The sequence below is a fragment of the Enorma phocaeensis genome (genome assembly GCF_016901575.1).
GTDB classification, from domain to species: domain Bacteria; phylum Actinomycetota; class Coriobacteriia; order Coriobacteriales; family Coriobacteriaceae; genus Limicola; species Limicola phocaeensis_A.
Genome location: NZ_JACJKQ010000013.1, coordinates 1 through 57,671, shown reverse-complemented (window position 1 = coordinate 57,671; position 57,671 = coordinate 1). Strand labels below are relative to the sequence as shown.

Sequence of the window (57,671 nt, the reverse complement as noted above, 5' to 3'; positions counted from 1 at the left end):
CATAGAGCAGGTAGTTGTGGCCCGTGCGCCCCAGGTAGCTGTCGAGGTTCACGACGAACGTCTGAACCGCAAAGTAGCGCAAGACCTCCTCGACATCCACCGCGGCCTCGATTGAGGCGCGGTCGCCTGCGTCGAGCAGCCTGAGCGCCTCGATGAGCCGCGCCTCGTCGGCAGGGGATGCCTCGAAGCGTGCCCGCTCGAAGATGCCCGGGTATGATGCGGGGTCGTCTCCGAGGTAGCGCAGGGCCACGTCCGCGTTCTCATCATCGAGGGAGCGGTAGTCCGGTTTGTACAGCAGGCCGTGGCCCTCGCCCCAGACGCGCTCGGCAAAGGCGTCCTCGGGCTCCTCGATGGCGAGGTAGAGGCCCCATGCCTCGCCGTTGACGCTCACCTGGACGAAGCTGGTCGCAGGGGTGGGAACACCCATGAAGCGCATCATGTCGAAGGCGAGGTAGGTCTTGAGATAGCTGTTGTCCTGAAAGGCGGCGTCGAGCGAGAGCTTGTCGAGGCCGTGGTACGTCTGCCCGTCCCGGTAGTGGTCGAACTCGATCTTCAGGCTGTAGCGGGTGAGCCCGCGCGCGCTCAGGTGGGAGAGGGAGTTGTTGCCCTTGGCACGCAGGCCGACGTCGGACAGCTCCTCGCCGTCGACCGCGACGGCGCAGCGCATATAGGTTTCGGCGGGGGCAGAGGCCAGAAACGCCTGCCAGTCGTCTATCCGAATGTCGATGCTGTGCACGCGGTCGGGCTCAAACAGAAGGTCGAGATAGGCGTCGTTCCGATCTGCCTCGATGAGTCCCAAAGATCCGGCCCAGGCGAAGGCCGAGGTGAGAAGCACGGCGACAAGGATGGCCGCGATGCACGCCGCGTCTATGGAGCGCTTGCCGAGCATGGTCGCCTATCCCAGATAGTCGCCGTTGTATGAGACGAGGTTGGCGTCGGTGACCCCCTCGATGGCGCATACGGCAGCCACGAAGGCGGTCTCGCCGTCCTTGAGCCGCACCTCGTAGGTCAGATCGAGCACGCCTTGGTCGGCGCCGGCGGCGCTGCGGCTCTTCGCCTTGAGGACGTGTGCCTTGGTATTTGATGCGACAAGCGAGGAGATGGCCTGCTCTGCCACGTCGACGGAGTCTCCTGAGCAGCGCACCACGAGCATGAACGGGCGGTCCATCGTCCGGGTGTTGGCAAAGACGAGCAGCACGATTCCGATAACGATGCAGCCGGTTACGGCGAGGAACAGCAGGCCCGCCGCGAGCACGATTCCCACCGCGATGCACCAGAACAAAAAGACGATGTCCATCGGCTCTTTCACGGGCGTCCGGAAGCGCACGATCGAAAGCGCGCCCACCATGCCGAGCGACAGCAGCACGTTGCTCGACACGGCCAAGATCACCAGCGTGGTGATGAGGGTGAGCGCGACGAGCGTGGCCTCGAAGCTTGTCGAATGCATGACGTTGGTGCTGGTCTTCTTATAGATCAGCACGATGAAGAGGCCGAGGGCGCAGGCGAGGGCGAGCGCGATGGCGGCGTCGAGCGGCGGGACGGCGTCGATGCGGTCGAGAAACGAGGACTTGAAGATGTCGTTGAACGTCATGTGGGTGCCTTACGTCGGGTGGTTGGGGCTTGGCGCCTCTGGGGAGGCGAATCGAGGGCGGGGCAGGGTCGTGCCCGCGCGTAGGCGGCTACTCAAAACGGCGGCCGAGCGCATATTTGGAATGAGCCGTCCTGACGGCGCTGGGCACGCGCACGGCATCGCGCACGACGTCGGGGAGGAAGTCGTCGAATTTCACCTCCAGGACAACCGTGTCGGGCGCATAGGGCGTGAGTAGTCGGGCGGGGTCGAAGAAGCTCGCGGGATGGGGGCTCGAGCGCAGACGGGAATCGATGGTGACGCGCACGTTTCCCGGTGCACATAGAAATGCCTCGCGTTCGTAGGCGACCACGACGCACGGTCGTAGGCCGTGGACGACCTTCGCCTGCCGGAATTCGGCGAGCACCGGATTCTCATCGCCGCCGGATACGCCGGGCGGTGCCGAGCGATCGGCGCCGGTGGCGGGGCCTTGCGCGGCAGGGGCATTCCTGCCGCAGAGCCTCAGCGCATCCGATGGGGTGATCCAGGCGGCGTGCTTCGAGCCGGCCCCGTCGCGCTTGACCTTCTTCTCCAGACGCACGGTGCGTCCCGGTTCGTGCTCCTCGATCTTTGCGGTCCCGTACGTGCGCAGGCGCCACTTCGCCCGCGCGGTGAACCCTTCGCTTTTCTCCCTCAGGGCATCATCGAAGGGCGTGTCGAAATAGAGGCTGCGCACAACATAGCGGCCGTCGGGCCCGGCATGCCCGTCCCGAGGGAAGAGCATGCCGAGACGTTGTGAGAGCACGAAGGCGTCGTGTGGCGAGATCTCGTATTTGAGCTCATGTCGCTGCTTGGCGCTCATCGGGGACATCAGTCGTCATAGCCCGAGTTGCCACCATCATATCCCGAGTTGCCGCTGTCGTATCCCGAGTTGCTATAGCCGCTGTTGCCGCCATAGTTCGTGTTGCCGTAATTGGAGTTGCCTCCCGACGGCGCAGGGGCGGGGGCAGCAGAGCCGCCAGTGGACGAGGCTCCCGATGCGCCGCCTGCAGTGCCGCCGGTTCCCGCCGCGGCGCCGCCGGTCGGGGCTGCAGGCTGCGCCGCCGGAGCAGGCTCCTGGTAGTCGGTGACCCCGTCGTTCAGCGGGCCGTAATCGGAGTCGTTATAGTCGGTGACGCCGTCGTTGTCGGGACCATAGTCCGAGTCGCTGTAGTTGGTCCAGCCATAGTTGCTCGAGCCCGTGACCTGCATGGTCGCGGTCTTGTTCTGCCCGATGACATACGCCTGGGAGTCGCTCACGATGTTTTTGAGGAAGTCGTTTGCCGGCAGGGAAGAGCCGTTCTCCACTTCAAGGTCGATGGTGTTGCCCTCGCCCTCGACGTCTTCCACGAAATAGCCTGCCTCATTGATGCGCGCGATCAAGGTGGAGACCGCGGCACGGCATTCCTGGCCCTCGAGCGACGAGAGGTCGATGCCCATGTTCTTGGCGTCTGTGTTTTGCGCCTCGGCGCCCACGACGACGCCGTTCGCGTCATAGTGGATGGCGAATTCCGGGTTCACGCGAAGGATAAGGGTGCCGCCGCCTTCGGGATAGGGAAGGTCTGGTTCGGTCGCTGTGGCGACAGGGTCGTTCGCCGGCGTCTGCGTGCCTCCCCAGACGGTAAAGAGGACTCCGCCGCCAACGACTACAGCGAGCAGCGTGGCGAGCACGATCGTAAGTTGCTTGTTCGTCATGTTGTTCACCCCTCGGTCGACTAGGCGTTTTCGCAGGGATATCCCCAACGAAAGGCTCCCTTGCTCAGGAAGTCGGTCGTCCTACCAAGGGGCAGCCGCCTCTCTTATATCACGGCCGAGGGGTCAATCAACGGAGGGGCTATGTAAGCGATTTGTAAGGCATCTTGAATCCGCAGCTTATTGGCCATTTGAGGCGCCGGCTGCGCCGCTCGTATCGGTGCCTGTCCCCGACCCCTGCCCGGTGGGGGAATCGGTGCCGGAGCCAGACCCCGTGCTTCCCGAGCCCGAGCCGGTGCCCGCGCCCGTGTTCGATCCGGCAGCTCCTTCTGTGTCGCCGGCGTCGGTGGAGCCACCGGTGGTTCCGCCTCCGTTGCTCGAGGTGCCAGACCCTGTTCCGCTTTCGGTGTCGGTGGCGCCCCCTCCGTTCGAGGCGGTTCCGCCCGTGGCGGCGTCGCCGCTCGCGTCGCCGGCATCCTCCGCATCGTCAGCGCCGGCGGCGGGCCCGTCGGGGACGCTGGCGAGCGCGTTCGCCTGCGTCTGAGACGAGGCGCTGTCGTCTGTTTGTTGAGACGAGGTCGAGCGGGGGATGAGGGGCTCCGTCTTGGTGCCGATGCCCTCGCCGGCGGTTCCGATGAGGATGGCTGCCGTGCAGGCGATGACCATCACGGCGGCGATGACCACCGAGAAGATGATCACTTTGCGCTGCGTGGCGTTGCGCTCTGCCGCCGCGCGCGCCTGAAGCTTCGCGGGCGCCACGCGGGCGACCCGCGCCCGCTCCTGCGAATAGGTGGCCTGCGCGGCCGTCGCCGCGTCGGACGAGCCCGGGCGTCCCGGCCGGGGCAGGTCGCCCAGTCCGCTTTTGACCTTTCGTGCTCCCGCCGAAAGGAAGTTGCGGTACAGCTGAGACGCGATGACCGTCACGACGGAGCTCACCGCGGCGCCGATGACCGATCCCGCGATGCCGATCTCTGAGGCAAGCACCATCGAGGTCGCCGCCGCGGCGGCGCCGGCGATGAGCTGTGCGACCGAAATGCCCTCAAGGAGCTTGGGTTTTGGTGCGATGGCCTGCGTGTCGCCGATGGATGCGCTCGTACGGGCGTGGCGCTCGAGCTTCTTGCGGTCCACGACACGGGTCCGCTGCTGGTCGGTATATCGAGATGCCATGCAAGGTCCTCCCTGTTCATGGCGAAGTTGTAAGGAAGAGCCGGCGGACGCGGGCCCGCCGGCAGGCGTTTTGGATGGTATGCCTGTGATACCCGCTCGTGTAGCAGGTTTGGCGCCCTGAAGCAAGACAACACAAAAGCGCCGCCTTGTCGTGTCAGCGCTCCGCCTCTCCCATCGGCGGCATGGGCTTCCAGGTCCGATCGCGATAGATCTTGCGGGCGTCCTTCATGCCGCGGACGAGCGCCGGGATGCCGGTCTTGACCGAGTCGCGGTTGACCATGATGAGACGGATGACCTCCTTGGCAAAGGTCGCGGCGGTGCCCACGCCAAACAGGAAGCGGTTGTAGTCGCCGTGCAGGCGGAAGTACTGCATCATGAATCCGCGGTTGCGCATGATGTGGTAGCGGTTCATGTCCGAGGTGCCGTTGAGCTGGCGGAGCCCCGCGATGTCCCAGTTGGGAATGTCGCGGCTGCGCTGCAGGATGACGTCGGCGACCACCACGGGATCGGTGACCTTCGAGGCAAGGTAGCCATAGACCGTGTCGTCCCAGTAGATGAAGAAGCGGGGGTCGGGCAGGCCGACGCGCTCTACGACGGAGCGGGCGAACAGGCCGCCCTCGAAGCACAGCGTGTTCATCACGCGGCAGCCGCTTTCATCGAAGGCCGCCGGCGCGATGGGGTTGGGGATGCCGAGCGGCACGATGAAGTCGTACTGCCAGTAAAAGGCGCCTCCGTCGTAGTCGAGGCGCGAGCCCTGCACCACTTCGTGCTCGTGCGTCCACGGCTCAAGCTTGTCGATGGCTTCGGGCAGGACGAGCACGTCGTCATCCATGACCCAGAACCACTGCGCGCCGAGTTCCCAGGCGCGCTTAACGCCGGCGGAGAATCCGCCGGCCCCGCCGAGGTTGTCGGTTTGCGGGGCATAGACCACGCGCGCGTCGCCGCCTTCGGCGTCGGGCGTCGAGTCCTTTCCCCACAGCTCGTCGGTCCGACGCCCAAGGTCGGCGACCATGTCGCGCGTCTCATCGGAATGCTCGTTATCGACGATGATGATGCGCCATGGCGCCTGGGTGAGCTTGCAGAAGGAGTCGAAGAGCTTCGCCAGCAGGTTCTGGCGCTTATAGGTGACCACCACGAGGGCGAGCCGGTCGATGCCGTGCCCCTGGGTCGTGGAGGGGGTATGCGTGGTGCCGGGGCGTGCGGTGTCGCTCACGAGCCTGCCACCTTTCATGTTGTATGTATTCGGGCGCGCTGCCCGTATCCGTCGTGCCTCCATTATACGGCGCGCCCGACCGCCAGAACATCCCATGCGATGGAGTGTGGGTGGAGAGACGTCACGGTACAATGTGCCTATGAGAGATTCGCGGGCGTGGTGAGGCCGCCCGCTCGGTGAAGGAGGACGTATGGACGAGCTGTTCACAAGGGCTGCGGGGGGCGTCGGGGCAGGCGCGGGCGACGGCTTCTTCCGCGTCGCGGCGGCAACTCCCAAGATTCGCGTGGCAGACGTTGAGGGCAACGCCCGCTCGATTGTCGGGTGCGTGCGCGAGGCCGCGGGCCGCGGTGTGGGCGCGCTCGTGCTCCCCGAACTCTGTCTTACGGGTTATACCTGCGCGGACCTCTTTTTGGACCGCACGCTCCTGCGTTCCTGCGAGGCGGCGCTTGCCGTCATCCTGCGTGAGACCGCCGACCTTCCGATCCTCTATACCGTCGGCCTGCCGGTCGCATCCGACGAGGCGATCTATAACTGCGCCGCCGTCTGCTGCAGGGGCCGTCTGCTCGGTCTCGCCGCCAAGATGCACCTGCCCAATTATGGAGAGTTCTATGAGCGCCGGTGGTTCACCCCGGCGCAGCTGAACAGCGTGCACCTGTCGTATGCGGGACAAGAGGTGTTGATGGGAGGCAAGGGCACGTTCCGCTGCGTCGACCCTGGCATGGAGGATGTCGTGATCGGCGTCGAGATCTGCGAAGACCTCTGGGTGCCCGAGCCGCCGTCGATCGATATGGCTCTGCGCCAGGGGGCGACGATCATCTTGAACCCCTCGGCTTCCGACGAGATCATCGGCAAGGCCGAGTACCGTCGCCAGCTTGTGAGCCAGCAGTCGGCGCGCCTCTATTGTGCCTATGCCTATGCCGACGCGGGCGAGGGCGAGTCGACGACCGACCTCGTGTTCGCGGGCGAGAACCTCATTGCCGAAAACGGCGCCATCCTTGCCAAGACGCCGCTCTTCAGCTGCGAGATGGCCGTGGCGGACGTGGACCTCGACCGTCTCGTGGCCGAGCGTCGACGCTCCACCACCTGGGCGCCGTCTCCCTTTACTATGGGAGGGGGCGCTGAGGGGCGGTTCTCGTTCAGGGGACGTGCGCGCGGCTGCGCCGGTCCGCTCAACCCGATGGGGGAGGGCGGGGAGCCGGAGATGTCGGGCGAGGACGTCGAGACCCTCGCCACCGGCGCCGGCCGCGATTCCGACACGCCTGCTGGCAGCGAGGCGCCGCAGCTGGTGCGTTCCGCCCTCGATGCCGACCGCGTCTTCCCCCGCATGCCCTTCGTGCCGGCCGACCATGGCGACCTTGCGGCGCGCTGCGAGGAGATCTTCGGCCTGCAGGCAGCCGGCCTCAAGACGCGCCTCGCCCACACGTGCACCAAGCATGCGGTCATCGGCCTGTCGGGCGGACTCGACTCTACGCTCGCGCTGCTCGTGACCGTGCGCGCCTTCGACGCGCTCGGCCTGCCGCGTCAGGGCATCCTCGCCGCCTCCATGCCGGGCTTCGGCACCACGGTGCGAACCAAGAGCAACGCGCAGAGCCTTGCGGAGAGCCTCGGCGTCTCTTTCCGCGAGATCTCCATCCATAAGGCGGTCGAGCAGCATTTTGCCGACATCGACCACGACCCTGCGGTAACGGACGTGACCTACGAGAACAGCCAGGCGCGCGAGCGCACGCAGATCCTCATGGACCTCGCCAACCAGGCGGGCGGCATGGTCATCGGCACGGGCGACCTCTCGGAGCTCGCGTTGGGCTGGGCCACCTATAACGGCGACCACATGAGCATGTATGCGGTAAACGCGAGCGTGCCGAAGACGCTCGTGCGCCATCTGGTGCGCTATGCCGCCGGTCTCTATGGCGGCCAGATCGAGGCCACCCTGCTCGACATCCTCGATACGCCGGTGTCTCCCGAGCTGCTGCCGCCTACAGGCGACGGCGAGATCGCCCAGAAGACCGAAGACCTCGTGGGTCCCTATGAGCTGCACGACTTCTTCGTGTACCACCTGCTTCGCTTTGGCTTCACGCCGGGCAAGATCTTCCGCATGGCCTGCCGCTCGTTTGAAGGCGTGTACGACCGGGCGACCATCCTTGCATGGCTGCGCGTGTTCTACCGGCGCTTCTTCGCCCAGCAGTTCAAGCGCAGCTGCCTGCCCGACGGCCCAAAGGTTGGTTCGGTCACCCTGTCGCCCCGCGGCGACTGGCGCATGCCGAGCGACGCGAGCGCCCGCCTGTGGCTTGCCGAAATCGACGCACTCGAGGCGTAGGTCGGGGCGCGTGCGGCGGAGGCATTCCAGCCCCTTGCGGATGTCATCGCCCGTACCCGGCAAGATGCCCTGCGTTTCGAAAGCGCATGCTCGCATATGGGGGAGAGCGCCCGAGAGGCGAGAGTCTGGGTTTTAGATTCTCGCCATGGGGCCGACGGCCTACAATGGGTGTCCTAGCCAGTAATTCTGCCTAACGCGTTGCGGAAAGGATCTACCCATGCAGTTTTCCAAGCGGCTCGACCGGTTCGGTGCCGAGGTCTTCAGCTCGCTCAATCAGAAGCGCCTGCAGCTCGAGGCGGAGGGCCGCACCATCTACAACCTTTCGGTGGGCACCCCCGACTTCCATCCATACGACCATGTCGTCCAGGCGCTGCGCGACGCCGCGGCGGATCCTGCGCAGTGGAAGTACAGCCTGGGCGACCTTCCCGAGCTCAAGCAAGCGGTCTGCGACTACTATGCCCGCCGCTTTGGGGTCGAGGGCATCACGCCCGACATGGTGGCAAGCTGCAACGGGACGCAGGAGGGCGTGGGACATCTGGGCCTGGCGCTGCTCGACGCGGGCGATACCGTGCTCGTTCCCGACCCGTGCTACCCCGTATTCGAGGCGGGCGTGAAGATTGCCGACGGCGAGCTGGCATACTATCCGCTCGAGGCGGAGCATGACTTCCTGCCCTACGTCGCCGGCATCGATCCCGAGGTCGCCGACCGCGCCAAGTACATGATCGTCTCGCTGCCGGCAAACCCCGTGGGCAGCGTGGGCACGCCCGAGCTCTACGAGGAGGTCATCGCCTTCGCGCGCGAGCACGACCTCATCATCGTCCACGACAATGCGTACTCCGACATCGTCTACGACGGTCCGCGCGGCGGCAGCTTCCTCGGCTATCCCGGCGCGCTCGAGGTGGGCGTCGAGTTCTTCTCGCTCTCCAAATCCTTCAACGTCACCGGCGCGCGCATCGGATTTCTCGTCGGCCGCGCCGACATCGTCGCCGCCTTCGCGAAGCTGCGCAGCCAGATCGACTTCGGCATGTTCTTCCCCATCCAGAAGGCGGCGATCGCCGCGCTCACCGGCCCGCTCGACGAGGTCGAGCATCAGCGCCATCTCTACGAGGAGCGTCGTGACGCGCTTTGCCGCGGGCTCGAGGCGATCGGGTGGGAGCGTCCCAACGCGCACGGCACCATGTTCGTCTGGGCAAAGCTTCCCGGCGGCAGGACGGATTCCATGGCGTTTTGCGAGGAGCTCATGGAGCGCGCGGGCGTCGTGGTGACGCCCGGCGCGAGCTTCGGCCCCTCGGGCGAGGGATATGTCCGCATGGCGCTGGTGCTGCCGCCCGAGGGGCTGCGCGCCGCCGTGGCCGCCATCGAGGCTGCCGGCATCCGCTAGCCGGCTCGACACGACGCGGCGCCCAAGCAGTCCCGGCCGCGCCGCTCCGGGAGCCGCCTGCCGTATAGGGCGACGGTAAATGGGGGATAATCGGTAGCAGATTACAGCGCGTCGTTCCGGCGCGGTCCGAAGGAGTGGTGGAAATGGTCAATGACAGGAAAGTCGCTATCGTAGGCTGCGGTTTCGTGGGGTCGTCTTCTGCGTTCGCCCTCATGCAGAGCGGGCTGTTTTCAGAGATGGTCCTCATCGATGTCGACCGCGCCCGCGCAGAGGGCGAGGCCCTCGACATCGCGCACGGCGTCCCGTTTGCCAACCCGTGCAAGATCTACGCGGGCGACTACGCCGACGCCGCCGACGCGGCGATCATCGTGGTGACCGCGGGCGCCGCCCAAAAGCCCGGCGAGACGCGTCTCGACTTGGTCAACAAGAACGTCGGCATCTTCAAGAGCATCATCCCGCAGATCCGCGAGAGCGGCTTCGACGGCATCCTGCTCGTCGTGTCGAATCCGGTGGACGTCCTCACCTATGCCGCCATCAAGATGTCCGGCCTGCCCGAGGGCAAGGTCATCGGGTCGGGCACCGTGCTCGACACGGCGCGCCTGAAGTACATGCTCGGCGAGCATTTGGAGGTCGACCCGCGCGACGTGCACGCCTATATCATGGGCGAGCACGGCGACTCGGAGTTTGCCGCCTGGTCGAGCGCCATGGTCGCGGGCGTGCCGCTCAACACCTTCTGCGAGATGCACGGGCATCACGACCACAAGGCCACCGAGGCCCGCATCGCAGAAGAGGTCAAGAACAGCGCCTACGAGATCATCGCCAAAAAGCATGCCACCTACTACGGCATCGCCATGTCGGTACGCCGCATCTGCACGGCGATCATGCACGACGAGGACACGGTGCTGCCGGTCTCGAGCCTCATGGTGGGCGAGTACGGCCTGAACGACATCGCGATCTCCATGCCCACGATCGTCGGGCGCGGCGGCGTGGTGTGCCGCGTCCCCGTCTCGCTTTCCGATGACGAGATGGCTGAGCTCAAAGAATCCGCGTCGGCTTTGAAGGCAATCATCGACCAGGTAGATTTTGAGGCGTGATGAACGGTCAAAACCCCGAGACGAACCAGCCCGAAGTAGAGCTTTCCGCCGCTCCGCGCGCCGACGAGTCCGCCCCCTCGGTGGAGCTCGCCGGCGCCCGAGAGGTCGCCTCGAGCCTGTCCGCCGCGGCGCTGGCGCATCTGCCGTCGCTTCCGCGCAAGGCGGGCACCATGCTCACCTATGTCCAGACCCAGCTCGACACCTTCGAGGAGCGTCCGCTTTGCGCGGTGGACAGCCTCGTCTTCTCGTGGCTCTCGTACTTCCGCCTGCATGAGGACCTGGGCCGGGCCTGCACGCTCGAGGGCGTTGCCCTGCATGAGCTGCTGCGCGCGGAAGATTTCGAAGACATGTTTGGCACGAGCTGGGATCCCGAGGGAAGCCGCGAGATCCTGTTCGCCGTCTGCGCGAGCCCGCGCTTTCGCGACACGCGCCTCACCGACCTCGTGTTCAAGACCGACCTCGCCCAAGAGGAGCAGTTTGCGGCGATGACGTTCGCGCTCCCGGCGGGCGGGGCGTACGTGGCGTTTCGCGGCACCGATTCCACCATCGTGGGATGGAAAGAGGACCTCAACATGGCCTACCTCTGTCCCGTCCCGTCGCAGAAGGAGGCGTGCGCCTACCTTGAGGAGGCGATGTGCCGCCATGAGGGGCCGGTGTACGTCGGCGGGCACTCGAAGGGAGGCAACCTCGCCGTATATGCCGCCGCCTGCTGCTCAAGGGAGGCACAGGACCGCATCCGCCAGGTGTTCTCGCACGACGGCCCGGGCTTTAGCGATGAGTTTCGCGCGCGCGAGGGCTTTGGGCTCATGCAGGAGCGCGTGATCAAGACGGTTCCGAAGTCCTCGGTCATCGGCCTCATCATGGATGATGGCTCGCATGCGCAGGTGGTGGAAAGCGGTGGGTTCTCCATCTTCCAGCACAACCCCTTCCTCTGGGCGGTCGATGGATGCGACTTCGTGCCGGCAGACGGGCTCACGGCGAGCTCGCGCTACCTTGCGGCCACCATCGCCGGTTGGATGGCGCGCTTCACCCCCGAGGAGCGCAGCCGGTTTATCGATACGCTGTTCGACGTCATCGGCGTGACCGGCGCCACGCGCTTTGCGGATATCCGAGAGGATTGGAAGACTGCCCTGCCGGCCATGCGCGCCGCCGCCGAGGCGCTCGGCCCCGACGAGCGGGCGTTTGTGCAAGACGTGCTCAAGGCGCTTGCGCGAACGGCGACCATCGACAAGGTCTCCGACGCGGCCGGATCGCTCCTGGCGACCTTGAAGCCGGGGGAGGGCGCTTCCACGGAGGCCTAGGCAGATGCCGATCGATGAGCCGACGGCGGTCCGATGCCGCCCGCGGGCACCTTTCGCCCGCCCCGGCCCCCTTGTCGCCGGCAGGCGGGTCCTGCGGCCGTCGCGGGGCGCGTGCTATACTTGCCTGCGCTCAACAGACGACGGGAAGGGCCCGCCCCCTATGAATATCAACCATGCCATTCTGCACATCTTGGACTTCGACTCCGGGGTGAACGTGTTCTCGCAGCGCGAGCTCGAGCTCGACACGCGCGCCGTTCGCTCGTTTGTGACCAAGCACCTGGCGAAGGCGCGCGGCGCGGGGGACAACCGCCGCGGCGCGTTTGCAGACGAGAGCGCCTTTGCAACCGAGCTCAAGCGCTATTTTTTCGGAGAGCGGGACTTCCTCGACCTCTCGCTCGACGTCGCGGAGTTCCTCGCCGGGGAGCTTTCCCGTGCCGACAAGCTCGAGTCCACAGACGTCCTCGTGGCCGATTTCGACGACGATGACGATGCGCGCTGGTTTGCGGTGCTGCTGCTTCAGAGCCGCATGGCGTTCATGCATGAGGTGGAAAACGGGCAGGAGGGCGCGACGTGCGGCATCGCCCGCCACTATGCCATCCTGCCGAGTCCGTCCCAAAAGGTCACCTCGTTCGCGCTCGTGCGCGCCAGCACCCTCGAGGTCCTCTATCAGGACAAGGAGCGCTCCATTGCGGGCGAGGGCCGCATGCTCATCCCCCAGGGGCTGCTCCAGTGCTCCGAGGGCGTCTCGAGCAAAGAGGTCATCGACACCGTCACGCGCATCGTCGAGGAGGCGGCCGAGGAGCACGGCGCCGTCTCCCCGGTGGCGCTTGCTGCGGCGAAGGCTGCGATCGTGGAGCGCGTCGAGGAAGATGAGGACCTGCCGCCCTGGGACATCGTGGACGAGGCGTTTGAGGACGAGCCGGTGCTGCGGGACACCATCAAGCGTGCCCTCGAGGAGGAGCATGTCCCCGAGCATGTGACCGTCGAGCGCACGCAGGTCCGCAAGGCGGCGGTGAAGAATCAAAAGATTCGCACCGACACGGGCATCGAGATAACGTTTCCCGCCGAGATGGCCCGCAATCCCGAGTACATCGAGTTCGTGAACGAGCCGAACGGACTCATCTCCATCGAGCTCAAAAACATCGGCGCCATCGAGAACCGATAGGGGCTGCCTTTGGCTTGCCGGGCGCATCGGCCGCGCCCGGCGCCCCTTGCGCGATGCCTAGAGCTGGCGAAGCGACTCGATGAGGCCGGTCTTGCTGTCGGTGCGCTCGTCGCGGTATTTGATGACGCGTGCGGGGACGCCGGCGACCACGGCGTGCTCGGGCACGTCTTCCACCACGACGGCCCCGGCGGCGATGACGGCCTGGGGACCGATGTAGACGCCTTCGAGCACCACGGCGTTCGCGCCGATCATGACGTCGTCAGAGATCTCGACGGGCTTGGCGCTTGCAGGCTCGATGACGCCGGCGAGCACGGTGCCTGCACCGATGTGGCAGCGCTTGCCCACCGTGGCGCGCCCGCCCAGCACGGCACCCATATCGATCATGGTGCCCTCGCCGATCTTGGCGCCGATGTTTACGATGGCGCCCATCATGATGACGGCGCCCTCGCCGATCTCGACGTGCTCGCGGATGATGGCGCCGGGCTCGATGCGCGCGTTGACATCCTTGATATCGAGCATCGGCACGGCGGAGTTGCGGCAGTCGTTTTCGACCTCGTAGTGCTTGATGTGCTTCTTGTTGCGCCTGAGCACCGGCTTGAGGTCAGCCCAGTCTCCGTAGACCACGCGGCACCTGCGTCCGCCGTAGACGCGGACCGGGCTCGTCGCGCCCGACCCGTCTCCCGCGGCCCAGTCGATGGATGCCCCGCGCTTCTCGTGCACCACAAGTTTGACGGGGGTCTTCTTGGGCGCCGTCGAGATATAGTCGATGATCTGCTGGGCGCTCATGTTCGTGACGTTTTCGGTCTGTGTGGTGGCGTTGGTCATCAGAACCCTTTCTGGTCAAATCGGTGTGCTGGGGCCGGTCGTCGGGACGAGGTCTTGGCGCGCGTTGCCAGGCGAGGGGCCCGACCCGCTTCGGTCGACGGGGCGAAGCGCTCCCGTCACCCATAGGCCTCTATACCCTGCCGAGGCATATTACCCAAACATGACTTCGTCAAAGGTGTAGAAGCCCTGTTCGAGGAGGGCGAGCCTTCGTGCCGCCGCGAGGGCGCCGCGGGCAAAGATCTCGCGGCTCTCGGCACGGTGGGTGAGCGACACCTCCTCGCTCGGACCAAAGAACGAGACGGTGTGAGTCCCGGCGACGGTGCCGCCGCGCAGGGCATGAACGCCGATCTCGTGCGGGCTGCGTGCGCCGCATATGCCCGCGCGGCCATATACCGGCCGCGCCTCTGGGTCGCCCTTGCCGTCGATGACGGCATCGAGGAGCATGGCTGCCGTTCCGCTGGGGGCATCGGCCTTTTGGTTGTGGTGGCATTCCACGATCTCGACGTCAAACCCCGGAAGCTCGATGGCCGCCTGCCGAACGAGATGTCTCAGCGCGGCCACGCCGATGGAATAGTTGCCCGACCAGAGGACGCGGGCGCGGCTGCCCAGCTCCCGCAGGGACTCCATCTGCGCGTCCGTGTAGCCGGTGGTGCCCGAGACCAGCGCGGCGCCGGTCCGCGTCACGTAGCTTCGCACGGCGTCGAGCGTCGCCGGGTTTGAGAAGTCGATCACCACGTCGGCGGCGGGCAGCGCCTCCAGCTCTTCGACCGCATGTCCAACCTGTCCCACCACGGCAAACGCGCCCTGGTCGTCGCAAGGGCCCTCTGCAAGCGTGCGCACGGCGGTCCCCATGCGCCCGGCGCCCACGATCGTCAGGCTAAGCAATGAGACCAGCCCCCTTCATGGCTTCCACGAGCCGCGCCCTGGCGGCGTCTGACATGGGGCACAGCGGCATGCGGTAGTTTGCCTCGATGAGTCCCATCTGGGCGAGCGCCTCCTTCACGGGGATGGGGTTCACCTCGCAGAAGAGGGCGCGGATGAGCGGAATCGCCGCCACCTGGATCTGCGTGGCGCGCTCGAGGTCGCCCTCCAGATAGCTGCGGCACATCTCGTGCACAAGGGCCGGCTGCACGTCCGCCCACACCGAGATGACGCCGCTCGCGCCCAGGCTCATGAGCGGCAGCACCATGTCGTCGTTGCCCGAGAACATCTTGAAATCGGGGCCCAGGAACCCCGCGACGTCCGCGGCGTAGGAGACGTTGCCGCTCGCCTCCTTGATGCCCATGATGTTGGGATGCGCGGCAAGGCGCCCCACGTTGGCAACCGAGATCGAGCATCCCGTGCGACCGGGTATGTTGTACAGGATGCAGGGGATCTCCACCGCGTCAGCGACCGTGGCGAAGTGGCGGTAGATGCCCTCCTCGTTCGCCTTGTTGTAATACGGCGTGATGATGAGCAGGCCGTCGGCGCCCAAGCGCTGGTAGGAGAGGCTTTTCCTGAGCATGGTCTCGGTGCAGTTCGACCCCGAGCCGGCGATCACGGGGACGCGTCCGGCGACGCGCTCGACCACATAGGCGCACACCGCGTCGTCCTCTTCGTCGGTCATGGTGGAGCTCTCGCCGGTGGTGCCCAAGGTGAGGATGCCGTCGGTGCCCGAGGAGATCTGGAAGTCGATGAGGCGTCCCAGCGCCTCGAAGTCCACCGTGCCGTCCGCGGCAAACGGCGTGACCAAGGCCACGATCGATCCGGTTATGGTGCGAATGTCGGAACTAGGCATGGCGGCCGTCCTCTCTGTTGCAGCGTGCGATGACCTGGCGCCCCAGGGGCGTCGCGTCCAAGGTGGCGAAGTAGTCGGCAGGGGTCTCGGCGCGGCGAATGAGCTCGGTCGAGCCGTCCTCGCGCAGCAGCACCTCCGCCGCCCTCAGCCTGCCGTTGTAGTTGTATCCCATGGCGCGTCCATGGGCCCCCGTGTCGTGGATGACGAGGAGGTCGCCGACCTCCACCTCGGGGAGCTCGCGGTCGCGGGCAAACTTGTCGTTGTTCTCGCAGAGGTTGCCCGTGACGTCGTAGACGTGGGTGGCGGGCAGCTCGGACTTGTCCGGGCCGCCCGCCTGGCCCATCACGGTGATGTGGTGGTAGGCGCCGTACATCGCCGGGCGGATGAGGTCGCACGCAGTGGCGTCGACGCCGACGTAGTCCTTATAGATATGCTTCTCGTGAACGACGCGGGTCACGAGGCACCCGTATGGTCCGGCCATGAAGCGTCCCATCTCGGCGCACACGGCGACATCGCCCATGCCGGCGGGCACGAGCACCTCCTCGTACGCCTTGCGCACGCCCTCGCCGATGGCGCGTATATCGCAGGCACGCTCGTCGGGCCGATAGGGAATGCCCACCCCGCCCGAGAGGTTCACGAAGGTGACGTGCGCGCCGGTCTCGCGCTCGAGCCGCACCGCCAGCTCGAAGAGCAGGCGGGCGAGCACGGGGTAGTAGTCGTCGGTCACGGTGTTGCTCGCAAGGAGCGCGTGCAGGCCAAATTCGCGCGCGCCCTTGTCGCGGAGCATGCGGAAGGCGTCGAAGAGCTGGCCCTCGGTCATGCCGAACTTCGAGTCGCCGGGGTTGTCCATGATGCCGTTGGCCAGCTGGAACGTGCCGCCGGGATTGAAGCGGCAGCTCACGACGGGCGGGATGGGCCCCGCGACCTCCTCGAAGAACTCGATGTGCGAGATGTCGTCAAAGTTGATGACGGCGCCCAGCTTGCGGGCGAGGCGGAAGTCTTCTGCCGGCGTGTCGTTCGACGAGAACATGATGTCGCGCCCGCGAAAGCCGAGGGCGTCGGCGAGCATGAGCTCGGTCGCCGACGAGCAGTCGCAGCCGCATCCGTACTCGCCCAAGAGCGAGATGAGCGTCGGGTTGGGGTTGGCCTTCACTGCGAAGTATTCCTTGAAGCCCGGATTCCACGAGAAGGCATCCATCACGGCCTGTGCGTTGGCGCGCATGCCCGCCTCGTCGTAGAGATGAAAGGGAGTGGGGTAGCGTTCGGCGATGCGAACAAGCTGGTCTTTCGACACAAAGGGCCGCTTCATGGGCAATCTCCTTGGCTGATAGCGCTCCTGCAGGTTCTTGCAGACAGTCCCGCGGGTGTTTCCCACGGACCCACCCGGCCCCCGCGCCCGGGCGACCGAGTTCGGCGGAGTCGCCTCGCCGCGGGGTCTGCACCTGCCGGCTCGCCCGCGGGTCTTCTTCCCCGCGCCTCTATCAAGTCGCTTTACCGTAGCACAGCGTCGGCGTGCCGCGCGGGGGCGCCCGTTTGAGAAACGTAGCTGAAACGTTGGGGCGCCCGCCCGCGGGCACGTCCCGCTGCTTGGCCGGCGCAGGTATACTGGCGGGAGTTTTTTGGCGAGGGCCTTGGCAGGCGGGCGTTTTGCCGCAGGCCTGCTTCGGGCCTTGGGAGGACGGGATGATGGTGGGCGAGAAGGAGCTGCACGGACATACGCATGCGGTTGGGGACGACGCGCCCGCCGTACTGCCTGGCGACGTCGCGGCGGCGCGACCCGTCGCCCCAGGGCTCCGCCGAGGCGCCGCCGGCGACCTCGAGGAGCTCGTGCGCATCCGCCGCGACCTCCATCGCATCCCCGAGCTCGACGACGAGCTTCCCCAGACCACCGCCTACGTGCGCGGCGTGCTTGAAGGGTTCGGCTGCGAGGTCTTCGAGCCCTGCCGCAGCACCGTGTGCGCCTACTTTGACCTGGGGCGGTCGGAGACCGTGGCGATCCGCTCCGACATGGACGCGCTGCCCATCCAGGAGGCGACGGGGCTGCCGTTTGCGAGCTGCCACGAAGGCCGCATGCACGCCTGCGGCCACGACGGGCACATGGCCATGGCGCTCGGCGCCGCCCGCTGGGTCGACCGCGTGCTCGCGGGTAAGGTCCAGGGGGTCTCTGCGGACATGCTGCCACGCAACGTGCTCGTGGTGTTCCAGCCTGCCGAAGAGACCACGGGAGGCGCGAAGCGGGTGTGCGACAGCGGCGTGTTCCAGCGGCTGGGGGCGACGCGCATCTTTGGATTCCATCTCTGGCCCGATCTGCCCGAAGGCGTCCTGGCGTCGCGTCCGGGCCCGCTGCTCGCGCGCTCGAGCGAGACCACGGCCGTGTTCCACGGGCGCTCGGCGCACATCGCGCGGTGGCGCGAAGGGCACGATGCGGTCGGGGCGGCGGCGAGGTTCGTGGTGGGCGCGAAGTGGCTTTCGCGCCGCCTTGAGCAAGACGAGCCCTGCACGCTGCGATTCGGACATGTCGTGGGCGGCACGGTGCGCAACGCCGTGGCAGGCGAGGCGACGGTCGAGGGAAGCCTGCGCGTCTTTTCCGACGCGATGTTCGACCGTGCGCGCAAGGAGGTCGGCGCGCTGGCGCAGACCGCCGCCGACGAAGAGGGATGCACCTTCGACCTCACCTTTTCGGAGGGCTATCCTCCCGTGATCAATGACGCCGGGCTGTTCGCGCGGGTGCGCTCGGCGTTGCCGGGCTTGGCCGAGCTTCCAGAGCCTCTACTCATCGCCGAGGACTTCGCGTTTTACCAGCAGGCCATCCCCGGGGTGTTTCTGCTGCTGGGCACGGGGACGGGCATTCCGCTGCATGCCGACACGTTCACGTTCGACGAGCGCGTGCTCGTGCGCGGGCTCGAGGCGTATCGGCTCCTGCTCCTCATGGCATGACGTTGCCAAGGCCCGTCCCGCCTGCCTACGTCATGCCCGACGAGCGCCTTTTTCTCCCGCTGTCGGACTCTGGAGAACAATCGATGCGCTTTTCCGACATTTTGAGCACCTTGTCCAAGTAGACAGAAAAGCGGCAACGGTTCTACCTGCGCTTCTCTTGACTCGATATGGCGGTCTACTCGCCAGAACGCCCCAAAATGTCGGAAAAGCGCATCGATTTTATTCTGGCCCCTCGCGACGGTGCCTTTTGAGGCATTTCGCGACCCAGGATGGCTCAGGCTGCCGGCCGTTCTCAGCAGTTGCCCGTGCGGACATGCCGCAGATGGCGGCGCGCCACGTCGGCAAGCGCGTAGACGGTCGCGACCGGCGTGGGGGCGCGGTCTGCCATGTGCCAGCGCGGGAAGAAGCGGGTGACATGGTAGGTGAGCTCCTCGGCACCCGTGCTGTCGCCTTCCGGCGTGTGGTAGGGGAGCCCGGCGAGCCAGCGCGCCGCGGCGTCGACCTCTTCTTCGGCGTCGTTCATGCCGGGAACGACGAGGGTGGTGACCTCAAGGTGGCATGAGGGCGTCGCTGCCAAGAGCCCGATGGTCGCCTTAATGCGATCGAGCGCGCCCGGGCACCCGCAAGCCTCATAGAAGCTCGGCGAGAAACCTTTGAGGTCGATATTCGCGGCGTCGATGAGCGGGGCAAGCGGACGCACGGTCTCAGGCTCTGCCAGGCCGTTTGAGACCAGCACGTTCACAAGGCCGGCGTCGTGGGCAAGCTGCGAGCAGTCGCGCACATATTCCCATCCCACGAGCGGCTCGTTATAGGTATAGGCGATGCCCGCCACGCGCGGGTCTTGGTCGCGCAGGGAGCAGGCGGCGCCGACGAGTTCCTCGGGCGATACCTCGCGCCAGGGCACCCCATCTGCGCCAACCTGGGCGATCTCATGGTTTTGGCAGAAGGGGCAGGCCAGGTTGCAGCCGTACGATCCCACCGATAGCACGAGCGTGCCCGGCATGAAGCGCGCGAGCGGCTTTTTCTCAACGGGGTCGAGCGCGAGCGAGGTCACGCGGCCATAGTTTTCCGGCACGACGGCGCCGTCAAGGTTGCGCCGCGCGCGACACCGCCCAAGGTGTCCGGGAAGCAGCTGGCAGTGATGGGGGCAGACCGGGCACGTTGCCACGGCGCCGCGGGCGCCGGCACCTTCGCTCATAGGTGCCTCGTGACCGTGAAGCGCTCAAAGCCCACGCCGTCCTCAGCAGGGTCGATGCCGCCCTTGCGCGCGGCGATGCGCACCTGCTCCTCCACGGTGTCCACGCCGTCGAGGTCGGGCAGGAGCAGCCCGCGCCTGCCTCCGGGCGCGCTCACGATGACGCCGAACCTGCGCGGGTCGAGCTCCTCCACAGACGCCACCGCCTCGGGCGTCGAGAGCACGTCGACGTCGTAGACAAGCTCGTCGAGCTCGGCGGGCTCCACCGGGGAGAAGCGCGGGTCGCGGCACCCCGCGGAGATGGCGTTCGCGCAGATTTCTTCGGCAAGCGTGTCGCGCACAGGAAGGATGGTTCCGATGCAGCCGCGCAGCTGGCCGTCTTTCTTGAGGGACACGAAGGCTCCCGACCGCGTCGAGGTGAGCTCCTCCGGAAGCGATTCGGCAAGCTCGCTCGGCAGGTCGCAGGCGGCCCTCACGCGGCGGCCGTCGCGCACGTAGGACTCGAGCGAGAATCGCGCGAGCCTCACCCAGGGATCTTCGGCCTCGCGGCGGCGCTTAAGGTCTTGGGCGTGCCAGGCGTCGTACTGCTCGCCGAACGCGCGCGTCTCGTCGGAGCCGGCGGGTCCTGCGGGCGTGAAGGCCGCGATGCCGTAGCCGACGCCAAAGGGACCCTCATGGGCCAGGAGCTCGGCGGCCACGGGCGTGCGGTCGAGCGCCCCCGCCATGATCTGGAACGAGCGCAGCCCGCATTCCGCCGCGCGCTCGCACAGGCCGGGGTCGGCGCTCAGAAGCGAGAGAAAGTCTCCGTCGCGGAAGGCATCGCATACCAGGTCGTCAAACACGGGGCCGTCGGGCGAGAAGCCATAGGGGCCGTCATCTTTGAGCTTGTGGGAAAGGTCTCCCGAGGCGATGTAGATCACGCGTCTGCCAAGCTCTTCGGCAACCTGCTGGACGATGCGTCCCAGACGATAGTGCTCGGCGGGGGAAAGGCCCGATATGCCCATGCGGACGACGGGGCAGGGCACGGTGGGGAGGCCGCCCTTTCGCTCGATGGGCACCCCTAAGTCGCGATATCCCTGAAGCACGAAATGAAGCGGGACGAGCACGCCCCAGTCAAGCGAGGGGTCGCGCTCTCCCTGGGTGCCTGCCGCAAGGCCCGTTGCTCGGGCGCGGCGGCAGATCTCCTGCACGAATTCCTCGTCGTAGGCCACGCGCGCGCCGTCGTGCGCGGCTCCGAACCGCGCGAAGGTGCCCGTCGCCCCGGCTCCGCCTGCTATGTGCAGATAGTCCAGGTACATTTCGGTATGGGGACTTGAGATGACGATGGTATCTGGCGCAAGCGCCGCAACGCGATGCCCCACCTCGCGGTAGGCATCGATCGTGCGGGCGATTTCGCGCTCGCGGCCGTGGCCGACGGCGGGAACGATAAGCGGCGGATGCGGCACGGCAAAGGTCGCGACAATGGACATGGCTGCCTCCCAACGCGCAATGTTGTAGCAAGTATTCCCACTTTTTAGGGGGCTTGCACGCTGAATTGCCCCAGGGAGAACGCCGGCGAGCCCTCAAAAGGAGGCTCGAGGCCCCTTAGCTCACGGTGGCGCCGAAGGGCCAGAGCGCAAGCTTTGCCATCTTGAAGAGTTGTGAAGCCCAAACGGGATGCCCACGACGGTGATGCAGCAGATAAGCCCCATAACGAGAAAGCCGAGGGCGGTCGAGATGCCGCCGGTGCAGATCCAGACGATGTTGAACAAAACACTCATGCAACCCATGGGCTCCCTTTCTCGTCGAGCGCGGCACGTGCTCGCTGTCCGCGCTTGCCCTCAGTCTTTCACAGATGGGCGAGAGGTGCGGCGGGCATCGCATCGCATGCAGGTCGCACCAAGGCGAGGTGGTCCAGGGGCTTGGCCCCGCGCTGCCGCGAGCGGCGCGTGATCGGGGAGCCGGCGCGGATTCGGTTATAATGAATTGCCGTTGTCGGCAGATACCTGCAGAGCAAAAAGCCGCGACGGCCGTCATCAGATGGGAGCATGTTGCCTATGACCGTTCGTCCAGCCCTGGAAGAAGACCTGCCGGGTATCGAGGCGCTCTATACGGCGGTCGTCGAGGACATGCACGGCGCCCCCTACGACGCGTATTGGGAGATGGGCGTCCATCCGACGCGCGAAGGCCTGCGCGACCGATGCCGGGCCGGAAACCTCTTTGTCGCCGAGGGCGACTCCCATCGGCTCGTCGGGGCGTTCGTCCTCGATGGCGAGCAGGACGCAGGCTACGAGCAGGTGCCCTGGCATGTCGCGGCGAGCCCCGACAAGGTCCAGGTGATACACCTTCTTGCCGTCGCGCCCGATGCGCGGGGGCTCGGCGTGGGCAGGCGTCTGGTCGAGGCCGCCGCGCACATCGCGCGAGAGCGCGGGGCGCGCTCCGTCCGGCTCGACGCCATCGCCAGCAACGCGCCGGCCGTCGCGCTCTACCGCTCATGCGGCTTTGCCGACCTGGGCGTGTTCTCACTCGACTATGCCGAGGACTTCTCGTGCGACGCACGCCTCATGGAACTCGATCTCGCCCCCGCGCGCCGGCTGCTTGACCCGGCATCGCTCGCGTCATGCGGGCTTTGCCCCAGGCGTTGCGGGGCCAACCGGGCGGCGGGGGAACGCGGGGCGTGCGGCGCCGCAAGCACCCTTCGTTTGGCGCGCGCGGCGCTGCACATGTGGGAGGAGCCTCCGATATCGGGCGATGCGGGCTCGGGAACCATCTTCTTCAGCGGCTGTCCGCTGAAGTGCGTCTACTGCCAGAACCACGAGATCTCGACCGGCAACTTCGGCATCGAGGTTCCCCCCGAGCGGCTTGTCGAGATCATGCTCGAGCTGCAGGACCAAGGAGCGCTCAACATCAACCTCGTGACGGCGACCCACTATGCGCACCTGCTGCCGCAGGCCCTCGCCGACGCCCGCCGACGTGGCCTTTCCATCCCCGTCGTCTACAACACGAGTGGCTACGAGCGCGTGGAGGCGATTCGGGAACTCGAGGGCCTCGTCGACATCTGGCTCACCGATTTCAAATACGCCTCGTCCCGCCTGGGGAGCGAGCTGTCGCATGTGCCCGACTATCCGCAGGTCGCCGCCGCGGCGCTCGCGGAGATGGCCTCTCAGGTGGAGCGTGCGGGCGGCCAGGCCTCGCGCCCCGACGGCACGTGGACGCGCGGCATCATCGTCCGCCACCTGGTGCTTCCGGGGCATGCCGACGATTCCTGCCGCGTGCTCGACCAGATCTGGGACGCCGCGGGCGACGTGCCCGTCTCCGTCATGAACCAGTACACGCCCAACGCCGCCATGCGGGCGGCGGGCGGGCAGCTCTCTCGGGCGGTCACGAACCAGGAGTATGAGCAGGTGCTCGACCATGCCGACGACCTGGGATTCACCACCATGTTTTGGCAGGAGGGCGGTGCCGTGGACGAGAGCTTCACGCCGCCTTTCGATACCACCGGCGTACTTGTGCGCGCCGACGCCGGGAGTGGCACCTTGCGCGCGGAGAAGGAGGACGCATCATGAGGCTAGCGGTATTCGATGTCGGCGGCACCGCCATCAAGTATTCGGTGATGGAAGGGGAGGGGGCGCCGGACCAGTTTTCTCAGCATGGCGAGGTTCCCACCCCGAACGGGCTCACCGAGACCCAAGAGGCATTCCTCACCACGCTCGAAGGCGTCTTGGAGCAGATGGGCCCTGTCGAGGGCATCGCCTTCTCGCTGCCCGGCGTCATCGACGTCGACCGCAAATACCTGCATACCGGCGGCGCGCTCATGTATAACTACGACGTCGACGTGAACGAATGGGAGCGCCGCTTCGGCTTGCCCGTCGAGGTCGAGAACGACGCTCGCTGCTCGACCATGGCAGAGCTCTCGGTGGGAAATCTCCAGGGCGTCACCAATGGAGCCGTGCTCACCTTCGGCACGGGCATCGGCGGCGGCGCGGTGGTGAACGGCGAGGTCTTCAAGGGGTCGCATCTCTATGCGGGCGAGGCGTCGCTCATGTACTACCGTATGCCCGACAAGGACAGCGCCGTGCGCGAGGAGGGGTCGTTCTCGACCGACTGCTCGACCTTCGGCCTGTGTCGCCGGGTTGCCGAGGCGAAGGGGGTCGAGTCCTGCAACGGCCGGGAGGTCTTTGCCTGGATCGAGGCGGGCGACGAGGCGGCGTGCCGCGTCTTTCACGATGTGTGCGACGGCATCGCCATCCAGGTGCACAACATCCAGTGCTGGCTCGACCCGGAGCGTATCTGCCTGGGCGGCGGCGTTAGCAAGAACCCGCTCTTTATCGAGGGGGTCCGAGACGCGCTCGACCGCTTTAACAAGGAGCTTCGCAATCCGTTCCCCACGGTCGAGGTCATGCCGTGCCGCTTCTTCAACGATGCGAACCTTATCGGCGCCTGCCAGCATTTCCTGAACATGCAGCGCAGGCGCGCCGAAAGCCGCTAGCAGCGAAGCCGCGAAGTAGCGGGACCGCGGGCGCAAAGGTGGCGGGGTCCTGGCTGATGCCGGGACCCCGCGCTCGTCAGGCTCCATGCCGTCGCGTTTGGGCCCGGTGCCCGGATGCCTCTAGGGGCGCACGAACCCAAAGGGATGCTCGGGCGCGATGTAGTCCAGCAGGAACAGCTCCTCGGCAGGGATGCGTCCCACCAGGTTGCGCGTGCCGTCGTTCTCGAAGTCGCGCAGCGCCACCTCGAGCTCGCCGCGGTAGTGGGCCATGTTGTCGTTGGGAACGAGCACGTCGCCGCGGTGGAACATGGGGTCGTCCCAGGTGCGTGGGGCGATCGAGCGCTCCTTGAACGCGAGCCGCGGCCATGAGGAGCGCAGCATGTATGCCGAGGCGTCGCCGCGGGTGGTGTGGTCAAAGTCCCAGATCACCTCGCGCTCCGCGTCCGTGATGTCGGGCACGGTGTCGATGCGCATGGTGACGCGCGTGGTGTCCACGGCGGCGAGCGCCGCGAGTTCGTCCTCGCTCGCAAAGCAGTTGCCCACGATGACGTCGTCGACAAGGCCGGAGGCCAGCAGGTGGCGTGCCTGCAGGTCGATGGGACGCCTGCGGTCATCCTCGCAGGTGGGAAGGCCCGCAAAGACCGGCCAGGGGCCGAAGGTCTCGGCTTCGCGGCTGCTCACGAAGGCGGCGAGCGTGAGGCCGAGCCCCTTGTACTGGGCGTTGCGCGCCTGGAAGGTCTCCTCCGAGAGGCCGGTGTAGGGCTCGGGGAAGAAGTTATGGCAAACGGTCATGGCGCGCGGGTCGGCGCCCCGGCGAATGAGCAGGTCCAGGCCGAGGCTGCAGCTTGCGTTGAACTCGATCTGGATGCCCTGGGGGTTGCGGGTGATCATGATGTCGCCCTGGTCTCCGAAGTGTCCGTCCAGGCGGATGATGTCGACCCCCATGCGCTCGAACGGCGTGAGGTCGAAAGGCGTCGCCCCCAGGCGCTCGAAGACGTCCTCGTTGGTGTCTACGGCTACCACGAAGCCCAGCTCATGAGCCTCGCGAACGAAGGAGCCGAACTCGGCGATGGTGTTCTCGGCGTCCTTTTTCACCGAGAGCAGGCAGGTGAAGATCCTGCTGAAGCCGTGCTTTGCCGCGAGCTGCATGTAGGCGCGGTCCTTCTCGGGGGTGGAGTGTTCTGGATACAGAGAGATTCCCAGCCTGTGCATGAGGGTCCTTTCGTTGCGTCTGCGCGGTCAAGCCGACATGTCTGATGACGGCCCGCGCGGACATGCGCGGCCGTTGCCCATACATGCCGCATTTTCTCACAGCGGGCACGCGATTGCAGCGCACAGGCAACCCGAACACGCGGGTGGCAGTGGTTGCGGGTATACTGCAAAGAACGCCATGACGCGGCAGACGCCGCCAGGATCGAAGAGAGGTTCCCATCGTGGCAGATCAAGATACGCCCCTAACCGACGCCGAGCGCGCCGAGCTCGAACAGCTTCGCGCCGAGAAGGCGCGCCGCGAGCGTGCCGAGCTCGAGCAGCTGCGCGCCGAAGCCGCCGGCACCGTTTCTGCCCAGGTACATCAAGAGGCCTCGGAGACTCCAGAACCAAATCCAGAGGCTACGGCAGGGCCTGCCTACGAGACCGCGGGCGCCGCGCCCGCATCGGAGGTACCACAGGCGCCTGCGCCTCAGCCCGCGGACGTGACGAGCCGTCCCGGGGCGGCGTCCTCGGAGGCGCATGCCGCTCCGCCGCGGCAGCGCGAGCGTTCCTTCGGAGAGCGGATGGTGCTTTCCGAAGGGGAGGACGAGGACGGCGTGCCCTCGATGCCGCCTGCGCAGAAGATCATCATCGCCATCGCGCTCGTCGCGTTCATATGCGGCGCGGTCTATGTCGCGCTGAGCAACGCCGGGGCGCTGGGATAACGGGACGCGTCGGGTCGGCGGCTTGTTCCGACCCGAAACACCCCGCGGGGCCGGGGCATGGCCGGCCTCGATGCGACATTCGCATGCGAAAGGAAGGTTCACATGGCACTGACAGATCCTGCCCGCCCCACCGACGTGGCGCTTCTCACCGATCTTTACGAGCTCACCATGGCGCAGGGCCTATGGGAGAGCGGCAAGCTCGAAGAGGAGGATTGCTTCACCGCGTTCTACCGCGACCATCCCTTCGGCAGCGCGTTCGCCGTCATGTGCGGCACCGCCGACCTGGCAGACCTGGTCGAGAACCTGCGCTTCGAGGACGAGGATATCGAGTACCTCGCGTCGCTCGAGGCGCCGGCGGGCGGGGCGCTCTTTAAGAAGGGGTTCCTTGAGTACCTGCGGCAGTTCCGTGCCCACGTGGATATCGACGCCGTTCCCGAAGGCGAGCTCGTCTTTCCGCGCGAGCCCATGGTGCGCGTCACGGGCCCCGCGCTCGAGTGCCAGATGCTCGAGACGGCGCTTTTGAACACCATCGGGTTCCAGACGCTCGTCGCCACCAAGACCGCGCGCGTGGTGGAGGCGGCCGAGGGGCGGCCCGTCGCCGAGTTTGGCCTCAGGCGCGCCCAGGGGCCCGACGGCGGCATGGCGGTGGCGCGTGCGAGCTATGTGGCGGGCTGCTCCAGCACCTCCAACGTGCTCGCCGGCCGCAAGTACGGCATCCCGGTGTTCGGCACCCATGCGCACAGCTGGGTCATGAGCTTCGACACGGAGCTCGAGGCGTTCCGCGCCTTCGCGCGCAGCATGCCCAACAACTGCACGCTGCTCATCGATACCTATGACGTGCGCGAGGGCGTGGAGAACGCCATCACCGTGGCACGCGAGATGGAGCAGCGCGGCGAGCGGCTCGCCGCCATCCGCATCGACTCGGGCGACCTCGCCAAGCTTTCGACCTATGTGCGCGGGCGCTTCGACGAGGAGGGCCTCTCCTACGTAAAGATCTCCGTCTCGAACGACCTCGACGAGTACACCATCCAGTCGCTCCTCGACCAGGGCGCGCCCATCGATTCGTTTGGCGTCGGCACCAAGCTCGCGACCTGCTACGACCAGCCGGCGTTGGGTTGCGTGTACAAGCTCGCCGCCCGCCGCGACCCGGGCGATGCGGGCTGGACGCCTGTGGTCAAGCTCTCCGAGCAGCCATACAAGCGCACCATCCCCGGCGTGCAGCAGGTGCGCCGCTACATGGACGAGGCGGGAAGCCCGGTGTGCGACATGATCTATGATGAGGCGTATCTCGAAGGCGAGGGCGGCGAGCGCGGCTGCACGCTCGTCGCAGTCAACGATGCCGCGCTGGTCACGAGCGTGGCGGGCATGCCGTATCGGGAGCTGCTGGAGCCGGTGGTTCGCGGCGGCGCCGCGGTTGCCCCGCGCGAGTCACTCACCCAGGCGCGCGCCCGCTGTAGCTCTGCGCTGTCGACGCTCGACTCCGAGTACAAGCGCTTCTTGTATCCCCAGTCCTACGTGGTCGGTATGGAGAGCGGCCTTGCCCGCGTGCGCGACGAGCTGGTGCGTGAGCGCCTCGTCGCGACCGGCTCATCCATGCCGTGGAAGGCCCCTCGCAAACGGTAGGGGATGCTTGCGGCATATTTCGCGGCGCGTGCGCCCGCATGACGGTGTTTTCGGGTGGCGTGGAGTCTTTCTCCGCGCCACCCGCGCGCTATAATGCCGCTGCAACGCTCACGAGCCGGACAGGAGATGTGCCATGGCAGCGCCCGCCACCCCCACCAAGACGATGGTCGTCAAGATCGGATCGTCGACGCTGGTGCATGCAAAGACGGGGATCGACCGCGCCTTTATCGCCAATCTCGCGCACCAGGCCGCAGAGCTGCGGCGCATGGGCTGGAACCTCGTGGTGGTAAGTTCGGGCGCCATCGCATGCGGGGCGCCGCTTCTGGGGTTTGAGCGCCGCCCGCACGACATGCCGAGCCTTCAGGCGTGCGCCTCGGTGGGGCAGTGCGTGCTCTCCGCCGTCTACGACGAGGAGTTCCGCTCCGCCGACCTTTTGACCTCGCTGGTCCTTCTCACCAGGCACGACACCGCCCGACGCAGCTCGTATCTGCATGCCCGCGATGCCCTCACGCGCCTCGTCGGCTTGGGCGTCGTGCCTGTGGTGAACGAGAACGACACGGTCACGGTCGACGAGATTCGCTTCGGAGACAACGATACCTTGGCCGCGCTCGTCTCCTGCCTGGTGTCTGCCGACCTGTGTGTCATCCTGTCCGACATCGATGGCCTGTATACCGCCAATCCCGCGCTGGACCCCACGGCAGAGTTCATTCCTAGGGTCGACAAAATCGATGCGAAGATCATCGGTTCCGCGGGCGACTCGTCCACGGCGGTGGGTACGGGAGGCATGATCACCAAGATCAGGGCCGCCCGCATCCTCATGACCGCTGGTGTGGAATGCGTGATCGCCAGCGGCGCCGCGGAGGACCCACTGGTGCGCCTTGCTGCGGGGGAGGCCGTGGGCACGCGGTTTGTCCCGCCTGCCGACCGGTTGGATATTGCGCCGCGCAAACTCTGGATCGCGCTGGGCGATGCCGCTCGCGGCAAGCTGACCGTCGACGAGGGCGCGGCGCACGCCGTGGTCGAGAACGGCTCGTCGCTCTTGCCGGTGGGTGTCACCTCGGTCGAGGGCGACTTCGCCACGGGAGACATTCTTGACATCTGTGACAGAGCGGGCTTCGTCCTCGCGCGCGGTCAGGCGGAGGCACCGAGTGACGAGCTCAAGCTCGCCGCAGGCCGTCATCAGGACGAAATCGCCCAGAACCGGCTGCTGGCCGCTCTTGCGGGCAAGCCTGCCGTGCATCGTGACAACATGATCGTCTTCGCCTAGCTTCGACGAGGATTTCCCTAGGGCCCTTATTTGAAAAAGAGGGGTCAGAAATATTGAAAATGCCACCAGTGGTCAAAATGCTCGACGATATAGCATTCCCTATGCTTATACACCGTCTCGAAGCGCTTGAGTTGGGGCCTCTTGCGTCTAGCTGGGTCCTTGCAAGGCATCTTCAGGTTTGATGTGCTGAATCTTGGGCATCTCATACCGATTTATGGATTGCCATGAGGTGCCTAATTGCTATTTCGTCGATACTTTTGACCAATCGATGGTAGACCCATTTTCCTGCTCGAAAAAGTGCTGCATATAAAGGGTGCTAAATGACGATTATATGCATAACGTCATTTAGCACCCATGATTTGCGGGGGAAGCGCGGAATGCGTCGTGGCTATGCAGGGTGCGAGCGCAAGGCGACCTTCGGCATCGAATGCCGCTCATTAACGAGTCTGGATCTGTGGACGCCAGATCGTGCGGCTGCTGAAGGGCTATCCAATCGTTCTACAACACATGCTTCAGGTCGCCGCGCCCCAGGGCCTCTTCAAAGATGTGCCTGAACACGCGGTCGCCATGAACGCCGTCGTGCTCGAACTCGTTGGTTACCCATGCATGGCTCGCGCCCACATGGGACAGCGTGTCGAGCGAAAGCCCCGCATCGACGTACATGTCGTCAAAGTAGACAGCGGCCTGGAGCGGCACGTCGTTCGAGGCGAGGCGCGCCAGGTCGTACACGGCGTCGAACTCGGTGTCCTCCATCAGCTGCTCCATGGCACCCGCGAAGGGCTTGAGCTCGGGCATCTGTTCGAACATCCAGGAGAAGCACGCCTCTCCGGTAAAGACGAGCGGGCGAGACGCCGTGTCGAATTCCTGGCGCGACGCCTTCTGGCGCTCGGCGGCCCAGCGGATGGGGCGCGTTGTGCCGTCCGCGTAGATGAACTCCTGCAGCGTCCAGTACAGAGGGTTCTGGGCGGTCGTCGTGCGCTGGAGCACGCTCATGAGGAAGCCGTCCGAAAGCTCTGCGGCGGCGGGGTCTGCCGGCACGGAGCCGTCCGCCTCCTCGAAGGCGTGGTCAAAGAGCCAATGCATGCGCTCAAAGCTGGGCTTCATGCCGAAGTCGCTGCCCAGAAGCTGCAGGCGCTCAACGGTGAGCGGGCTGCCATCGGGAAGGGCGACGGTGCCGGCGGCAAGGCGGTCGGCAACGGCCGCGACGCGCTCGACGTCGCCGGGATAGCGGCGATAGTACTGCTCGGTTTTCGACGCCATGCGCGGGAAGGTGTGCGCATAGACCTCATCGGCGTCGGCAGGCACGTGCGGAATGCCTCCCGTGACGAACGAGGCAGCGATGCCGGTGGGGTAGTGCGACAGATAGGAAAGCGTGATGAAGCCGCCATAGCTCTGTCCCAGCGTGGCCCACGGCGCGCCGCCAAACTCGGTGAGCCTGAGGTACTCAAAGTCGCGCACGATCGAGGGCGCGAGAAAACGCTTGAGATAGTCCGCCTGGACCCGCGCCGGGTCTTTCCCCGCGCACGCGGCGGCCTGCCCCAGCGCGTCCATGGTCCTGCCGCTCACACGGCTGCTCCGTCCGGTGCCACGCTGGTCGGGAAGCACCACCCGGAAGTGCTTGATGGCCTCCGCGATCCAGCCGTCGCTTGAGGGCGAGGTGGGACGCGGCCCCTCTCCGCCAGGCCCACCTTGGAAGAACACCAAAAGCGGCAGGTTGTCATGGACATGTTCGGGTGCGCAGAGCACGCGGTAGAACAGGCGGATCGATTCGGGCGCGCCGGGCAGCGGGTCTGGAAACGCCCCGCGGCGCATGTTCATGCCCAGCGCCAGAAGCGCCGGCTCGAGTCCGCGCCAATCGAGCGGCACGTCGATGGCATGGTCTTCGACAAAGAGGCCGGGTGCGTAATAGCTCGCGAGCTTGGTCATGATCGTCCTTTCAAAGCGGTGCGTCAGGTTACGGGAGGTGTTGATGCTGATATGTTGCGTGAACTCAGGGTACACTCAAACGAAGCAAGGCGCATCGTCACGATGTTGAGAATAGGGGAGGTTCTGATATGGAAGACATTCAGGCATATGTGACCGAGCTCGCCCGCAACGCGAAGGAGGCCTCCCGTCCCTTGGGCTTTGCAAACAACGAGGAGCGCGTCGGAGCCGTCCGCGCCATGGCGGCGGCGCTGCGCGAGCATGTGGAAGAGATCGTCGCGGCGAACTCAAAGGACATGGATGCCGCGCGTGCCGCGGGTACGAGCGAGGGGCTGCTCGACCGCCTGCTGCTTACGCCCGAGCGCATCGAAGGCATGGCGCAGGGTCTTGAGGCGCTCTGCGACCTGCCCGACCCGGTGGGCCGGGTGCTGGAGAGGCGCACGATCGATTGCGGGCTCGACCTGCAGAAGGTGAGCGTGCCGCTGGGGCTCGTCGCGATGGTCTACGAGGCCCGGCCCAACGTGACCTCCGACGCCGCGGGCATCTGCATCCGCACGGGCAACGCCTGCATCTTGCGCGGCGGCTCGCTTGCGCAGCGCTCATGCGTGGCGATCGCCCACGTGCTTTCCGACGCGGTCGCCGGCTGCGGGTTCCCGGCCGAGGCGGTCACGATTATCGAGACGACCGACCGTGCCGCGACAGGCGCCCTCATGAGCCTGCGCGGCATCGTGGACGTGCTCATCCCGCGCGGCGGCGCCGGCCTCATCCAGCGCTGCGTACGCGAGGCCCAGGTGCCCGTCATCGAGACGGGTACCGGCAACTGCCACGTCTACGTGCACGAGTCCGCCGACTTCGAGAAGGCCCGCGCCATTGTCATGAACGCGAAGACGCAGCGTGTCGGCGTGTGCAATGCCGCCGAGTCCCTGCTGGTGGACGAGTCGGTCGCCCGGGAGTTTTTGCCTCGGATGCTCGGAGAGCTCGCGCGCGCCGGCGTGACGCTGCATGTGGACGCGCAGGCGAAGGCCGCCGTCGAGACCGCCTCGGAGGGCGCGGATGAAAAGGCGGCCACGCTTGCCCGCATGGTCGACGCCACCGAGGATGACTGGGGGCGCGAGTATCTGGCGCTTGAGATGAGCGTGAAGTGCGTCTCGGGTCTGGACGAGGCGGTCGCACACATCAACCGCTATGGAACGGGCCACTCAGAGGCCATCGTCGCCCAGGACCAAGACGCTTGCGAACGCTTCTTGCGCGAGGTCGACGCGTCGGCGGTCTACGCCAACGCGAGCACCCGCTTTACCGACGGCGGCGAGTTTGGGCTGGGCGCCGAGATCGGCATCTCCACGCAGAAGCTGCACGCGCGCGGGCCGTTTGCGGCGGAGGCACTCACCACCTACAAGTACGAGGTGCGCGGCGACGGCCAGGTGCGCCCCTAGGCGAGCGGCCCCTCGGTCTTGCCGAAGGTGTCGCGGTCGGGGGCAAAGGACTGCATGGCCTCGATGGTGCGCGCAAAGAGCTCGTCGAGCTCCCAGCCGAGCATCTCGGCGCCCTTCTTGATGACATCGCGCGAGACGCCGGCGGCGAAGCGCTTGTCTTTGAACTTCTTCTTGAGGGATTTCATGTTGAAGTCCATGACGCTCTTGGAGGGGCGCATGACCACGGCTGCGCCGATGAGGCCGGTGAGCTCCTCGGTGGCGAACAGGATCTTCTCCATCTGGAGCTCGGGCACGGGGAGCGTCCTGTTGAAGTCGCTCGTGTGGCTCTGGATGGCGCGGATGAGCTCGGGAGAACCGCCTGCCTCCTCGATGAGCGGGGTGGCGTAGAGCGTGTGGTTCATGGGGTCGTCGGAATGCTCTTCCCAGTCGAGGTCGTGAAGCAGGCCTACGATCCCCCAGAACTCTTCGTTCTCGGGATCGTATTCGCGCGCGAAGTAGCGCATGACCTGCTCGACGGTTTCTCCGTGCTCGATGTGGAACGGGTCTTTGTTGTGTGCCGTGAGCAGCTCGAAGGCGGCGTCGCGGGTGAGCCCTGCGGAAAGCGTTTCTGCCATGGTGTCCTCCTTGTCGGGACCGATACGATGCGCGCCGCAGCTGGATGCTGCGGCGCGCGAGAGTGCTGTCGTGTATCATACCGCGCCGCGGTGCCGCCGCCCCAGCCGGTCTCGGCGGGCGGCCGGGGCGCCATACGGCGCGGGCACCTCCAGATTCCCTAACGTCGTGACGTGGGGAGTCCGGAGGCGCGCCGAAGCGTGCCTCTACGAGATGCGCATGAGCACGGTCGCGGCCTGTGCGCGGGTAAGGCCGTCGAGCGGCATGAGCTCGCCCGTCTGGTCGTTGCCGGTAAAGACGCCCGCCTCGGTCGCCCACTGCATGGCCGCCACGGCCCAGGAGCTCGTCTCAAGGCCGTCCGGGAACGAGGACAGGTCGCCCGTCCCGGCGGGTTCGCCCTGCATCCGCCACAGCACGATGGCCATCTCCTGACGGGTGATCGTGTCATGGGGATAGAACAGCGGCTTGGTCGAATCGCCCGAGAAAATGCCCATGTCCGTCGCCCAGGCGACAGCCATGGAATACCAGTCGTCCTTGGCGCAGTCGGTATAGCGGTCAAGCGCCGACGTGTCCCACTCGGGTTCGCCGGCCATCTTGTAGAAGATCGCCGCCACCTGCGCGCGCGAGAGCGGGTCGTCGGGGCCGAAGGTCGGCACGGGCGTGTTGTCGTAGCCGGTCATGTAGCCTTGGCCGATCGCCCAGTCGACGGGGTCGTGGTACCACTGCGAGGTGTCGACGTCGAAGAAGTCGTTGCTGGGACACAGCTCGCCGCCGTCGCAGGAGACCACGAAGTGCCCGGTCTCCTCGTCGAGCGTGACCTTCTGGCCGTCCGCCAGGTTGGATTCGTCGATGACGTCGTCTTCGGGGGTGATGTACTCGCCGGCGTACAGGTTGCGCTTCAGCATGACGGTGAACAGGTCGTCGTTCACCTTCGCCACGAAGGTCTTGGGGACAAACTCGATCGGGTTTGCCGTGTAGGTGCCGCCATATACCCTCAGATACGAGGATGCCGGGGAGCCCGACGCCTGCGTGAAGGGTGCTGCGGTTCCGGTGCGGAAGTAGCCGTCGTTCACCTGTGCGGTGCCTGCGCGCCCGTTGTGGACGACGGCGGAGCCGCCAGAATAGGTGCCGCCCTCGATGACGAGCTCTGCCGGCGAATAGGTCGAGGCCCCGTTGTTCTCGATAAGGGCCGCGGACGCGTCGGAGAGCATGACGGTCGCACCGGTGCCAACGGTGAGGTCGCCGTGGTTGTCGATCACAGGCTCCGCCGTTGCGCCGGACGCGTCTTCTCCCGCAGCGGCGGCGGTCCTGGTGATGAGGCCTCCGTCGAGCGCCACGATGCCGTGCTGCTCGTTGACCAGGGTGGGATGGTCCGCGTCCGGCGAGGTGACCTGGCCGGTGTGGCCGCTATCCGTGAGCGTGAGCGCGCCGCGGTTGGAGATGGCCGGCCCGTCGACAGAGGTGATGGTGTGTCCGGCAAGGTCGAGGTCGAGTACCGCGCCGGCGGGGATCACGACGTCTTCGGTCACATCTTCCGTCAGCGCCACGGCGTCGCCGTCGGACTCGGACGCCGCGTTGCTCACCGAGTAGTAGTAGCGACTGTGCTCGTCTACGACGGGGGCGCCCTCCATGGGGGTCACGCCGTCGGCAAAGGTGTTGCTCTGCGCGGTGAGCGCCCCGCAAGAGGGGGCGATGAGCTCGATGCCCGTGGCTGAGGCGAACGAGAGCCCCTCGACCGTGACCGTTCCGTTGGTGCGCGCTCCGTCGGCACCCAGCCGCACGCCCACCTCTCCGTCGACCGTCGCCACTGCCCCGGCGATCTTGCGCACGGTGACCCCGGTCGCGTTGGTGATGCTCGCGCCCACGATATTCGAGGCCGCGCTGTCGATGCCGGCGGCGTTGGCGACCGACATGCCGTCGATGACGAGCCCGCTCACGCCCTGCCCGCCGCCCGTGGCGGCGTCTCCCGCGACGTCGACCAGCCGATACCCGAAGCGCGTCGTCGCCGACGCGACGGGGTTCTGCGAAGACGTGACGGTAAGGCCGCATGAAGAGATGTGCAGGTCCTCGACCACCTGCGCGCTGCCGAGGACCTCGATGCCGCGCCACGTGTGCGCTGTGCCGTCGGGAGAGTCGGCTGCGCTGAGCGCATCCATGGTGAACGACGTGTCGGAGATGAGCGCGTCGTCGGTGTCGCCGGACACGCGGATGCCGACGCGGTCTTCCGCATTGCTTGCGAAGGGCGTGTAGACGCCTTCCGCGGTGGCGCCGCCTCCCGTGAAGGTGAAGCTGCAGCCTTGGACGCGCACGTTCGACGAATCGTTGAGCACAAGGCTCGCAAAGTCTGCTGAGGCGGTGTCGCCTGCCGCACCGCGACGTTCAAAACGCAGGTTGGAGACGGTGGTCCCGTCGGCGTTCTCCAAGGTGAGGGTTCCGGCGAGCATGGCGGGGCTCTGCGCGTCGCAGGTGATGACGATCGCCTTGTCGCGGATCACGAGCGCCTCGGTGTTGGGGGAGCTGGCGCGGAGGACGGTCACGGTGTCGCCGCTCTCGGCGGCGTCGATGGCCGCCTGGACGGTCTCGTACTCCACGCCGTCGAGCGATGCCGCGGCAGGGGCATCGGGGGCGGCGGGGAAGTCGTCGCCGGGTGTCGTCGTGTCGCCGCTTTGGTCGCCGGTGGCATCACCCGGAGTTGTAGTGTCCGTCTGGTCTTGGGTCACCGCCGAGTCGTCGGCGGCGTCTGCCGGGGCGGCGGCTACGCCCGCGCTGTCTGCGCTCGGGCTCGCCTCGTCAAGCGCGAGCGCCGCCACGGGTGTGCCGAGCGCCAACGCGGAGGTCGCGAGCGCCAGGGCGACGGTCCTCCAAGGAGCCTTCTTCAATCTCATCGAAGCACCTCTCAATCCGTCCTATACAGGACACGGCCTCGAGGCGTCGCGTGTGGCGCCCGGGCCGGGAACCAGCTGTTTTACTCTTTCTCTATTGTATATGCGCGTGCGGACACAGATGCCCGCGATGGGCCGTGAAGGCGTTTTTCTCGATATGAGAAAAGCCGGCGGTGTCGCCGGCTATCCTGTCTGTAAATCGTCTCTTTTTTTCCGATCTGGCGTGCTAGTTTTCGCTCATACCGTATGTCTTGGCGAAGATCTCCTCGACGTCGTCCTCGCTTATCTCGAGCGCGACGGCGAGCTCTTCGACCGAGCGGCGATGAGCCTCCTTGAGCACGCGGCTGTAATAGCTGCTCGGTTTCTTGTCAGCAGCCTGCGCCTCGGCGATGCGGTGCCGCATGGTCTTCGCCACCCGCACCGTCTCGGGCACGCCCTGCTTGAGCTGCTGCTTGAAATACGACTCTTCCAACGAGCTGTTGCGCTCGGTGAACGTGTCGCATTCAATGGAATCGTAATGGTCGAGAATGTCTTGCGCCTCTTCGCGCGAAACCGTGGGATGCAGGCGGTCTGACTGCGCGACGGGATACATCATCCGCGTCTTGGCGTGTCCCTGCTTGCATTCCAGGATGATCATGGGCGCGGGGCCCGCGTCGTCATATCCGGTGACGGTGCAGACTCCTTGTCCGGGGTGGATTACGTGCTCTCCGATTTCAAACATGCTATCTCCCAACTCATAAGCCGTCTATCTAGAATACCACGATTACGTGGGATTTTGTCAGCACGTCAACGAAAAAGCGTCATTTGCTAGCTTTTATTTCTGCCTGTGTCAAGACCGATATCGGCTACCGTGCGGGCGGTGTCGGACATTGCGCAAAAGGAGTGAATGGGGAGGTCATTAGCTAATAGTGTCGTAGGGGGGATATAATGGCCGATGAAATCGTTGACATGCGATGGCTTGAGCCTCGAAAGCATGCCGCCGCCCCTGTCGGGCGACGGCGCTGCGTGTCGGGCGAGATGCCGTCGCCGTGTGGTACGGGGGACCGTTCATGACCCTGCTTGAGCTGCTTGAGCTGCTAAAGCATCACCTGAAGCTCGTGGTGCTTCTACCCATCATCTTCGCACTCGGTGTGGGCGCCTACGCCTATCTCTTCATGGGCAACACCTATACGGCGCGCGTGAGCATGTACGTGCTCACGCCCATCGGCGACAGCAACTCGCTCAACACCGAGCTCTCCGCAAGCCAGCTTCTTGCAAACGACGTGGCCACGCTCATCCAGAGCGAGCGCGTGACCGCCGATGCCGCCGATTCCCTGGGGCTCGACGACCTTTCCGGCTTCGACATCTCGGTGACGAGTGAGACCACCACGCGCGTCATCACCTGCGCGGTCACCGGGTCTGACCCGCGCGCGGCGGCGGACGTCGCCAACGCGATCGCACATTCCGTTTCCGGCGTCGCCCAAGAGGTCATGGACGTGCAGAGCGTCAACGTGATCGACGAGGCGGCTGCCCCGAGCGCGCCGAGCGGGCCCAACCGTCCGCTGTACGTCGCCGTCGGCCTCATGGCAGGGTTCTTCGTCGCCGTGGCGATCGTGGTGCTGCGCGACATGCTTGACACCCGCGTGCGCCCCGACGAGCTGCAGGAGCTGCTGGGTGTGCCGGTCATCGGCCGCATCCCTCTCATCAAGGAAGGAAAGTAGACCATGGCGCGCAAACGGACCCACAGAAACGACGAGGTGGCGCTGCAGAACGCCGTCAAGACCTTGCTCGCCAACATCCGCTTCGCGAGCGTGGACGAGCCGGTCTCGTCCATCGTGGTCACTTCCTCGGTGCCCAATGAGGGCAAGACCACCGTGGCGATGAGCCTTGCTAAGGCCATCGCGACGAGCGGGCGCGATGTGCTGATCGTCGAGACCGACATGCGTCGCCGCTCGCTTTCGGGCCGCTTGGGAGTGCATTCGCGCCAGGGCCTCTATGCGGTGCTCGCGGGCGACTGCATGCTTGAAAACGCCGTGGTCACCACAGACGTTCCCGACATGTACTTCTTGGATGCGGAGCCGCATATCCCCAACCCTGCCGACATCTTGGCCTCTCATCGATTCCGCCGCTTTGTGAAAGAGGTCAACTCAAAGTACGACTACGTGATCTTCGACACGCCGCCCGTCGGGACGTTTGTCGACGCAGCCGTCATTTCCGCCGTGGCGGACGCGACCGTTTTGGTGGTGCGTGAGCGCTTCGTTAAGCGCGCGGAGCTTCTCGGCGCGTTTGAGCAGTTGCAGAAGGCCGAGGCCAACGTGATCGGCACCGTGCTCAACGGATGCGCCCCAGCTTCGGGCGACTACTATTACGCCTACTACAACGACAGCGGCGACCGCGTCGACATGCAGTCCGAGCAGGCGGCGTCCAATCGCGTCCCGGCTGCAAAGGCATCTCCGCGTCCTTCCGGTCCCAGGGTCCAGCGTGCGACGGTTCAGGCGCCGCGGTCCATCTCGACGGCTCGGGCGAACGGCGGGGCGATTCCTCCCGATTCGACTGCCGCCATGATCGGCCATTTTGCGCCAAAGGAGTAGGGGAGGGCGGCTCTCGGTTTCCTGATTGCCCCGGCTGCTCGCCTAACGTTGCAGCTCGATCATTGCGGGGTGCGCATCGAAGGGATGAGGTGAATCATGCGCGACATGCACTGCCATATCCTGCCAGGGGTAGACGACGGCGCGCGCAACATCACCGAGAGCTGCCAGATGCTCTACGCCGCCCGACAGGCCGGCGTCACCGAGATCGTATGCACCCCGCATTGCCGCGACCCGTATTTCGATTATGAGGGCATGTGGCAGGCTTTCGAGCTGTTTCGTCTTCATGCACGCGGCTTTCCGGTGCGCATGGGGTTCGAGGTGAACCACACCAAGTTGATGGAACTCGGTATTGAGTGGGCCGATCGCCTTCACTTCGATGGGACGAACGAGTTTCTGCTCGAGCTGTCGACGCGCGCCGCGCGCGAGGACTTCCAGGCCTACGAGCGCACGATTTTCGAGCTGCAAGGTCGCGGCTTCGAGGTGATCATCGCGCACCCTGAGCGATACCGCGCCATTCAGAAGGACCCAGGCATCGCGCAGGATCTGGTTCGCATGGGTTGCAAGCTACAGGCCTCGGCCGATTTCATCGCAGGGGGTCGCCTAGGAAAAGAGAAGCGCCCCGCCAAGCGCCTGTTTGCCCAGGGGCTCTATACCTACATCGCGAGCGACGCCCATCGCGTGCAGCATTATGACTACCTCGCTCGTGCCGTACGGGAATACGGGGACTGCGAGTAAACCCTATATAACACCATCATGTACCTAGGAAAATGTGCTCGAGTAAGCAGGTTTTCCTCATTATGTAATGGAATTGCAAGGGTTTGTGTCCAACCTGCAAGATATGTATGGGGGCTAACATTATCTCGCGTGGAGTGGGCTATAATATCCCGCACTGTCGGAGGGGGTACACAACGACGGCTGCGTGTCTGAACGAGCCGGGCGCAATTCCTCATTTCTAGCAGTGCTGCTCGTCTTGTCGCGTGCGAGACGGGCGGCGACATACCTCTAATCGCAAGGCGGCGCCACGTGTGGGTCTTGATGTGTTTGAGGGAATGCATACGTCTTTTACGAGCGGTCCCTGGCGAAGCCATGGGCCGATTACATAAAGGCTATGTGATTCCCACAACAGCAAGACAAAGTAGGGTGGTGATGCGGCGTGTGGTATGTGGTACAAGTTCAGGCGGGACGCGAGACCGTTATGGAGGAGCTCATCTCCAAGGTCGCATCGCGCCAGATAGAGGAATGTTTCTATCCCCAATATGAGACGCAGATCAAGCTGCGGGGCTGCTGGACCACGTGCGTCAAGCCGCTGTTTCCCGGATACCTCGTCGCTGTGACCGAGCGTCCTGAGGAGCTCGAGCAAAAGCTGTTGGAGCTTCCCGAGCTTGCCCGCGTGCTTGTACAGGGTGGGACATACGTGCCGCTCGCCCAAGAAGAGGTCGAGCTCATCGGTGGCTTCACCAGCAAGGGCAAGCGTGTGGTGCCAATGTCCTTTGGCATAAAGGACGGCGACCGCGTGGTGGTGACCCGTGGCCCCTTGGTGGGCCATGAGGGCATGATCCGCGACATCAACCGGCGCAAGAGCACGGCGAACCTGGAGATTGACCTGTGCGGCCGCAAGGTGGCCGTGCGGGTTGGTCTGGGCATTGTGTCGAGTGGCAACAGCGCCCATGCCCGCGCCGCCGTGGCTCGGCGTAAGGCTGAGACGGCTCGGTAGCGGAAGCCTCTCGGCCACAGTCTTGAAAGTATGTGTACTTTATTTCAGGATATGCAATGGATAACTGCGTGGACGTAGATATAAATAGCTCATGTGACCATGAGGTTTCTACAATAATTGATATTGATACAGAAACGAAGGGCTCTGCTGTAAGCGAGAATCTTGGGACCGCGGGCTATCATCAGTTTGACGATGGCATAGAGGTTCATGAATTTGAGCAGGCGCAGGAAGCGTTTCTCATTTTTAAGCGAATGGCAGATATCGTTCTCGCTTCTGCAGGTCTGATTACGCTTTCTCCAGTTATGGCGCTGACTGCTTTAGCAATTCGTGCGACAAGCCCTGGCCCGGCGATTTTTAAGCAGTTACGATTCGGAAAGGACAAGCGCCCGTTTATCTGTTACAAGTTTCGTTCAATGAAAATCGAGGCTCCAGACAATCTTCCGACATCACAGATGCGGGAGAACAGCTCCTGTCTCACTCCAATCGGAGGCTTTCTTCGGAAATCGTCGCTTGACGAGCTTCCACAGCTAATCAACATCATCAAAGGCGATATGTCGGTTATCGGGCCTAGGCCTATGATTTTGAGCGAAGTCGACCAAATAATTGAGCGAGACCGATATGGTGCAAACGATATCAAGCCGGGACTAACGGGACTCGCTCAAATCAATGGGCGAGATTATGTGAACACTGATCTTAAAGCTCGACTTGATGGTGCATATCGTCACAATCTCAGCTTTCATCTTGACCTTGTTTGCTTCTTTAAAAGTATAGGGGTTGTGTTGTCGCGCAGGGGAAACGCCGCGAATACTTCGACGGTCGTTCCGCATAAACGAAACAACAAGATTGACACCAAGCAGCTTGTGTCAGATAGTTCCAAGCTTAAATTGCTGGTTGTAAGCCAGCACTACTGGCCGGAGCCGTTTAATTTTTCCGAGATATGTGAGGAATTGGTTACTCGGGGCTATGACGTGACGGTGTTGACTGGTATTCCAAATTACCCCGAAGGTAAGGTGTATCAGGGATATAGGGGCGGCAAGAATCGATATGAGTGGCACCAAGGGGTGCGAATCATTCGATCTCCAATTATTCCACGTGGGGCCAATGTGGCTCAGCGCATCGCCAACTATTTCAGTTTTAGCTATGAAGCGAGACGAATGGCGGATGCCCTTGAGTCTGATTTCGACGTCATATTATCGTTTCAAACATCACCCGTCATGATGGCTGAGCCTGCAATTGCATATGCAAAGCGTACGGGAGCTCCTGTCTTCCTCTGGTGCATTGATATTTGGCCTGAGTGTCTGACGGCAGGAGGAATTTCTGCGGGTAGTGTGCCATACCAAGTCTTCAAAATGCTGTCCGGAAAGATATATCGAGAAGCCGATCGTCTTGCGGTCACATCGCCGCTATTTAAGGATTATCTGCACGATAAGTTTGATATTTCGACAGAGGAACTTGTCGACTTGCCTCAGTATGCCGAAGACATATTTGGTATAGAAGCATCGTTTGCTCCCGAAGGGTACCGGAACGACAAGGTCAACTTTACCTTTGCGGGTAACATCGGGTCTGCACAGTCGGTTGAGACCATTGTTCATGCGGCCGCATTGGTATCTGACAACCAGGACATTCTCTTTCACATTGTCGGCTCTGGCTCTTCTGAGCAAGCGTGCAGAAGTATGGCATTGCAATTGGGCCTGACTAACATTGTGTTTCACGGTCGACGGCCTCTTGAAGAGATGCCTGCTTATTATCAGGCATCAGATGCAATGATTGCCACATTCGCCGACAATCCAGTATTGGCTTATACACTTCCTCGAAAGATTCAATCGTATCTTGCCGCTGGGAAACCCATCATTGGAACAGTTACTGGTGAGGCGGAGCGAGTGATTCTTGAAGCAAATTGTGGATTGACCTCATATCCAGAGGATTCGGTTGGATTAGCAGCTAACTGCCTTGTGTTTGCCGAGCAGAGTCGTGAGATGCGGTTGGCCATGGGTAAGCAGGCGCGCTCTTACTATGACGCCCATTTCACCAAGGATGCATTTTTCAAAACATTGGAAAACCAGCTGCGTGCAATTAAGGGGATGAAGCATGGCCACTGCCAGTAAGGCATTTGCCGGAAAAACTCTCATGATTACCGGCGGCACGGGCAGCTTCGGCAACACCGTGCTCAAGCACTTTCTGACGAGTGACGTCGGCGAGATTCGCGTGTTCTCCCGTGACGAGAAGAAGCAGGACGACATGCGCCACCGCCTGCAGGAGATGTATCCTGACCACGCGGGCAAGGTGCGCTTCTTCATCGGCGACGTGCGCGACGCCCGGTCCGTCCGGGACGCCGTGCGCGGCGTGGACTTCATCTTCCATGCTGCCGCCCTGAAACAGGTGCCCTCCTGTGAGTTCTTCCCCATGGAGGCTGTCCGCACCAACGTCATCGGCACCGACAACGTCCTGCATGCCGCCATCGACGAGGGCGTCGAGCGCGTGGTGTGCCTATCCACCGACAAGGCCGCCTATCCCATCAACGCCATGGGCAAGTCCAAGGCCATGATGGAGTCGATCATCTACGCCAACGCCCGCAACGGCGCGGGCCGCACGACCATCTGCTGCACCCGCTACGGCAACGTCATGTGCTCCCGCGGCTCGGTCATCCCACTCTTCATCAAGCAGATTAGGGCGGGGGAGCCGGTGACCGTCACCGACCCCGCCATGACCCGCTTTCTCATGAACCTGGACGAGGCGGTCGACCTTGTCCAGTTCGCCTTCGAGCATGCGAACCCGGGCGACCTCTTCATCCAGAAGGCGCCTGCCTCCACGATCGGCGACCTCGCCGAGGCGGTGCAGGAGCTGTTCGGCAGGACCGGGACCCGGGTCATCGGCACCCGCCACGGGGAGAAGCTCTACGAGACCCTCATGACCCGCGAGGAGCGCCTGCGCGCCGAGGACATGGGGGAGTACTTTCGCGTTGCATGTGACTCGCGCGACCTCAACTACGACAAATTTGTGGTCGATGGTGAGGTGAGGACCCAGGCTGACGAGCCCTACACGTCCCACAACACACGCCGCCTGGACGTGCGGGGGACGGTCGAGAAGATAAAGACCGCCGAATACGTGCGCCTGGCCCTTGAGGGCCGCGAGCACGAGGCGGTACAGTAGGATGCGCGTCCTGGTGACCGGCGCCAAGGGCTTCGTGGGTAGGAACCTCTGCGAGAGTCTGAAGAGCATTCGCGACGGCAAGGACCGCCGCGAGCGGTATCGGCCGCTGCTGCCGTTGACTGTCTATGAGTACGACGCCGACGGCACCAGAGAGGAGCTTTCGCTGTACTGCGCGGAGGCGGACTTCGTGTTCAACCTCGCCGGCGTGAACCGCCCGGAGAACCCTGAGGACTTCATGAAGGGCAACTTCGGGTTCGCTTCAGAGCTGCTGGGGCTGCTTGAGCATCATGGCAACAAGTGCCCCGTTATGCTCTCTTCGAGTGCGCAGGCGTCGCTCGAGGGGCGCTACGCCGGCTCTGTCTATGGCGAGTCCAAGCTGGCGGGGGAGAACCTGTTCCGCGAGTATTCCGCGCGCACTGGTGCGCCGGTCTACATCTATAGGTTTCCCAACCTGTACGGCAAGTGGTGTCGGCCGAACTACAATTCCGCCGTCGCGACGTTTTGCGATGCGATTGCCAACGGTCGCGAGTTCCATGTGAACGATCCTTCTGTTGAGCTTGAACTACTGTATATCGATGATCTTGTTGCGTGCATGCTCGAGCTTTTGCTGGGCAAGGTGGAACGAGGCAAGGACGGCATCTGTGTTGCGAGCCCCACGGATAAGGTTACGCTCGGTCAGATTGTTGAGCTGCTGGAGAGCTTCCGCGACGCGCGCGAAAACATTTCTGTGCCTGATCAGACTGATGGAGGCTTTTCCAAGAAGCTGTATGCAACGTATCTGAGCTACTACGATGCTGGGTCAATGGCGTACCCGCTGCATGCGAACCGTGACGAGCGTGGCTCGTTCACCGAGTTTCTGCGCACGCCTGATCGCGGGCAGGTTTCTATCAACGTGTCCAAACCGGGTGTAACCAAGGGCAACCATTGGCACCACACCAAGTGGGAGAAGTTCCTGGTCGTATCTGGTGAGGCGTTGATCCGCCTTCGCAAGATTGGTGTCGATGCAGAGGGTAATCCCTATCCCGTCGACGAATATCACGTGAACGGAGATAACCCGACCGTGGTCGAGATGGCGCCCGGTATGACGCACAGCATCACGAACGTTTCGAAGACGGACGACCTCGTCACTGTGATGTGGGCTAACGAGACGTTCGACCGCAAGAGGCCTGATACTTTCTTTGAAGAAGTGTAGTGCGCACAATGCCAGCATAATGAAAACGTTGCGCGACGATACGAGACCTTTCATCTACATTGGAGGGAAAACTTTGGAAACCAACATTATAAACGTTGCTTTGCTCGGTGCGACTCCCCCCTCGTCTGGTGGTATTGCGTCTTGGACGGATCGAATGCTGAAATCGGATTGCTTCCGTTACGAAAAACTCTATCTTGTTGACGAGAGACAAGAAGAGGGAAGAGAGGTGTTCGGGGACAATTCGAAAATCAAAATCAGCGGAGAAATTAAAAGGTGCTTTCGGATTTGGCGTGATCTAGTTTCTTGCATACGCAAAAATGGGATACAGGTTGTTCATTCTAATACTCCTGCGACTACAACAAGTTTAATGCGAGAAATCCTCTGTTCGATAATAGCAAGGTTCCATCGATGTGCGGTGATTGGTCATTTTCACTGCACCGTTCCGGTAGTGATAAGCTCATCGTTGCAGAAACTGATGCTGAAAATATACCTATCATTATGCAGCTCGGCAATTGTGTTGAATGAACGCTCTTTAGAATATGTTAAGGCAAACAGCAAGTGTCCTGTTTTTCTGATTCCTAATTTTATAAGCAAAAGAGAACTGTTGCGATCACAAGAAGGTAGAGCGACAAACGCCAAGGTAACGAATGTTCTTTACGTTGGTGGCATTGTAGAGGAAAAAGGAGTTTTTGATATCCTCGATATTGCAAAAAGACATCCGGACATCAATTTTAGACTTGCTGGAGCTGGTTCGATTCCAGCGACAATCGAGCCGACAAGCAACGTTCACCTGCTTGGAACATTGAATAGTAGTGAGCTTGCGAATGAGTATTCCAAGAACGATGTGTTTTTGTTTCTTACGCATTTTCCCGCCGAAGGATTCTCTTGTGCGCTGTTGGAAGCGATGTCCTTTGGCATGCCTTGCGTTGTTACCGACTGGGCTGCAAATGCAGATATGATTGGAGCGAAGAGTGGCTGCGTTGTTCCCTGCCATGATCTTGATGCGGCTGAGAGAGCTTTGAGACGTCTCTCCGATCAAGAGGTTAGACGGCAGGTTGGTCATAGAAACGCTGAAAAGGTAAGGCAGTTATATGGAGAAGCGATCGTTGTTCCGAAATACTCGGAAGTTTATCGTTTCGCTTACGGGAAGTTGTTGTAATGAAAGCTGTAGTCATTGTATCCTCCCTGTTTGCGGGAGGGGCAGAACGGGTGTCGTTAGAATTGTCACGGTTTCTAGCGGAAAAGGGTAACGAGGTTCATTTATTTGTAGCGAGGGTGTCGAAGAGGTATCCAGCGACTTATATCGTTCCGCCCAATGTTCATCTCCATTATGTGCCGTTTGGAACGGATGGCAATCTTACTCGTCCTCTCCTCAACGCCGTCTTATTAAAGCGGCTGACTAATAAAGTTAACCCTGACTGGATTATTTCTTTGGGTATGCAATATAAGCTATTAAAAACAACTGGCTTACTTGGGTCTAGAAAAGTACTCTTATCTGAGCGTAATTACCCGCCGAAGTTTTATGAAGAGAAAGAGCTGGATTTCGTATCAAAATGCTATGAACTTGCAACGATGGTGGTTTTTCAGACAAAAGAAGCTGCCGACTGTTTTCCTAACGTTGACCCTTCGAAGAAAAAGATCATTCCGAATGCCGCTCGGGTTAGTTCAAACAGATGGACAGGATTAGCGTCAAAACATATTGCATTTATGGGTAGATTGACCCGTCAGAAAAACCCAGAAATGCTTATTGAAGCATTCGTTTTCTTTAGTCGCAATCATCCGAATTACCATCTTGATATCTTCGGAGATGGTGAGTTGCGAAAAGGGCTTGAGACCCTAGTCGAGAAAAGGGGATTGAGCGCGGCCGTATCTTTTCATGGGCAATGTAGTGACGCAGTTGAACGGGCAGCTAAGTGTCTTATGTACGTTTCGACATCGGACTACGAAGGCATTTCTAACTCGATGCTCGAAGCTATGAGCTTGGGCATGCCTTGCGTGTGCACGGATTGTGCTGGTGGTGGAGCTAGGTCTGTAATCACGGATCAAATAAACGGGATCCTTGTACCATGCCGCGATCCTGATTATTTGGCTAGTGCAATGGCAAGGGTTGCAGACTCTGAAGAACTGGCAAATGGAATTGGGCGTGCGGCGCGTGAATCGATGGCCAGGTTTTCTGCAGAATTAATTTTTAAAGAGTGGCTTAAGGTTTTGTCCTAATGCTGAGGAATTTGTTCTGGGATATTTTTTAAAATGATAAAGCCCAATGCGTCATCGTTGCTTCGTACAGAAGCCAAAAACGATTCTGAGCTAAGCAATTCACGGGATTATCTCGTAAGGCTTGCGAATTGCCTTATCGTTCTGTATCTTGCATCAGTTTATGTTTGGTCGAGCAATGAGATGATGTATGTTTATTCCAATCTGCTCTGCCTGCTTACTCTTGCCGTGATGCTTCTGGTTGTAACGATTAGAAGATTAACCATCACACTACCATTTGCATTCTTATTATCTTTTGGCGCCTTTTGCATAGCATCAATTATGTGGGCGGAGGATCCGTCGCGTTCCACAACAATGGCGTTCAGAACTCTCCCGCTACTCATTGTCTTCGCGCTTGTCCTCCATAACTATATCTGCTTTACAAAGCAAAAGGTATTTCTTCTGAACAGTATTTATTTTGCAGGTATTGTTTTGGCTTTGTATACAGTTATGGTTCAGGGAGGGCTTGCGGGTTTTCTCAGCTCGTTAGGGGGTGGCGCAAGAATTGGGGGCGAGGTTGCAAACGAAAACACAGTTGGCATGGGTACTGCCTTTTCGCTATTGGTTGCATTTTATTATCTAGTCTATGAGAGAAGAGTGCTGCATCTTTTTCCGCTTGCACTAAACGGTCTGGTTGCTCTAGCTACCGGAAGCAACAAAGCCCTTATTATCATAGTGTTCGGATGTGTCGCGCTGCTTGTTTTCAGAGCATACATTAATGGCAACGTTCTCTCATTATGTAAATACGCTGCACTGATTGTCTGTCTCATAATCGCGGTATTGTACCTTCTTCAACTCCCAGTGTTCGATACCATCAATACGAGATTTACTTCAATGGTTGACACATTGCTGGGTGTTAGTTCGGCAAATGCGTCCACTGCAGAGCGTATGAATTTGACTGAGGCTGGATTAATGCAGTTCGTCGAGACACCTCTACTCGGTATAGGCATTGCGAACAGCGGAATTATTACCCAGCAGGCGGTTATTGGCTTCGATAGTTATTTGCACAACAATTACGTTGAGCTTCTTGCCTGCGTTGGTGTTGTTGGCACGTTTTTATTTTACTTGGGACCATGCGTTGCCGTTTGGCGCTTGGCTCGCAATCTGACGATGTCGGGCAATGAGTCTGCGGTTGTGCTTGTAATCATCTCGGCTTGGTTTCTTATTCAGGTAGGGTGGGTTAGCTATGCAGATAAAGTAAGCTATATCTTCTTGACCCTATTGATGGTGTATTCGTATCCAACGGGGGAAGAAAGAGGGGACAATGTTGAAAAAACTGTCTAAGCTTTTTAAAAACCCCTTTGCGTTCTATATTGTTTTAGCAGAATGTGGATTAACCAATTTTGTTTCTGACAAAACCCATTTAAGTCTGTTGTATCGATCGAGCATCGGTGATTGGCCGGATCTTAGGGACCCAAAGACATTCAACGAGAAGCTTCAGTGGCTAAAGATTCATGATCATGATCCCCTATACACCTTATTAGTTGATAAGTATCGTGTTAAGGAATGGGTTGCAAGTCATATTGGCGACGAATATGTCACCAAAACATACGCTGTATGGGATAAGGCAGAGGATGTGGATATCTCATGCTTGCCAGAAAGATTTGTATTGAAAACGAATCATGATTCTGGCGGTGTTGCAATTTGCCGCGACAGGAACTCATTTAATCTCAATGCCGCAAAGCAGAAGCTCGAAAAGCATTTAAAGACTAACTACTATTGGCGAACTCGCGAGTGGCCGTACAAAGACGTGAGGCCGCTTGTTTTTGCTGAAGAATATGTTGAGGCTGCTGATGAAGCAAAGGGGCTTATTGATTACAAACTCATGTGTTTCGGTGGAAAAGCAAAGTGTGTTTTTACCTGCACGGGAAGGGCAGAAGGTGATTTGCGAGTAGATTTTTTTGATATGGATTGGAAACATCTCCCCTTTACACGGCATTATCCAAATGCCGATATCTTCCCGACAAAGCCGCAGAGATACGAAGAAATGGTTTCTTGCGCGGAAAAGCTTGCATACGGCATACCGTTTGTCCGTGTTGACTTTTATGAATCCGGCAACAGGCTTTTGTTTGGTGAGATGACTTTTTTCCCTGGAGCGGGGTTTGAGGAATTTGATCCTGTCGAGTGGGACGAGAGGCTCGGTTCCTGGATCGAGCTTCCCGATATAAGTTCAAGCCTATAGGGAGTTTGGATGGTTGAAGACATGGTTTCAAGCACAGCTATCAAACAAACTTCTCTTTTGATTGCCGGCGATACAGTTCCCACTAAGTCAAACGCTAGCCTCTTTTCCGAAGGCATTGTTGATGCGCTTGTGGACGACGGGATACTGAAGTTACTCGGAGATTCATCATATAAGATTCTCAATCTTGAGGCACCGCTCGTCAATCGAGAAAGTCCTATTGAAAAAGCCGGACCCGCGTTAGCAGCACCAACGAACACTGTTTTTGGCTTACAAAGACTCGGCGTAGATGCGGTCTGCCTTGCCAACAATCACATTATGGATCAAGGCTCCCTAGGGCTCGAATCTACTTTTGGCGCTCTTGAAGGCGCTGGCATTAAGTATTTTGGAGCCGGCAATCGACTCGCTGATGCGCAGGCTCCATTTTCAATTGATATAGGAAAAAAAAGAATTGGCATCTATGCTTGCGCTGAGCATGAGTTTTCTATTGCAGGCAATGATTCTCCAGGAGCAAATCCTTTCAACCCTTTATCCTCCTTGGGTTCTATCAGGAATCTCAAGAGTGACTGCGATGTTGTTGTGGTGCTTTATCATGGGGGAAAGGAACACTATCGCTATCCATCTCCTTTACTACGTGAGCGGTGCAGAGCCATTGTGGATTCGGGAGCTGATGTCGTGGTGTGCCAGCACAGTCATTGTGTAGGCTGTGAGGAGAATTGGCATGATGGGACAATCGTGTACGGTCAAGGAAACTTCTTATTCGATCGTCAGGATAGCGAGTTCTGGGCAACAGGCCTTCTCATTGAAGTTGTTATTGAGGATGGAACCAAAGTGATATATCACCCAGTCGTTAAAGATGGCGGTTCAGTGAGACTTGCAAACAAAGAGGAAAATGACGAGGTCATGAGGGCATTTTGGGAGAGATCGGAGAAGATAAAATGTCCAGGATTTGTCGAGGCAGAGTATAAGAGCTTCGCTCGAGCTTACCTAAGGAATTATCTTTCTGCAGTGGTACCCGGAGCGAGAACGCTTCTGTTTAGAGCCCTGAATAAAATCTGTGGCGGCAGGCTCGTTGAGAAGATGTTCGGAAAGCGGCCGCTCCTCTCACTTCAGAACTTTATTGAATGCGAAGCTCATAGCGAGCTCTTTTTGACGGGTATCCGCGCAATGATTGATGAGGGGAAGAACTCGCGTGTCCAATGATGTCGACCTCGGTGCGAGAACTGTTGGTGCGACAAAGTGGTCGCTAATCACTCAGGTCGCTTCAAAGCTGATTAGCCCTTTAACGACTATTGTGCTGGCAAGAATTCTTGCGCCGAGTGTAATAGGTGTTATGTCGCTAGTCACGATGGTCACATCGTTCGCCGATCTTTTTTCAGATGCTGGTTTTCAGAAGTACCTTATTCAACACGAGTTTAGATCAGAAAAGGATTTGCGCCTATCCGCCGATGTTGCATTTTGGACAAACTTTGCAATCTCTGTGTTTCTATTGCTCGGAGTGGTTCTTTTAAAGGATTGGATAGCGGTACTTGTTGGTGATTCGACTATCGGGTTAGCCATTGCGATTGCCTGTGGCTCGCTTCCCCTTACTGCCGCTGTTAGCGTACAGACTGCAATTTATCAGCGGGCATTGGATTTTAAGACGTTATTCTACTCTCGAGTTGGTTCGGCATTCCTCATATTTATAGTGGCTGTACCCTTAGCGTTAGTCGGCGGCGGGTATTGGTCTATGATTGTTGGAACACTTGTGTCAAATCTTTTCCTTGCTGTTTGGCTTACGGCTAAATCAGATTGGAGGCCCTCCTTTCGCTACAGCCTGATAGAACTTAGGGCGATGTTTTCATTTAGCGGCTGGACGCTTCTGGAAAGCTTTTCAATTTGGCTTACTAGCTGGGCGGGCACGTTTGTTCTCGGACGTGTCATGACGGGTTACTATCTCGGTCTGTACAACACATCAACTTCTCTCGTGAATTCTGCAATAGGGATTATTACTTCTGCAGTTAATCCGGTTATTTTTGCTAGCCTATCTCGTTTGCAGGGAAACCGAGTGCTATTTAACTCAGTTTTTTATTCCATGCAAAAGGTCATTTCATTATGCGTTGTTCCTATTGCGTTCGCCCTCTTTGTGTTTTCTGATCTCCTTGTTGAAATAATACTTGGATCCCAATGGCTGGAAGCGTCGACGTATTTTGGCTTGTATTCGCTTGCAAGTGCATTAGTTATAGTCTTTTGTCATACGGCATCTGATGCTTATCGTGCGCTCGGTAAACCGAGATTATCATTAGCAGCACAGCTTGGTTTTTTAGCAATTATGGTTCCCTCGCTTTATTTTGGAGCGAGTATGGGTTTCGAGGTTTTTTCCGTAGTTGTACCGCTTGCTCGTGTAGTTGGATTCGTCGTCATCCATTTTGTCATCTGTCATTGCGTCGTGGGCCTATCGCCGGCAATAATGATTTACAAGCTTAGATGGGTTTATGCTGCGACGTTGTTTATAGCCATTCCAGTATCTATTGTCATCAAATTCTTTAACGTAGGCGCAGCAATACAGATAGCATTAGCGCTATTTTCGGTTTTTTTATACATAGCCGAGCTGCTTTATATTCGTGATCTTAGAGAGACGCTGGTTTGGCTGCTGGTCAAATTTGGGTTTAGTTCCTTTGTTTATCGCCTTCTTCCATCAAGGCTCTCTGGGCTGGTAAAGAAGGAGTTTAGCGAGGATTGGGGCGATGTCAGTGAAGGTAGATAAAAGCTTCGAGCTGTCGATGATGTCGCCGCTTAAGATAACGATGATGCTACTTGTCGTTCTATATCACTCGTGTGTTATGTGGGCGGGAGAAGGATGGTTCGATAAACCTGCGGTTCAATGCGTCCAGCTTGGAATTCTCGCTATCTGGCTCAATACTTTTCATGTGGCGGCGTTCGTGTTTGCGTCGGGCTATTTGTATTCCTACCTTCGCAGGGAAACTGGACACTACGGAACAATTGTTTCTGTTTTGACAAAAAAGGCGAAGCGTTTGCTTTTGCCCTATGCTGCCATATCTGTTCTATGGGCTGCTCCGATATATGCCCTATTCTTCGGCTCAGACGACCTAATCTGGAAATTCGCTTTCGCCGCTAGTCCTTCTCAACTTTGGTTTCTTCCTATGCTCTATTGGTGTTTTGTGGTTTTAGAGCTGGTTCGCGTTCTCCTTCCAGACTTAGTGGAAAGACCACTGAAGCTATTGCTTTATGCGGTGGGGATATCGTTCGTCGCACCCATCGTCTCTGCGCTTGTCGGTAATATCCTTCAATTGGCGTCTGCCTTTCAGTATTTACCTGTCTTTTGTGCCGGTTATGCTTTCAGGGCTGGAGAAACAAGGCGTTTCTGGTCAATAGGGCCGCTTTTTTGGATTATCGTCGATTTGGTTTTATTTTTTGTCTGGTCGAATGTCGAATGTGCCGAGGGCTTTGCTCCGTCTATCATTTCAAACATTATCCTTTTGCCGCTTCGGCTGGCGGGATGTGCTGTGGCACTTTCTGTTTTAGGCGCATTGGGCCTTTTCATCAAGAACGGCTTTAGAAATTGGCGAATGCTGAATAGAGTAGCGAGGATTCTGGAGAGCAACTCACTCGGCGTGTATCTATTTCATCAGCAAATTATCTTTTTCGTGCTTTCAAAACTAAATATTCCAAGTGCGCCTCCGATGGTTGTCGCAACGGCGTGTTTCTTTATCTCTATGACGATCTCAATAGGATTATCTGAAATTCTTTCTCTTAGCAAACGCACGAAGTGGATTGTTGGGAAGGGTTGAGAATGGCTAATACTACAGACCGTGGAAAAACACTTGTAACAGGTGCCGCTGGTTTTATCGGTGCCTTTTTGTCAGAGCATCTCGTGCGCGAGGGATGGGATGTTGTTGGGCTGGACAACGTGAATGCCTACTACGACCCTGGCATTAAAGAAGACCGACTTCGCATGCTTCGAGAGGCCGATGAGGACGGGCGCTTCACATTCGTCCGCGGAGATCTCACCGATGCCGCTCTTGTCGAGCGTCTTTTTGTTGAGAATGATTTCGACGTCGTCGTGAATCTTGCTGCTCAGGCAGGCGTGCGCTACTCGATTGATAACCCCAAGGCGTACATCGACTCCAATCTCATCGGCTTCTACAACATTCTCGAGGCGTGCCGTCATCATCCGGTGAAGCACCTCGTCTTCGCTTCATCGTCCTCGGTCTACGGCGGCAACGAAAAGGTGCCCTTCTCCGAGGCGGATCAAGTTGACCATCCAGTGTCGCTTTACGCTGCCACTAAAAAGGCCAACGAGCTCATTGCCCATGCGTACTCCAAGCTCTATGACATCCCTTGCACGGGCTTGCGTTTCTTCACGGTTTACGGCCCTATGGGCCGTCCCGACATGGCGTATTTCAAGTTTGCCAATACGCTTCGTGCGGGAGGAACAATCCAAATCTACAACATGGGCGCTTGTCGGCGTGACTTCACCTACGTGGACGACATCGTTGAAGGCGTTGTGCGCGTTATGGAGCATGCTCCTGAGGACTGCGGAACCGGCGCGCGATACAAGGTTTACAACATCGGCAATTCTGAGCCGGTGCAGTTGCTTGAATTCGTCGATACGCTTCAGCATGTTCTTGTAGAAGAGGGCATTCTTCCGGAAGACTACGACTTCGATGCGCATAAAGAGCTCGTTCCTATGCAGCCGGGCGATGTGGTGGAGACGTACGCCGATTGCTCGGAACTTCAGCGTGACTTTGGCTACCAACCTGCAACAAAGCTCGAGGATGGCCTTCGCGCCTTTGCCAAGTGGTATCGGGAGTATTACGGACTTTAGGGTCTAATTAACTATTAAAGGGCTCGCGCCCTGTTACGTTCTTTGACAATTGGAGACTGAGATGAAGATTGCCGTTGCCGGTACTGGCTATGTTGGTCTTTCGCTCGCTGTCCTGCTTGCACAGCACAACGAAGTTCACGCTTTGGATATTGTTCCCGAGAAAGTAGAGGTGCTCAACCGGTTTGAGTCGCCCATCCGGGATGCTGAGATTGAACGGTTTCTGGATGAAGCTAAGGTAGGGGAGCGCGCGCTTGATCTGACGGCTACGATTGATACGGCGGCAGCATACACAGGTGCCGACTACGCGGTTATCGCGACGCCGACCAACTACGATCCAGCTCGTAACTACTTTGACACCTCCTCCGTTGAGGCGGCCATCGATGCGGTTCGTTCGGTAAATGCGGACGCATGGATCGTCATCAAGTCGACTATTCCCGTCGGTTACACGGAGCGCCTGCGCGCGGAGCGCGGGGATTCCCGCATCATCTTCTCGCCGGAATTCCTGCGTGAGGGACATGCGTTGTACGACAACCTTCATCCCAGTCGCATTGTGGTAGGCGCGCCTGCAGACGATGCTGAAGCTCGCGCCGCTGCCGAGCGCTTCGCCGCCCTGCTTTCTGAAGGCGCCGATTCCGCAGAGCATAATCGCATGAACGAGGACGGCACGACCGGCATTCCCGAACTCGTGCTCGGCCTCACAGAGGCCGAGGCGGTCAAGCTTTTCGCCAACACCTACCTGGCATTGCGCGTCTCCTACTTCAATGAGCTCGACACCTACTGCGAGGTACGCGGGCTCGACACCGCTGACGTCATCCGCGGCGTGTGTCTGGAACCGCGCATAGGCTCCTTCTACAACAACCCCTCTTTCGGCTACGGTGGATACTGCCTGCCCAAGGACACCAAGCAGCTGCTCGCCAACTATAGGGATGTTCCGCAGAACCTCATCGAGGCAATCGTGGACTCCAACCGCACGCGCAAAGATCACGTTGCAGATGAGGTTCTTACGCGCGTGAACGAGCTCGTGTACGCGGGCGTTTCAGCACCTACTGTGGGCGTGTACCGCCTGACCATGAAGAGCGGGTCGGACAATTTCCGCGCGTCTTCTGTCCAGGGAATCATGAAACGCGTGAAGGCCAAAGGCGTACCCGTGGTGGTCTACGAGCCTACGCTGGACGATACGACGTTCTTCGGTTCCGAGGTTACGCATGACCTCGTGTCATTCAAAGCGCGCTGCGATCTGATTATCGCCAACCGTTGGAGCGACGAGCTCACGGATGTGGCGGACAAGGTGTATACGCGCGATTTGTTCCGCAGGGATTAGGCTTAGTACGAGATTCCGCTTTGATGAAAGGGTGACACCATGCCTCTCCGCACCGACTACTCGGACGTCTCCTTCAAGAACGACGGCCGCCTGAAGCTCCTCGTCATCGTGGGAACGCGGCCGGAGATCATCCGCCTCTCGGAAGTCATCAAGAAGTGCCGGCGTCACTTCGACTGCCTGCTCGCGCACACGGGGCAGAACTACGACTATACGCTGAACGGTATCTTCTTCCGCGACCTGTCGCTCGACGACCCGGACGTCTACATGGACGCGGTGGGGGAGGACCTGGGTTCGACCATCGGCAACATCATCGACGCCTCCTACAAGCTCATGGTGCAGGTCAAGCCGGACGCCCTGCTCGTGCTGGGTGACACGAACTCGTGCCTCTCCGCCATCCCCGCCAAGCGCCTGCACATCCCCATTTTCCACATGGAGGCGGGCAACCGCTGCAAGGACGAGTGCCTGCCGGAGGAGACCAACCGCCGCATCGTGGACGTGATCTCCGACGTGAACCTGGCCTACTCCGAGCACGCGCGCCGCTACCTGAAGGACACCGGCTGCGCCCCCGAGCGCACCTACGTGACGGGCAGCCCCATGGCGGAGGTGCTGCGCGCCAATCTCGAGAAGGTCGAGGCGTCTAACGTCCTTGGCGAGCTGGGGCTTGAGCCCAAGCGCTACATGCTGCTCAGCGCCCATCGCGAGGAGAACATCGACACTGAGGCGAACTTCACGAGCCTGTTCACTGCCATCAACGCGCTCGCCGAGAAGTACGATATGCCCATCCTGTACAGCTGCCACCCGCGCTCTCGCAAGCGCCTGGAGGCCACGGGCTTCAAGCTGGATCAGAGGGTTCGCATGCACGAGCCTATGGGCTTCCATGACTACAACTGCCTGCAGATGAACGCCTTCGCGGTGGTGTCGGACTCCGGCACCCTGCCCGAGGAGTCGAGCTTCTTCGCGAGCATCGGCAAGCCCTTTCCGGCGGTGTGCATCCGCACGAGCACCGAGCGCCCCGAGGCGCTCGACAAAGCGTGCTTCACGCTTGCCGGCATCAGCGAGCGGGGCCTCCTGCAGGCCGTCCATACGGCCGTGGCCCTGGACGCCGAGGGTAGCTACCCAGAGGCGCCCGTGCCCGATTACGCCGACGAGACTGTGTCCACCAAGGTGGTCAAGATCATTCAGAGTTACACTGGCGTGGTGGACAAGATGGTGTGGCGCAAGCAAGGGTAATTGGCCCCAACAGGCTGAAGAGGGGAGTCTAGCTATGTCTAAGAAGAAGGTTTTCGTATCGTTTGATTACGAAAATGATCGAGAATATTACTATCTGATGAAGGCATGGGACGCGAATCCAAAATTTGACTTCGTGTTCAGCGACTATTCTTCACGTGAAATTCAGTCCGATAGCGTTTCTGTGGTGAAAGCCTGTCTCACCAAGAAAATCAAGGAGGCAACTTACACGCTGTGCATTGTCGGCGCAGAGGCTGATGCGTTGCACCCAGATTGGCGCGAAATCGGCTACCGGAATTGGCAGAATTTTGAGGTGGCACGCAGCATCCAGAATGGGAACAAGCTGATTGGTGTGAAGATTAGGAGCACCTATGCGGCTCCTGAAGAGCTGAGGTACGTCGGCGCCAAATGGGCTTATTCGTTCTCTCAAGCCGAGATCGTTGCGGCTCTGGATAGGGCGTAGCAGGTGTCTGACAGCCTTTACGATCACTACAAGGACACATGCCAGACCCAGCGCGCCGCTTGTTCGCTAAGAAACAGATTTTTCTTAGCGCTTCTGATACTGGTATTTGCTCTTGGTGCATTCACGTTTGACCCACAGGGGTGCGAGGACGCGGCGGCAGCCGTTCTGGCAGGTTACGGTTTTGATCTCTCGGTGAGTGGAAGGGTCGTCCAGACGCTTTTGTGGGTTGGCGTTCTTTATACGTACATCCGTTATCTGCAGCTTATGACGACAATCGAGCGGGACTACCTTTATTTAAATAAAATAGAGCGCGAGTTAAAGGGCCAAGGCTGCTTGATTGATAGGGAAGGCACCAATTATTCGATGGGGTGGCCTCTTCTCTCGAAGGCCATTGACTTGCTATATAAGTGTTTTTTTATCGTGCTGTTTGAGGTTGTACTGTTCTCAAAGGCGATCATTGAGGGTTTCGCTATCAATGTTTTCTCATTAATCGACTGGACTGTGCTCATCCTGTTCACTGCTCTTACGGTGTTGTATTGGATTTACCTGTGGGAAGTGAACAAAGCCTATGACGAAATGGACGTAGAAGTCGAAGACTCGTGAGACTCAATAGTGGCTTGCTCTTCGGTATGTGTCAAAGATGACGCGGTACTCATTCACTGTCCGCGATGTATTTCAAGCGGGCGGCCACTAGCATCAGCGACGACCTTCCATCGGGGAAAGTCCCGACGACGCGGGTATGCCGCCTGATTTCCCTGTTGAGCCGCTCGATGGCGTTGTTCTTGCGGATGCGCCGCCAATGCTCGCGGGCATCTCACAGTACGCCGGCGTCTATCGAGGACCTGCTGCACTGCCACCAGGAAAAAGAGGGGTAACGTACAATTTCTTGCGCACTTTGACAGCGGAATAGCGTCCAGGCAAGAAAGGAGGGCACGGCCCGCCCCGGTATGATTCGAGTTGTCGAGACAAGAAGCATATTGGAG

49 protein-coding genes, 1 pseudogene and 1 riboswitch (1 of these 51 running past the window's edge) are annotated in these 57,671 nt (G+C 61.2%); of the genes and pseudogenes, 31 read left to right on the top strand and 19 right to left on the bottom strand.

The genetic code is table 11. From position 1 onward, the window contains the following. From H6A15_RS07530 to H6A15_RS07505, 6 genes are all read right to left on the bottom strand, one after another. Positions 1-889, bottom strand: partial view of a CotH kinase family protein gene (locus H6A15_RS07530; protein ID WP_204673137.1) — the 5' portion only. 512 nt of this gene lie to the left of the window's left edge; only the first 889 of its 1,401 coding nucleotides appear in the window; the start codon lies at positions 887-889; its stop codon lies off the left edge, out of view. Between the two features lie 6 nt (positions 890-895). Further along, positions 896-1,591, bottom strand: coding sequence for a DUF4956 domain-containing protein (locus H6A15_RS07525; protein WP_204673136.1), 696 nt, complete (start codon positions 1,589-1,591; stop codon positions 896-898). A gap of 88 nt (positions 1,592-1,679) precedes the next feature. Continuing rightward, entirely contained in the window at positions 1,680-2,429 is a 750-nt protein-coding gene (locus tag H6A15_RS07520) for a polyphosphate polymerase domain-containing protein (protein ID WP_204673135.1), read from the bottom strand. Positions 2,430-2,437: 8 nt separating this feature from the next. Further along, positions 2,438-3,301 (bottom strand): anti-sigma-I factor RsgI family protein, encoded by an 864-nt coding sequence (locus H6A15_RS07515; RefSeq protein WP_204673134.1) that lies wholly within the window; start codon positions 3,299-3,301, stop codon positions 2,438-2,440. Between the two features lie 177 nt (positions 3,302-3,478). Beyond that, positions 3,479-4,465 carry a hypothetical protein gene (locus H6A15_RS07510; protein ID WP_204673133.1) on the bottom strand — a complete coding sequence of 329 codons (987 nt, stop codon included), beginning with the start codon at positions 4,463-4,465 and terminating at the stop codon, positions 3,479-3,481. Positions 4,466-4,619: 154 nt separating this feature from the next. Then, positions 4,620-5,678, bottom strand: a complete 1,059-nt coding sequence (locus H6A15_RS07505) for a glycosyltransferase (RefSeq protein ID WP_342635830.1) — start codon at positions 5,676-5,678, stop codon at positions 4,620-4,622. Positions 5,679-5,868: 190 nt separating this feature from the next. On the opposite strand from H6A15_RS07505, the gene H6A15_RS07500 reads away from it, so the two are divergent. From H6A15_RS07500 to H6A15_RS07480, 5 genes are all read left to right on the top strand, one after another. After that, the gene (locus H6A15_RS07500) at positions 5,869-7,992 is read left to right on the top strand and encodes an NAD(+) synthase (RefSeq protein ID WP_204673131.1); all 2,124 of its coding nucleotides are present in this window, start codon (positions 5,869-5,871) and stop codon (positions 7,990-7,992) included. Between the two features lie 217 nt (positions 7,993-8,209). Next, positions 8,210-9,373, top strand: a complete 1,164-nt coding sequence (locus H6A15_RS07495) for a pyridoxal phosphate-dependent aminotransferase (protein ID WP_204673130.1) — start codon at positions 8,210-8,212, stop codon at positions 9,371-9,373. A 143-nt stretch (positions 9,374-9,516) separates the two neighbouring features. Continuing rightward, positions 9,517-10,467: an L-lactate dehydrogenase gene (locus H6A15_RS07490; protein ID WP_204673129.1), complete on the top strand. Its 951-nt coding sequence runs from the start codon at positions 9,517-9,519 to the stop codon at positions 10,465-10,467. After that, on the top strand, positions 10,467-11,768 hold the full coding sequence (locus H6A15_RS07485; protein ID WP_204673128.1) for a DUF2974 domain-containing protein: 1,302 nt from the start codon (positions 10,467-10,469) through the stop codon (positions 11,766-11,768). The genes H6A15_RS07490 and H6A15_RS07485 overlap by 1 nt, the downstream gene beginning before the upstream one ends. 160 nt (positions 11,769-11,928) lie before the next feature. Next, positions 11,929-12,933 (top strand): nucleoid-associated protein, encoded by a 1,005-nt coding sequence (locus tag H6A15_RS07480; protein ID WP_204673127.1) that lies wholly within the window; start codon positions 11,929-11,931, stop codon positions 12,931-12,933. Positions 12,934-12,990: 57 nt separating this feature from the next. Here H6A15_RS07480 and dapD read toward each other — a convergent pair whose 3' ends face one another. The 4 genes from dapD to H6A15_RS07460 form a co-directional block, all read right to left on the bottom strand. Continuing rightward, positions 12,991-13,758, bottom strand: coding sequence for a 2,3,4,5-tetrahydropyridine-2,6-dicarboxylate N-acetyltransferase (dapD, locus tag H6A15_RS07475; RefSeq protein ID WP_239462448.1), 768 nt, complete (start codon positions 13,756-13,758; stop codon positions 12,991-12,993). 150 nt (positions 13,759-13,908) lie between these two features. After that, on the bottom strand, positions 13,909-14,643 hold the full coding sequence (gene dapB / locus H6A15_RS07470) for a 4-hydroxy-tetrahydrodipicolinate reductase (protein WP_204673126.1): 735 nt from the start codon (positions 14,641-14,643) through the stop codon (positions 13,909-13,911). Further along, positions 14,636-15,535, bottom strand: a complete 900-nt coding sequence (gene dapA, locus H6A15_RS07465; RefSeq protein WP_204673125.1) for a 4-hydroxy-tetrahydrodipicolinate synthase — start codon at positions 15,533-15,535, stop codon at positions 14,636-14,638. Before dapA ends, dapB begins: the two co-directional genes overlap by 8 nt. After that, positions 15,528-16,844 carry a diaminopimelate decarboxylase gene (locus H6A15_RS07460; RefSeq protein ID WP_204673124.1) on the bottom strand — a complete coding sequence of 439 codons (1,317 nt, stop codon included), beginning with the start codon at positions 16,842-16,844 and terminating at the stop codon, positions 15,528-15,530. Before H6A15_RS07460 ends, dapA begins: the two co-directional genes overlap by 8 nt. A gap of 11 nt (positions 16,845-16,855) precedes the next feature. Beyond that, positions 16,856-17,024: riboswitch (Lysine riboswitch) on the bottom strand. A gap of 194 nt (positions 17,025-17,218) precedes the next feature. Here H6A15_RS07460 and H6A15_RS07455 point away from each other — a divergent pair. Then, entirely contained in the window at positions 17,219-18,472 is a 1,254-nt protein-coding gene (locus tag H6A15_RS07455) for an amidohydrolase (RefSeq protein WP_239462447.1), read from the top strand. A gap of 292 nt (positions 18,473-18,764) precedes the next feature. On the opposite strand, the gene amrS is transcribed toward H6A15_RS07455, so the two are convergent. From amrS to H6A15_RS10735, 3 genes are all read right to left on the bottom strand, one after another. After that, positions 18,765-19,670, bottom strand: coding sequence for an AmmeMemoRadiSam system radical SAM enzyme (gene amrS / locus H6A15_RS07450; RefSeq protein WP_204673123.1), 906 nt, complete (start codon positions 19,668-19,670; stop codon positions 18,765-18,767). Further along, positions 19,667-21,136 (bottom strand): AmmeMemoRadiSam system protein A, encoded by a 1,470-nt coding sequence (amrA, locus tag H6A15_RS07445; protein ID WP_204673122.1) that lies wholly within the window; start codon positions 21,134-21,136, stop codon positions 19,667-19,669. The genes amrS and amrA overlap by 4 nt, the downstream gene beginning before the upstream one ends. Before the next feature lie 120 nt (positions 21,137-21,256). Further along, entirely contained in the window at positions 21,257-21,427 is a 171-nt protein-coding gene (locus tag H6A15_RS10735; RefSeq protein ID WP_239462446.1) for a YccF domain-containing protein, read from the bottom strand. A gap of 276 nt (positions 21,428-21,703) precedes the next feature. Here H6A15_RS10735 and H6A15_RS07435 point away from each other — a divergent pair, with 276 nt between their 5' ends. Both H6A15_RS07435 and H6A15_RS07430 read left to right on the top strand, forming a co-directional pair. Continuing rightward, positions 21,704-23,212 (top strand): GNAT family N-acetyltransferase, encoded by a 1,509-nt coding sequence (locus H6A15_RS07435; RefSeq protein ID WP_204673121.1) that lies wholly within the window; start codon positions 21,704-21,706, stop codon positions 23,210-23,212. Next, positions 23,209-24,135, top strand: coding sequence for an ROK family protein (locus tag H6A15_RS07430; protein ID WP_204673120.1), 927 nt, complete (start codon positions 23,209-23,211; stop codon positions 24,133-24,135). The genes H6A15_RS07435 and H6A15_RS07430 overlap by 4 nt, the downstream gene beginning before the upstream one ends. 120 nt (positions 24,136-24,255) lie before the next feature. Here the strand turns inward: H6A15_RS07430 and H6A15_RS07425 are convergent, their stop codons facing one another. Continuing rightward, a complete protein-coding gene (locus tag H6A15_RS07425; protein ID WP_204673119.1) occupies positions 24,256-25,347 on the bottom strand; it encodes a DUF871 domain-containing protein in 1,092 nt (363 codons plus the stop codon). Positions 25,348-25,568: 221 nt separating this feature from the next. Between H6A15_RS07425 and H6A15_RS07420 the strand changes: the two genes are divergently transcribed. The 3 genes from H6A15_RS07420 (at position 25,569) to proB (ending at position 28,941) form a co-directional block, all read left to right on the top strand. Further along, positions 25,569-26,051, top strand: a complete 483-nt coding sequence (locus tag H6A15_RS07420) for a hypothetical protein (RefSeq protein WP_204673118.1) — start codon at positions 25,569-25,571, stop codon at positions 26,049-26,051. Between the two features lie 102 nt (positions 26,052-26,153). Beyond that, positions 26,154-27,674, top strand: coding sequence for a nicotinate phosphoribosyltransferase (locus H6A15_RS07415; protein ID WP_204673117.1), 1,521 nt, complete (start codon positions 26,154-26,156; stop codon positions 27,672-27,674). A 133-nt stretch (positions 27,675-27,807) separates the two neighbouring features. Next, positions 27,808-28,941 (top strand): glutamate 5-kinase, encoded by a 1,134-nt coding sequence (proB, locus tag H6A15_RS07410; protein WP_204673116.1) that lies wholly within the window; start codon positions 27,808-27,810, stop codon positions 28,939-28,941. A 498-nt stretch (positions 28,942-29,439) separates the two neighbouring features. On the opposite strand, the gene H6A15_RS07405 is transcribed toward proB, so the two are convergent. Beyond that, on the bottom strand, positions 29,440-30,867 hold the full coding sequence (locus H6A15_RS07405; RefSeq protein ID WP_204673115.1) for an alpha/beta fold hydrolase: 1,428 nt from the start codon (positions 30,865-30,867) through the stop codon (positions 29,440-29,442). Positions 30,868-30,995: 128 nt separating this feature from the next. On the opposite strand from H6A15_RS07405, the gene H6A15_RS07400 reads away from it, so the two are divergent. Beyond that, positions 30,996-32,297, top strand: coding sequence for a glutamate-5-semialdehyde dehydrogenase (locus H6A15_RS07400; protein WP_204673114.1), 1,302 nt, complete (start codon positions 30,996-30,998; stop codon positions 32,295-32,297). Here H6A15_RS07400 and H6A15_RS07395 read toward each other — a convergent pair. From H6A15_RS07395 to H6A15_RS07385, 3 genes are all read right to left on the bottom strand, one after another. Beyond that, positions 32,294-32,911: an HD family phosphohydrolase gene (locus H6A15_RS07395; RefSeq protein WP_204673113.1), complete on the bottom strand. Its 618-nt coding sequence runs from the start codon at positions 32,909-32,911 to the stop codon at positions 32,294-32,296. The genes H6A15_RS07400 and H6A15_RS07395 overlap by 4 nt on opposite strands. Positions 32,912-33,115: 204 nt before the next feature. Continuing rightward, entirely contained in the window at positions 33,116-35,794 is a 2,679-nt protein-coding gene (locus H6A15_RS07390; protein WP_204673112.1) for an S-layer homology domain-containing protein, read from the bottom strand. A 223-nt stretch (positions 35,795-36,017) separates the two neighbouring features. Further along, the gene (locus H6A15_RS07385; protein ID WP_204673111.1) at positions 36,018-36,512 is read right to left on the bottom strand and encodes a CarD family transcriptional regulator; all 495 of its coding nucleotides are present in this window, start codon (positions 36,510-36,512) and stop codon (positions 36,018-36,020) included. 328 nt (positions 36,513-36,840) lie between these two features. Between H6A15_RS07385 and H6A15_RS07380 the strand changes: the two genes are divergently transcribed. From H6A15_RS07380 to H6A15_RS07290, 19 genes are all read left to right on the top strand, one after another. Then, the gene (locus H6A15_RS07380) at positions 36,841-37,491 is read left to right on the top strand and encodes a YveK family protein (protein ID WP_204673110.1); all 651 of its coding nucleotides are present in this window, start codon (positions 36,841-36,843) and stop codon (positions 37,489-37,491) included. Between the two features lie 3 nt (positions 37,492-37,494). Further along, positions 37,495-38,361, top strand: coding sequence for a tyrosine-protein kinase family protein (locus H6A15_RS07375; protein ID WP_204673109.1), 867 nt, complete (start codon positions 37,495-37,497; stop codon positions 38,359-38,361). Positions 38,362-38,457: 96 nt separating this feature from the next. Further along, positions 38,458-39,096: a CpsB/CapC family capsule biosynthesis tyrosine phosphatase gene (locus H6A15_RS07370; RefSeq protein ID WP_204673108.1), complete on the top strand. Its 639-nt coding sequence runs from the start codon at positions 38,458-38,460 to the stop codon at positions 39,094-39,096. A gap of 418 nt (positions 39,097-39,514) precedes the next feature. Then, positions 39,515-40,075, top strand: a complete 561-nt coding sequence (loaP, locus tag H6A15_RS07365) for an antiterminator LoaP (protein WP_204673107.1) — start codon at positions 39,515-39,517, stop codon at positions 40,073-40,075. 56 nt (positions 40,076-40,131) lie between these two features. Continuing rightward, positions 40,132-42,180 carry a sugar transferase gene (locus H6A15_RS07360; RefSeq protein WP_204673106.1) on the top strand — a complete coding sequence of 683 codons (2,049 nt, stop codon included), beginning with the start codon at positions 40,132-40,134 and terminating at the stop codon, positions 42,178-42,180. After that, a complete protein-coding gene (locus H6A15_RS07355; protein ID WP_204673105.1) occupies positions 42,164-43,225 on the top strand; it encodes a polysaccharide biosynthesis protein in 1,062 nt (353 codons plus the stop codon). The genes H6A15_RS07360 and H6A15_RS07355 overlap by 17 nt, the downstream gene beginning before the upstream one ends. Position 43,226: 1 nt before the next feature. Then, on the top strand, positions 43,227-44,417 hold the full coding sequence (locus H6A15_RS07350; protein WP_204673104.1) for an NAD-dependent epimerase/dehydratase family protein: 1,191 nt from the start codon (positions 43,227-43,229) through the stop codon (positions 44,415-44,417). Between the two features lie 73 nt (positions 44,418-44,490). Next, positions 44,491-45,576 carry a glycosyltransferase family 4 protein gene (locus H6A15_RS07345; RefSeq protein ID WP_204673103.1) on the top strand — a complete coding sequence of 362 codons (1,086 nt, stop codon included), beginning with the start codon at positions 44,491-44,493 and terminating at the stop codon, positions 45,574-45,576. After that, positions 45,576-46,634 (top strand): glycosyltransferase, encoded by a 1,059-nt coding sequence (locus tag H6A15_RS07340; protein ID WP_204673102.1) that lies wholly within the window; start codon positions 45,576-45,578, stop codon positions 46,632-46,634. The genes H6A15_RS07345 and H6A15_RS07340 overlap by 1 nt, the downstream gene beginning before the upstream one ends. Before the next feature lie 180 nt (positions 46,635-46,814). Next, positions 46,815-47,954 (top strand): O-antigen ligase family protein, encoded by a 1,140-nt coding sequence (locus H6A15_RS07335; RefSeq protein WP_204673101.1) that lies wholly within the window; start codon positions 46,815-46,817, stop codon positions 47,952-47,954. Next, the gene (locus H6A15_RS07330; RefSeq protein WP_204673100.1) at positions 47,935-48,852 is read left to right on the top strand and encodes an ATP-grasp fold amidoligase family protein; all 918 of its coding nucleotides are present in this window, start codon (positions 47,935-47,937) and stop codon (positions 48,850-48,852) included. The genes H6A15_RS07335 and H6A15_RS07330 overlap by 20 nt, the downstream gene beginning before the upstream one ends. A 9-nt stretch (positions 48,853-48,861) precedes the next feature. Then, positions 48,862-50,052 (top strand): CapA family protein, encoded by a 1,191-nt coding sequence (locus H6A15_RS07325; RefSeq protein WP_204673099.1) that lies wholly within the window; start codon positions 48,862-48,864, stop codon positions 50,050-50,052. Next, positions 50,042-51,595 (top strand): lipopolysaccharide biosynthesis protein, encoded by a 1,554-nt coding sequence (locus H6A15_RS07320; protein ID WP_204673098.1) that lies wholly within the window; start codon positions 50,042-50,044, stop codon positions 51,593-51,595. The genes H6A15_RS07325 and H6A15_RS07320 overlap by 11 nt, the downstream gene beginning before the upstream one ends. After that, positions 51,576-52,640, top strand: coding sequence for an acyltransferase family protein (locus tag H6A15_RS07315; RefSeq protein WP_204673097.1), 1,065 nt, complete (start codon positions 51,576-51,578; stop codon positions 52,638-52,640). Before H6A15_RS07320 ends, H6A15_RS07315 begins: the two co-directional genes overlap by 20 nt. A 2-nt stretch (positions 52,641-52,642) precedes the next feature. Beyond that, the gene (locus H6A15_RS07310) at positions 52,643-53,677 is read left to right on the top strand and encodes a GDP-mannose 4,6-dehydratase (protein ID WP_204673096.1); all 1,035 of its coding nucleotides are present in this window, start codon (positions 52,643-52,645) and stop codon (positions 53,675-53,677) included. A gap of 61 nt (positions 53,678-53,738) precedes the next feature. Next, positions 53,739-54,998, top strand: coding sequence for a nucleotide sugar dehydrogenase (locus tag H6A15_RS07305; protein WP_204673095.1), 1,260 nt, complete (start codon positions 53,739-53,741; stop codon positions 54,996-54,998). Positions 54,999-55,037: 39 nt separating this feature from the next. Further along, on the top strand, positions 55,038-56,228 hold the full coding sequence (wecB, locus tag H6A15_RS07300; protein ID WP_204673094.1) for a non-hydrolyzing UDP-N-acetylglucosamine 2-epimerase: 1,191 nt from the start codon (positions 55,038-55,040) through the stop codon (positions 56,226-56,228). A 34-nt stretch (positions 56,229-56,262) separates the two neighbouring features. Beyond that, entirely contained in the window at positions 56,263-56,688 is a 426-nt protein-coding gene (locus H6A15_RS07295) for a TIR domain-containing protein (RefSeq protein WP_204673093.1), read from the top strand. Positions 56,689-56,691: 3 nt separating this feature from the next. After that, on the top strand, positions 56,692-57,291 hold the full coding sequence (locus H6A15_RS07290; RefSeq protein ID WP_204673092.1) for a hypothetical protein: 600 nt from the start codon (positions 56,692-56,694) through the stop codon (positions 57,289-57,291). 49 nt (positions 57,292-57,340) lie between these two features. Here H6A15_RS07290 and H6A15_RS07285 read toward each other — a convergent pair. Then, positions 57,341-57,493 (bottom strand): annotated as a pseudogene (locus tag H6A15_RS07285) (transposase); the annotation flags it as partial. Between the last annotated feature and the right edge of the window lie 178 nt (positions 57,494-57,671).

Bases quoted from the DNA above. Each gene is read 5' to 3' on its own strand.
- H6A15_RS07525 (WP_204673136.1), bottom strand. From the start codon at position 1,591: ATGACGTTCAACGACATCTTCAAGTCCTCGTTTCTCGACCGCATCGAC.
- H6A15_RS07520 (WP_204673135.1), bottom strand. From the start codon at position 2,429: ATGAGCGCCAAGCAGCGACATGAGCTCAAATACGAGATCTCGCCACAC.
- H6A15_RS07515 (WP_204673134.1), bottom strand. From the start codon at position 3,301: ATGACGAACAAGCAACTTACGATCGTGCTCGCCACGCTGCTCGCTGTA.
- H6A15_RS07510 (WP_204673133.1), bottom strand. From the start codon at position 4,465: ATGGCATCTCGATATACCGACCAGCAGCGGACCCGTGTCGTGGACCGC.
- H6A15_RS07500 (WP_204673131.1), top strand. From the start codon at position 5,869: ATGGACGAGCTGTTCACAAGGGCTGCGGGGGGCGTCGGGGCAGGCGCG.
- H6A15_RS07495 (WP_204673130.1), top strand. From the start codon at position 8,210: ATGCAGTTTTCCAAGCGGCTCGACCGGTTCGGTGCCGAGGTCTTCAGC.
- H6A15_RS07490 (WP_204673129.1), top strand. From the start codon at position 9,517: ATGGTCAATGACAGGAAAGTCGCTATCGTAGGCTGCGGTTTCGTGGGG.
- H6A15_RS07485 (WP_204673128.1), top strand. From the start codon at position 10,467: ATGAACGGTCAAAACCCCGAGACGAACCAGCCCGAAGTAGAGCTTTCC.
- H6A15_RS07480 (WP_204673127.1), top strand. From the start codon at position 11,929: ATGAATATCAACCATGCCATTCTGCACATCTTGGACTTCGACTCCGGG.
- dapD (WP_239462448.1), bottom strand. From the start codon at position 13,758: ATGACCAACGCCACCACACAGACCGAAAACGTCACGAACATGAGCGCC.
- dapA (WP_204673125.1), bottom strand. From the start codon at position 15,535: ATGCCTAGTTCCGACATTCGCACCATAACCGGATCGATCGTGGCCTTG.
- H6A15_RS07460 (WP_204673124.1), bottom strand. From the start codon at position 16,844: ATGAAGCGGCCCTTTGTGTCGAAAGACCAGCTTGTTCGCATCGCCGAA.
- H6A15_RS07455 (WP_239462447.1), top strand. From the start codon at position 17,219: ATGATGGTGGGCGAGAAGGAGCTGCACGGACATACGCATGCGGTTGGG.
- amrS (WP_204673123.1), bottom strand. From the start codon at position 19,670: ATGAGCGAAGGTGCCGGCGCCCGCGGCGCCGTGGCAACGTGCCCGGTC.
- amrA (WP_204673122.1), bottom strand. From the start codon at position 21,136: ATGTCCATTGTCGCGACCTTTGCCGTGCCGCATCCGCCGCTTATCGTT.
- H6A15_RS10735 (WP_239462446.1), bottom strand. From the start codon at position 21,427: ATGAGTGTTTTGTTCAACATCGTCTGGATCTGCACCGGCGGCATCTCG.
- H6A15_RS07435 (WP_204673121.1), top strand. From the start codon at position 21,704: ATGACCGTTCGTCCAGCCCTGGAAGAAGACCTGCCGGGTATCGAGGCG.
- H6A15_RS07430 (WP_204673120.1), top strand. From the start codon at position 23,209: ATGAGGCTAGCGGTATTCGATGTCGGCGGCACCGCCATCAAGTATTCG.
- H6A15_RS07425 (WP_204673119.1), bottom strand. From the start codon at position 25,347: ATGCACAGGCTGGGAATCTCTCTGTATCCAGAACACTCCACCCCCGAG.
- H6A15_RS07415 (WP_204673117.1), top strand. From the start codon at position 26,154: ATGGCACTGACAGATCCTGCCCGCCCCACCGACGTGGCGCTTCTCACC.
- proB (WP_204673116.1), top strand. From the start codon at position 27,808: ATGGCAGCGCCCGCCACCCCCACCAAGACGATGGTCGTCAAGATCGGA.
- H6A15_RS07405 (WP_204673115.1), bottom strand. From the start codon at position 30,867: ATGACCAAGCTCGCGAGCTATTACGCACCCGGCCTCTTTGTCGAAGAC.
- H6A15_RS07400 (WP_204673114.1), top strand. From the start codon at position 30,996: ATGGAAGACATTCAGGCATATGTGACCGAGCTCGCCCGCAACGCGAAG.
- H6A15_RS07395 (WP_204673113.1), bottom strand. From the start codon at position 32,911: ATGGCAGAAACGCTTTCCGCAGGGCTCACCCGCGACGCCGCCTTCGAG.
- H6A15_RS07390 (WP_204673112.1), bottom strand. From the start codon at position 35,794: ATGAGATTGAAGAAGGCTCCTTGGAGGACCGTCGCCCTGGCGCTCGCG.
- H6A15_RS07385 (WP_204673111.1), bottom strand. From the start codon at position 36,512: ATGTTTGAAATCGGAGAGCACGTAATCCACCCCGGACAAGGAGTCTGC.
- H6A15_RS07380 (WP_204673110.1), top strand. From the start codon at position 36,841: ATGACCCTGCTTGAGCTGCTTGAGCTGCTAAAGCATCACCTGAAGCTC.
- H6A15_RS07375 (WP_204673109.1), top strand. From the start codon at position 37,495: ATGGCGCGCAAACGGACCCACAGAAACGACGAGGTGGCGCTGCAGAAC.
- H6A15_RS07370 (WP_204673108.1), top strand. From the start codon at position 38,458: ATGCGCGACATGCACTGCCATATCCTGCCAGGGGTAGACGACGGCGCG.
- H6A15_RS07360 (WP_204673106.1), top strand. From the start codon at position 40,132: ATGGATAACTGCGTGGACGTAGATATAAATAGCTCATGTGACCATGAG.
- H6A15_RS07355 (WP_204673105.1), top strand. From the start codon at position 42,164: ATGGCCACTGCCAGTAAGGCATTTGCCGGAAAAACTCTCATGATTACC.
- H6A15_RS07350 (WP_204673104.1), top strand. From the start codon at position 43,227: ATGCGCGTCCTGGTGACCGGCGCCAAGGGCTTCGTGGGTAGGAACCTC.
- H6A15_RS07340 (WP_204673102.1), top strand. From the start codon at position 45,576: ATGAAAGCTGTAGTCATTGTATCCTCCCTGTTTGCGGGAGGGGCAGAA.
- H6A15_RS07335 (WP_204673101.1), top strand. From the start codon at position 46,815: ATGATGTATGTTTATTCCAATCTGCTCTGCCTGCTTACTCTTGCCGTG.
- H6A15_RS07330 (WP_204673100.1), top strand. From the start codon at position 47,935: ATGTTGAAAAAACTGTCTAAGCTTTTTAAAAACCCCTTTGCGTTCTAT.
- H6A15_RS07325 (WP_204673099.1), top strand. From the start codon at position 48,862: ATGGTTGAAGACATGGTTTCAAGCACAGCTATCAAACAAACTTCTCTT.
- H6A15_RS07315 (WP_204673097.1), top strand. From the start codon at position 51,576: ATGTCAGTGAAGGTAGATAAAAGCTTCGAGCTGTCGATGATGTCGCCG.
- H6A15_RS07310 (WP_204673096.1), top strand. From the start codon at position 52,643: ATGGCTAATACTACAGACCGTGGAAAAACACTTGTAACAGGTGCCGCT.
- H6A15_RS07305 (WP_204673095.1), top strand. From the start codon at position 53,739: ATGAAGATTGCCGTTGCCGGTACTGGCTATGTTGGTCTTTCGCTCGCT.
- wecB (WP_204673094.1), top strand. From the start codon at position 55,038: ATGCCTCTCCGCACCGACTACTCGGACGTCTCCTTCAAGAACGACGGC.
- H6A15_RS07295 (WP_204673093.1), top strand. From the start codon at position 56,263: ATGTCTAAGAAGAAGGTTTTCGTATCGTTTGATTACGAAAATGATCGA.